The sequence below is a fragment of the Alteriqipengyuania flavescens genome (assembly GCF_030406725.1).
Classification (GTDB): Bacteria; Pseudomonadota; Alphaproteobacteria; order Sphingomonadales; family Sphingomonadaceae; genus Alteriqipengyuania_B; species Alteriqipengyuania_B flavescens.
This window is the reverse complement of record NZ_CP129107.1, coordinates 1,106,241-1,163,204: the sequence shown is the minus strand read 5'-3', so window position 1 is coordinate 1,163,204 and position 56,964 is coordinate 1,106,241. Positions and strand designations below refer to the sequence as shown.

Annotated in this window: 52 protein-coding genes (2 of these 52 running past the window's edge); 25 read left to right on the top strand and 27 right to left on the bottom strand. The window is 66.8% G+C overall.

From position 1 onward, the window contains the following. Both polA and QQW98_RS06050 read left to right on the top strand, forming a co-directional pair. On the top strand, positions 1-2,704 hold the 3' portion of the coding sequence (gene polA, locus QQW98_RS06055; protein ID WP_290136631.1) for a DNA polymerase I. The gene continues 152 nt to the left of window position 1, outside the view; the window shows 2,704 of its 2,856 coding nt (coding positions 153-2,856); the start codon falls outside the window, past its left edge; it ends in the stop codon at positions 2,702-2,704. A 32-nt stretch (positions 2,705-2,736) separates the two neighbouring features. Continuing rightward, a complete protein-coding gene (locus QQW98_RS06050; protein WP_290136630.1) occupies positions 2,737-3,816 on the top strand; it encodes a mechanosensitive ion channel family protein in 1,080 nt (359 codons plus the stop codon). A 40-nt stretch (positions 3,817-3,856) separates the two neighbouring features. Here QQW98_RS06050 and QQW98_RS06045 read toward each other — a convergent pair whose 3' ends face one another. Then, positions 3,857-6,205 carry a CDC48 family AAA ATPase gene (locus QQW98_RS06045; RefSeq protein WP_290136629.1) on the bottom strand — a complete coding sequence of 783 codons (2,349 nt, stop codon included), beginning with the start codon at positions 6,203-6,205 and terminating at the stop codon, positions 3,857-3,859. Positions 6,206-6,625: 420 nt separating this feature from the next. Here QQW98_RS06045 and QQW98_RS06040 point away from each other — a divergent pair, with 420 nt between their 5' ends. The 6 genes from QQW98_RS06040 (at position 6,626) to QQW98_RS06015 (ending at position 10,576) form a co-directional block, all read left to right on the top strand. Continuing rightward, entirely contained in the window at positions 6,626-7,348 is a 723-nt protein-coding gene (locus QQW98_RS06040; protein ID WP_290136628.1) for a CoA transferase subunit A, read from the top strand. After that, positions 7,345-7,899 carry a nuclear transport factor 2 family protein gene (locus QQW98_RS06035; protein ID WP_290136627.1) on the top strand — a complete coding sequence of 185 codons (555 nt, stop codon included), beginning with the start codon at positions 7,345-7,347 and terminating at the stop codon, positions 7,897-7,899. The genes QQW98_RS06040 and QQW98_RS06035 overlap by 4 nt, the downstream gene beginning before the upstream one ends. Positions 7,900-7,905: 6 nt before the next feature. Continuing rightward, positions 7,906-8,748, top strand: a complete 843-nt coding sequence (locus QQW98_RS06030) for an HAD family hydrolase (protein WP_290136626.1) — start codon at positions 7,906-7,908, stop codon at positions 8,746-8,748. Beyond that, positions 8,748-9,398, top strand: a complete 651-nt coding sequence (locus QQW98_RS06025) for a CoA transferase subunit B (protein ID WP_290136625.1) — start codon at positions 8,748-8,750, stop codon at positions 9,396-9,398. Before QQW98_RS06030 ends, QQW98_RS06025 begins: the two co-directional genes overlap by 1 nt. Before the next feature lie 25 nt (positions 9,399-9,423). Next, positions 9,424-10,110 (top strand): phytanoyl-CoA dioxygenase family protein, encoded by a 687-nt coding sequence (locus QQW98_RS06020; RefSeq protein ID WP_319023304.1) that lies wholly within the window; start codon positions 9,424-9,426, stop codon positions 10,108-10,110. Positions 10,111-10,441: 331 nt separating this feature from the next. After that, positions 10,442-10,576, top strand: a complete 135-nt coding sequence (locus QQW98_RS06015; RefSeq protein ID WP_290136624.1) for a hypothetical protein — start codon at positions 10,442-10,444, stop codon at positions 10,574-10,576. A gap of 116 nt (positions 10,577-10,692) precedes the next feature. Here the strand turns inward: QQW98_RS06015 and metK are convergent, their stop codons facing one another. The 6 genes from metK to hisS all read right to left on the bottom strand — a co-directional run bounded on the left by metK (position 10,693) and on the right by hisS (position 18,034). Then, positions 10,693-11,901 carry a methionine adenosyltransferase gene (metK, locus tag QQW98_RS06010; RefSeq protein ID WP_290136623.1) on the bottom strand — a complete coding sequence of 403 codons (1,209 nt, stop codon included), beginning with the start codon at positions 11,899-11,901 and terminating at the stop codon, positions 10,693-10,695. Positions 11,902-11,977: 76 nt separating this feature from the next. Continuing rightward, positions 11,978-13,555 (bottom strand): apolipoprotein N-acyltransferase, encoded by a 1,578-nt coding sequence (gene lnt / locus QQW98_RS06005; RefSeq protein WP_290136622.1) that lies wholly within the window; start codon positions 13,553-13,555, stop codon positions 11,978-11,980. Between the two features lie 54 nt (positions 13,556-13,609). Further along, complete coding sequence (locus tag QQW98_RS06000) at positions 13,610-14,326, bottom strand: DUF4167 domain-containing protein (protein WP_290136621.1); 717 nt, start codon at positions 14,324-14,326, stop codon at positions 13,610-13,612. Between the two features lie 247 nt (positions 14,327-14,573). Then, positions 14,574-15,428: a peptide chain release factor N(5)-glutamine methyltransferase gene (gene prmC / locus QQW98_RS05995; RefSeq protein ID WP_290136620.1), complete on the bottom strand. Its 855-nt coding sequence runs from the start codon at positions 15,426-15,428 to the stop codon at positions 14,574-14,576. A gap of 148 nt (positions 15,429-15,576) precedes the next feature. After that, positions 15,577-16,668 carry a peptide chain release factor 1 gene (gene prfA, locus QQW98_RS05990; protein WP_290136619.1) on the bottom strand — a complete coding sequence of 364 codons (1,092 nt, stop codon included), beginning with the start codon at positions 16,666-16,668 and terminating at the stop codon, positions 15,577-15,579. Positions 16,669-16,747: 79 nt separating this feature from the next. Then, positions 16,748-18,034, bottom strand: a complete 1,287-nt coding sequence (gene hisS / locus QQW98_RS05985) for a histidine--tRNA ligase (protein WP_290136618.1) — start codon at positions 18,032-18,034, stop codon at positions 16,748-16,750. Positions 18,035-18,128: 94 nt separating this feature from the next. On the opposite strand from hisS, the gene ppa reads away from it, so the two are divergent. Next, on the top strand, positions 18,129-18,659 hold the full coding sequence (gene ppa, locus QQW98_RS05980; protein WP_290136617.1) for an inorganic diphosphatase: 531 nt from the start codon (positions 18,129-18,131) through the stop codon (positions 18,657-18,659). Between the two features lie 90 nt (positions 18,660-18,749). Here ppa and QQW98_RS05975 read toward each other — a convergent pair whose 3' ends face one another. Continuing rightward, positions 18,750-20,117, bottom strand: a complete 1,368-nt coding sequence (locus QQW98_RS05975; protein WP_319023341.1) for a mechanosensitive ion channel family protein — start codon at positions 20,115-20,117, stop codon at positions 18,750-18,752. Between the two features lie 119 nt (positions 20,118-20,236). Next, positions 20,237-20,626, bottom strand: a complete 390-nt coding sequence (locus QQW98_RS05970) for a hypothetical protein (RefSeq protein ID WP_290136615.1) — start codon at positions 20,624-20,626, stop codon at positions 20,237-20,239. Positions 20,627-20,904: 278 nt separating this feature from the next. Here QQW98_RS05970 and gltB point away from each other — a divergent pair, with 278 nt between their 5' ends. The 3 genes from gltB (at position 20,905) to QQW98_RS05955 (ending at position 27,966) form a co-directional block, all read left to right on the top strand. After that, positions 20,905-25,563: a glutamate synthase large subunit gene (gltB, locus tag QQW98_RS05965; protein WP_290136614.1), complete on the top strand. Its 4,659-nt coding sequence runs from the start codon at positions 20,905-20,907 to the stop codon at positions 25,561-25,563. A gap of 5 nt (positions 25,564-25,568) precedes the next feature. Beyond that, positions 25,569-27,005, top strand: a complete 1,437-nt coding sequence (locus tag QQW98_RS05960) for a glutamate synthase subunit beta (RefSeq protein WP_290136613.1) — start codon at positions 25,569-25,571, stop codon at positions 27,003-27,005. A gap of 154 nt (positions 27,006-27,159) precedes the next feature. Further along, positions 27,160-27,966 (top strand): hypothetical protein, encoded by an 807-nt coding sequence (locus QQW98_RS05955; protein ID WP_290136612.1) that lies wholly within the window; start codon positions 27,160-27,162, stop codon positions 27,964-27,966. A 24-nt stretch (positions 27,967-27,990) separates the two neighbouring features. On the opposite strand, the gene QQW98_RS05950 is transcribed toward QQW98_RS05955, so the two are convergent. Together QQW98_RS05950 and QQW98_RS05945 are read right to left on the bottom strand one after the other, a co-directional pair. Continuing rightward, complete coding sequence (locus tag QQW98_RS05950; RefSeq protein WP_290136611.1) at positions 27,991-28,353, bottom strand: HD-GYP domain-containing protein; 363 nt, start codon at positions 28,351-28,353, stop codon at positions 27,991-27,993. 92 nt (positions 28,354-28,445) lie between these two features. Further along, a complete protein-coding gene (locus QQW98_RS05945) occupies positions 28,446-29,129 on the bottom strand; it encodes a uracil-DNA glycosylase (RefSeq protein ID WP_290136610.1) in 684 nt (227 codons plus the stop codon). Positions 29,130-29,213: 84 nt separating this feature from the next. Here QQW98_RS05945 and QQW98_RS05940 point away from each other — a divergent pair, with 84 nt between their 5' ends. Genes QQW98_RS05940 through QQW98_RS05925 form a run of 4 tightly spaced genes read left to right on the top strand, consistent with a single transcriptional unit; the run spans position 29,214 to position 32,129 of the window. After that, entirely contained in the window at positions 29,214-29,831 is a 618-nt protein-coding gene (locus QQW98_RS05940; RefSeq protein ID WP_290136609.1) for a ribonuclease D, read from the top strand. Positions 29,832-29,855: 24 nt separating this feature from the next. Next, positions 29,856-30,500, top strand: a complete 645-nt coding sequence (locus QQW98_RS05935) for an LPS export ABC transporter periplasmic protein LptC (RefSeq protein WP_290136608.1) — start codon at positions 29,856-29,858, stop codon at positions 30,498-30,500. Next, the gene (locus QQW98_RS05930) at positions 30,500-31,024 is read left to right on the top strand and encodes an LptA/OstA family protein (RefSeq protein ID WP_290136607.1); all 525 of its coding nucleotides are present in this window, start codon (positions 30,500-30,502) and stop codon (positions 31,022-31,024) included. Before QQW98_RS05935 ends, QQW98_RS05930 begins: the two co-directional genes overlap by 1 nt. Before the next feature lie 4 nt (positions 31,025-31,028). Then, entirely contained in the window at positions 31,029-32,129 is a 1,101-nt protein-coding gene (locus tag QQW98_RS05925) for a nucleotidyltransferase family protein (protein ID WP_290136606.1), read from the top strand. A 21-nt stretch (positions 32,130-32,150) separates the two neighbouring features. Here QQW98_RS05925 and holA read toward each other — a convergent pair whose 3' ends face one another. The 4 genes from holA to QQW98_RS05905 are packed head-to-tail and all read right to left on the bottom strand — an operon-like array spanning position 32,151 to position 36,729. Then, the gene (gene holA, locus QQW98_RS05920) at positions 32,151-33,194 is read right to left on the bottom strand and encodes a DNA polymerase III subunit delta (RefSeq protein ID WP_290136605.1); all 1,044 of its coding nucleotides are present in this window, start codon (positions 33,192-33,194) and stop codon (positions 32,151-32,153) included. Beyond that, positions 33,191-33,652, bottom strand: coding sequence for an LPS assembly lipoprotein LptE (lptE, locus tag QQW98_RS05915; protein WP_290136604.1), 462 nt, complete (start codon positions 33,650-33,652; stop codon positions 33,191-33,193). The genes holA and lptE overlap by 4 nt, the downstream gene beginning before the upstream one ends. A 35-nt stretch (positions 33,653-33,687) precedes the next feature. Next, entirely contained in the window at positions 33,688-36,222 is a 2,535-nt protein-coding gene (leuS, locus tag QQW98_RS05910) for a leucine--tRNA ligase (protein ID WP_290136603.1), read from the bottom strand. A 51-nt stretch (positions 36,223-36,273) separates the two neighbouring features. After that, a complete protein-coding gene (locus QQW98_RS05905; RefSeq protein WP_290136602.1) occupies positions 36,274-36,729 on the bottom strand; it encodes a DUF3576 domain-containing protein in 456 nt (151 codons plus the stop codon). Positions 36,730-37,164: 435 nt separating this feature from the next. Between QQW98_RS05905 and QQW98_RS05900 the strand changes: the two genes are divergently transcribed. Then, on the top strand, positions 37,165-37,923 hold the full coding sequence (locus QQW98_RS05900; RefSeq protein ID WP_290136601.1) for a hypothetical protein: 759 nt from the start codon (positions 37,165-37,167) through the stop codon (positions 37,921-37,923). A gap of 137 nt (positions 37,924-38,060) precedes the next feature. Beyond that, positions 38,061-38,783: an acetoacetyl-CoA reductase gene (phbB, locus tag QQW98_RS05895; protein ID WP_290136600.1), complete on the top strand. Its 723-nt coding sequence runs from the start codon at positions 38,061-38,063 to the stop codon at positions 38,781-38,783. Positions 38,784-38,804: 21 nt separating this feature from the next. Here phbB and QQW98_RS05890 read toward each other — a convergent pair whose 3' ends face one another. Continuing rightward, a complete protein-coding gene (locus QQW98_RS05890; protein ID WP_290136599.1) occupies positions 38,805-39,212 on the bottom strand; it encodes a DUF4019 domain-containing protein in 408 nt (135 codons plus the stop codon). A gap of 294 nt (positions 39,213-39,506) precedes the next feature. Between QQW98_RS05890 and QQW98_RS05885 the strand changes: the two genes are divergently transcribed. From QQW98_RS05885 to QQW98_RS05875, 3 genes are all read left to right on the top strand, one after another. Continuing rightward, positions 39,507-39,746, top strand: a complete 240-nt coding sequence (locus QQW98_RS05885) for a ribbon-helix-helix domain-containing protein (protein ID WP_290136598.1) — start codon at positions 39,507-39,509, stop codon at positions 39,744-39,746. An 80-nt stretch (positions 39,747-39,826) separates the two neighbouring features. After that, complete coding sequence (locus QQW98_RS05880; RefSeq protein ID WP_290136597.1) at positions 39,827-39,985, top strand: hypothetical protein; 159 nt, start codon at positions 39,827-39,829, stop codon at positions 39,983-39,985. Between the two features lie 24 nt (positions 39,986-40,009). Then, a complete protein-coding gene (locus QQW98_RS05875) occupies positions 40,010-40,570 on the top strand; it encodes an alpha/beta hydrolase (protein WP_290136879.1) in 561 nt (186 codons plus the stop codon). A gap of 51 nt (positions 40,571-40,621) precedes the next feature. Here QQW98_RS05875 and QQW98_RS05870 read toward each other — a convergent pair whose 3' ends face one another. From QQW98_RS05870 to murA, 3 genes are all read right to left on the bottom strand, one after another. Next, entirely contained in the window at positions 40,622-40,849 is a 228-nt protein-coding gene (locus tag QQW98_RS05870) for a hypothetical protein (protein ID WP_290136596.1), read from the bottom strand. 52 nt (positions 40,850-40,901) lie between these two features. Continuing rightward, positions 40,902-41,999, bottom strand: a complete 1,098-nt coding sequence (locus QQW98_RS05865) for a hypothetical protein (RefSeq protein WP_290136595.1) — start codon at positions 41,997-41,999, stop codon at positions 40,902-40,904. A gap of 73 nt (positions 42,000-42,072) precedes the next feature. Beyond that, a complete protein-coding gene (gene murA, locus QQW98_RS05860) occupies positions 42,073-43,356 on the bottom strand; it encodes a UDP-N-acetylglucosamine 1-carboxyvinyltransferase (RefSeq protein ID WP_290136594.1) in 1,284 nt (427 codons plus the stop codon). Between the two features lie 81 nt (positions 43,357-43,437). Here murA and galU point away from each other — a divergent pair, with 81 nt between their 5' ends. Continuing rightward, entirely contained in the window at positions 43,438-44,313 is an 876-nt protein-coding gene (gene galU, locus QQW98_RS05855; protein ID WP_290136593.1) for a UTP--glucose-1-phosphate uridylyltransferase GalU, read from the top strand. A 6-nt stretch (positions 44,314-44,319) separates the two neighbouring features. On the opposite strand, the gene QQW98_RS05850 is transcribed toward galU, so the two are convergent. The 6 genes from QQW98_RS05850 to glnE all read right to left on the bottom strand — a co-directional run bounded on the left by QQW98_RS05850 (position 44,320) and on the right by glnE (position 52,107). Continuing rightward, positions 44,320-45,612, bottom strand: coding sequence for a cytochrome P450 (locus QQW98_RS05850; RefSeq protein ID WP_290136592.1), 1,293 nt, complete (start codon positions 45,610-45,612; stop codon positions 44,320-44,322). Next, positions 45,609-47,141, bottom strand: a complete 1,533-nt coding sequence (locus QQW98_RS05845; protein ID WP_290136591.1) for an acyl-CoA synthetase — start codon at positions 47,139-47,141, stop codon at positions 45,609-45,611. The genes QQW98_RS05850 and QQW98_RS05845 overlap by 4 nt, the downstream gene beginning before the upstream one ends. Positions 47,142-47,354: 213 nt before the next feature. After that, positions 47,355-48,086 carry a M23 family metallopeptidase gene (locus tag QQW98_RS05840; protein ID WP_404800875.1) on the bottom strand — a complete coding sequence of 244 codons (732 nt, stop codon included), beginning with the start codon at positions 48,084-48,086 and terminating at the stop codon, positions 47,355-47,357. Between the two features lie 81 nt (positions 48,087-48,167). Then, positions 48,168-48,968, bottom strand: coding sequence for a ferritin-like domain-containing protein (locus QQW98_RS05835; protein ID WP_290136590.1), 801 nt, complete (start codon positions 48,966-48,968; stop codon positions 48,168-48,170). Further along, the gene (locus tag QQW98_RS05830) at positions 48,965-49,432 is read right to left on the bottom strand and encodes a peroxiredoxin (protein ID WP_290136589.1); all 468 of its coding nucleotides are present in this window, start codon (positions 49,430-49,432) and stop codon (positions 48,965-48,967) included. Before QQW98_RS05830 ends, QQW98_RS05835 begins: the two co-directional genes overlap by 4 nt. Beyond that, positions 49,429-52,107, bottom strand: coding sequence for a bifunctional [glutamate--ammonia ligase]-adenylyl-L-tyrosine phosphorylase/[glutamate--ammonia-ligase] adenylyltransferase (glnE, locus tag QQW98_RS05825; protein WP_290136588.1), 2,679 nt, complete (start codon positions 52,105-52,107; stop codon positions 49,429-49,431). Before glnE ends, QQW98_RS05830 begins: the two co-directional genes overlap by 4 nt. Positions 52,108-52,232: 125 nt before the next feature. Here glnE and QQW98_RS05820 point away from each other — a divergent pair, with 125 nt between their 5' ends. Genes QQW98_RS05820 through QQW98_RS05810 form a run of 3 tightly spaced genes read left to right on the top strand, consistent with a single transcriptional unit; the run spans position 52,233 to position 55,092 of the window. After that, positions 52,233-53,927 (top strand): M28 family metallopeptidase, encoded by a 1,695-nt coding sequence (locus QQW98_RS05820; protein WP_290136587.1) that lies wholly within the window; start codon positions 52,233-52,235, stop codon positions 53,925-53,927. Positions 53,928-53,937: 10 nt separating this feature from the next. Beyond that, positions 53,938-54,915, top strand: coding sequence for an agmatine deiminase family protein (locus QQW98_RS05815; protein ID WP_290136586.1), 978 nt, complete (start codon positions 53,938-53,940; stop codon positions 54,913-54,915). A 42-nt stretch (positions 54,916-54,957) separates the two neighbouring features. Beyond that, positions 54,958-55,092: a hypothetical protein gene (locus QQW98_RS05810; RefSeq protein WP_290136585.1), complete on the top strand. Its 135-nt coding sequence runs from the start codon at positions 54,958-54,960 to the stop codon at positions 55,090-55,092. On the opposite strand, the gene QQW98_RS05805 is transcribed toward QQW98_RS05810, so the two are convergent. After that, the gene (locus QQW98_RS05805) at positions 55,089-55,835 is read right to left on the bottom strand and encodes a sulfite exporter TauE/SafE family protein (RefSeq protein WP_290136584.1); all 747 of its coding nucleotides are present in this window, start codon (positions 55,833-55,835) and stop codon (positions 55,089-55,091) included. The genes QQW98_RS05810 and QQW98_RS05805 overlap by 4 nt on opposite strands. 13 nt (positions 55,836-55,848) lie before the next feature. After that, a protein-coding gene (thrS, locus tag QQW98_RS05800) for a threonine--tRNA ligase (protein ID WP_290136583.1) crosses the window boundary here: on the bottom strand, positions 55,849-56,964 show its 3' portion. The gene runs 897 nt beyond the window's last position; 1,116 of the gene's 2,013 nt are visible here — the last part of the coding sequence; its start codon lies off the right edge, out of view — the gene reads right to left on this strand; it ends in the stop codon at positions 55,849-55,851.

Sequence of the window (56,964 nt, the reverse complement as noted above, 5' to 3'; positions counted from 1 at the left end):
CGACCTCGACAAGGCGGACGGCCCGACGCATCTCGCCGTGGTGCTGGACAAGTCGAGCAAGTCGTTCCGCAACGACATCTACCCCGAATACAAGGTGCACCGGCCCGACCCGCCCGAAGACCTGGTGCCGCAGTTCCCCCTCATCCGCGATGCCACCCGCGCATTCAGCCTGCCGATGGTCGAGGAACCCGACGTGGAAGCGGACGACATGATCGCGAGCTATGCCCGCGCGGCGCAGGATGCCGGCTTCGACGTCACCATCGTCTCGTCCGACAAGGACCTGATGCAGCTGGTCGGCGAGAAGGACGGCGCCAAGATCGACATGCTCGACACCATGAAGGATGCGCGCATCTACATCCCCGAAGTCGAGGAAAAGTTCGGCGTGAAGCCGGAGCAGCTGGGCGATGTCCTGGCGCTGATGGGCGACAGCGTGGACAACATCCCCGGCATCTTCGGCGTCGGCCCGAAGACGGCGAGCAAGCTGATTTCCGAAAACGGCACGCTGGAGGCCGCGCTCGATTCGGCGGGGGACATGAAGAAGTCCAAGCTGAAGGAGCGCCTGCTGGAAGGGCGCGACATGGCGATGCTGAGCCGCGAGCTGGTGGAACTGCGCTCCGACTGCCCGCTGCCGATCCCGCTCGAAGACATGAGGCTGGACGGCATTCCCGACGCGCCGTTGGCCGAATTCCTCACCCTGCACGGCTTCACCTCGCTGCTGAAGCGGCTCGACGCCGGCTCCGGCAGCCCGGCGCGCACGACCAATCTCGACCCGGCAAAGGCGGATACGAAAGCCGCCGAGGCGCAAGCAGACGGCGCGCGCCAGCCGTTGCCGGATTTCCCCGCCGTCGACCGCTCCGCCTATGAATGCGTGCAGGACGAGGTTGCGCTGGATGCATGGATCGCCCACGCATTTGCCGCCCATGCGGTGGCGGTGGATACCGAAACCAGCGCGCTCGATGCCATTTCCGCCGACCTCGTCGGCATCAGCCTCGCCGTCGGCGCGAACGAGGCCTGCTACATCCCGCTCGCCCATTTCAACGAAGGTGGCGGCGGTGAAGACATGTTCGCCGAAAAGCCCAGGCAGGTGGACCGCGACGTCGCGCTCGCAAAGCTGAAGCCGCTGCTGGAAAGCGATGCGGTGCTGAAGATCGGGCAGAACATCAAATACGATCTCAACGTGCTCGCCCGCCACGGGATCGCGGTGGCACCCATCGACGACACGATGATCGAAAGCTTCGTACTGGATGCCGGGCGCTCGCTCGACGGGATCGGCGGCGGGCACGGGATGGACGAGCTGGCCGAACGCCACCTCGGCCACACCTGCCTGAAATTCAAGGACATCTGCGGCACCGGCAAGAAGGCGATCCCATTCGGCGAGGTGCCGCTGGACAAGGCGACCGAATACGCGGCCGAGGATGCCGACGTGACCTGGCGTCTCCACCAGCACCTTTCCTACCGCATGGCCCCCGAAGGCGCGGTGACGATTTACGAACGCGTCGACCGCCCGCTGATCCCGGTCGTCGCGCAAATGGAGCGCGAAGGCATCAAGGTGGACCGCGACCGGCTGGCGAAGCTGTCGGGTGAATTCGCGAAGGAAACCGACCGGCTCGAAGGCGAAATCCACGACCTGGCGGGCGAGGAGTTCACCATCGGCAGTCCCAAGCAGCTGGGCGACATCCTGTTCGACAAGATGGGCCACAAGGGCGGGCGCAAGGGCAAGAGCGGCCAGTATTCGACCGACCAGGCCACGCTGGAGAAGCTGGAAGCGCAAGGCGTGCCGATCGCGCGCAAAGTGCTGGAATGGCGCCAGCTGACCAAGCTGCGCAGCACCTATACCGACGCACTGCAGGCCGCGATCAATCCCGATACGGGCCGCGTCCACACCAGCTACAGCCTGGTCGGCGCGCAGACCGGGCGCCTGTCCTCGACAGATCCGAACCTGCAGAACATCCCGATCCGCACCGCCATCGGCCGCCAGATCCGCGAGGCGTTCGTGCCGGAAAAGGGCAACGTTCTGCTCGCCGCCGATTACAGCCAGATCGAATTGCGGCTGGCGGCGCATATGGCCGATGTCGACGCGCTGAAGGACGCTTTCGCGAAGGGCGAGGACATCCATAACCGCACCGCGCAGGAAATGTACGGCGAGGTCACGCGCGATACCCGCGCGCAGGCGAAGACGATCAATTTCGCCATCCTCTACGGTATCTCGCGCTGGGGCCTGGCGGGGCGGCTGGGCGTGGAGGCGGACGAGGCGCAGGCGATGATCGATCGCTATTTCGAGCGTTTCCCCGGCATCCAGCGCTACATCGCCGAAACGATGGAGACCGTGCGGGCGCGCGGCTATTCCCAAACGCTGTTCGGGCGCAAGACGTGGTTCCCGCGCATCAATTCGAAGAACCAGGCCGAACGGCAGGGCAGCGAGCGCGCCGCAATCAACGCGCCGATCCAGGGCACCAGCGCCGACATCATCAAGCGCGCCATGGTGCGCATGCTCCCCGCCCTCGCCGACGCCGGCCTGCCCAATGTACGCATGCTGTTGCAGGTGCACGACGAGCTGGTGTTCGAGTTGCCGGAAGGCGACGTGGCCGCAGCGGGCCCGGTGATCGAGCGGGTCATGGCCGAAGCCGCCCTGCCCGCAGTAGAGCTTAGCGTACCGCTCGGCATAGAGATCGGCACGGGGCCGAGCTGGGACGCCGCGCATTGATGTGAGCGCGGCCATTCTTTAAGGGCGCCGCCATGTTCGAACGCTACAATCCCGCCAACTGGACCATCGCGTGGGACGAGGTGGCCATGGCCGCGCTCGCCCTGCTAGTCGCGGTGACGATCGCCTATGTCTTCTACCGCGTCGTCTTCGCGGTAATCTTGAAGCTGACCTCCATGTCGGAAACGACGGTGGACGAGATGGTGGTCAAACAGATCCGCCGCCCGATAAAGTGGGCGCTGATCGCGATTGCCGTCACGCTGGTGGCCCAGACAAACCCCGCGCTGTCCGCCGTGTGGGAGCCGCTCGGCCAGTTCCTGCGCCCGGCGCTGCTCGGCTGGATCGCCTACACGCTGGTCAAGGCCTTCACCGCCGCGCTCGAATTCCGGCTGGAGACGAGCCACGATCCCGTCGCGGTGCGCAGCCGCCGGACGCGCCTCGCCATCTTCAGCCGCACGGCGACCTTTGCCATCGTGTTCATCACCGTAGGCCTGATGCTGCTGACGATCCCCGGCGTCCGCTCCATCGGCACGACGCTGCTCGCGTCCGCCGGCCTCGCCGCGCTGGCCATCGGCGCAGCTGCGCAGCCGGCACTGAAGTCGCTCATCGCGGGCCTGCAGATGGCGATCACCGAACCGCTGCGCATCGGCGACCTCGTGGTGATCGACGGCCACACAGGCCGGGTCGAGGAAATCCGCATGAGCTTCGTCATCGTGCGCACGTGGGACGAGCGCGCCGTGGTGGTGCCGACCAACCAGTTCCTCGACCAGAGCTTCGAGAACTGGTCGCGCAAGTCGGAAAAGCTGACCGGACCCGTCATGCTGCACCTCGACCCCATCGCCGAGATCGCGCCGATCCGCGAGGAGTTCCAGCGCTACGTCCAGGCGCATCCGCTGTGGGACCAGCGCACGGTGCAAATGGTGATGACCGAGGCGCATCCCGAAAGTATCGAGCTGCGGCTGGGCCTCAGTTCCAACACCATCGGCGACCTGTTCCAGCTTCGCTGCGACGTGCGCGAACACATGATCGGCTGGCTGAAGGCGAACCAGCCGGAGGCGCTGATCCGCCACCGGCTGGAAGTGGAATCGGCCAACCAGCGCGCGGCCGGCGCCTGATCGCCCGGCCCCTACGCCAGCCCCTGCGCCAACCCTTGCCCTAGCCCTCTTCGGGCGCAGCCTCCTCGTCCGCCGCATCGCCGCCGTGCTTGCGGTCGCGCGTGGGGGTGAGCATTCCGTCGGACAGGAAGCCGATCGGCATGATTTCCGCCGCGCGCTTCTTCAGCTCGCCGCGCATCTTGCGATATTCTTCCTCCATCTTCGACGTCACGGTGGCGCGGCTGTCCTCCAGCGCCCCGTCAAAGTCCGCCATGGTGACCGTGTCCGCCGCCTCGCCGCTGCGGCCGATGGCGTTGAGGCCGGCGCGGCGCACCACGTCTTCCAGGTCCGCCCCGGTGAAGCGCGCCGTTTCCTTCGCCACCTTGTCCAGATCGACATCGTCCGCCAGCGGCATGTTGCGCGTGTGGATCTTGAGGATGTGGACGCGGCCCTTCCGGTCCGGCGTGCCGACATAGACCAGCTCGTCGAAGCGGCCCGGGCGCAGCAGCGCGGGATCGACCAGCGTCGGCCGGTTGGTCGCGCCGATCACGACGATGGACTGCATCTCTTCCATCCCGTCCATTTCGGCGAGGATGGTGTTGACCACGCGGGCGGTGACCTGCGGCTCGTTGCCGCTGGTCCCGCGCGCGGGCACCAGGCTGTCGATCTCGTCGATGAAGAGAACACAGGGCGCAACTTGCCGTGCGCGGGCGAACAGGCGGCTGATCTGCTGCTCGCTCTCGCCGTACCACTTGGAGAGGAGGTCGCTCGATTTCACCGAGATGAAATTGGCCTCCGCTTCCTTGGCAACCGCCTTGGCGAGCAGGGTCTTGCCGGTGCCCGGGGGGCCGTAGAGCAGGAAGCCGGTGGCCGGGCGGATGCCCAGCCGGCGGAAGGCATCGGGGTTGCGCAGCGGCAGCTCCACGCCTTCGCGCAGCTTCTCCTGCGCATCGTCGAGCCCGCCGATGTCGGCCCAGCCGATGTCGGGCACCTGCACCATCACCTCGCGCATGGCGGAGGGTTGCACCCGCTTGAGCGCGCTCATGAAATCCTCGCGCGTGACGCTGAGTTCTTCCAGCACTTCGGGCGGGATAGTCCGCTCGTCGAGGTCGAGCTTCGGCATGATCCGCCGCACCGCATCGATCGCCGCCTCGCGGCCCAGCGCGGCGATGTCCGCGCCGACGAAACCGTAGGTCGCCTTGGCCAGTTCCTTCAGGTTCACCTTGTCGCCCAGCGGCATGCCGCGGGTATGGATTTGCAGGATTTCGAGCCGCGCGCCTTCGTCCGGGACGCCGATGATGATTTCGCGGTCGAAGCGGCCGGGGCGGCGCAGCGCCTCGTCGATGGCATCGGGCCGGTTAGTGGCGGCGATGACGACCACGTTGGCGCGCGCTTCCAGCCCGTCCATCAGCGTCAGCAGCTGGGCGACGAGGCGTTTCTCCGCCTCGCCCGGCACACGGTCGCGCTTGGGGGCGATGGAATCGATTTCGTCGATGAAGATGATCGCGGGCGCTGAACGGGTCGCTTCCTCGAACACCTCCCGCAGCCGCTTCTCGCTTTCGCCATAGCCGGAGCCCATGATTTCCGGGCCGTTGATGACGAAGAATTCGGCATCGCTTTCGTTGGCGACCGCCTGGGCGAGCCGGGTCTTGCCGGTTCCGGGCGGGCCATGCAGCAGCACCCCGCGCGGCGGATCAACGCCGAGGCGGGTGAATAGCTCCGGATAGCGCAGCGGCAATTCGACCATCTCGCGCAGCTGCTGGATCGTGCCTTCCATGCCGCCGACATCGTCGTAGTTGATGATCGCGCGGGCATCGCGGGGTTCCTCGAACTCGGCGCGCATCTCAACCTCGGTGTCCTCGTCGATATGGACGATACCCTTGGGGCTGGTGGAGACGACCTGCAGGCGGATCTGCGTCAGCGCAAAGGCGGGCGCGTTGAACATGCGGCGGATTTCCGGCGGCATGTCGGCGACCGGCTGCTGGCCCTGCGTCGCGACGAGGTCGCCGGTAACGATCGGCTTCTTGAAGAAATTGCGCTTGAGCGCCTGCGGCGGGCCCTGGATGCGCATTTCGCGGCGCGCAGGGGCGAAGACGACGCGTGTGGCCGGGCGCGATTCGGCGCGGGAAATCTCCACGTGCTCACCGCTACCGGTTTCCGCATTGCCGCGCTGCAACCCGTCGAGGCGGACCACGGCAAGGGCCTCGTCCTCCGGATGGGCGGCGACGGCGATGGCCGCCGTCGTGCGCTTGCCTTCAATCTGGACCACGTCGCCTTCGGTGATGCCCAGCTCCTGGAAGGCGGAGCGCGGCATACGGGCAATGCCCTGCCCGCTTTCGGCCTGCCGCGCGGCGGCAACCTGCAGGCGTACGGTGTTGGTTCGTGTTGCGGTATCGGCGTCGTCGGCCATGAATGCCCGTCCCTCGTGATCGTTTTCGTTTTCGCTGCAGGCGAGATGGGATCGCCCTTCAGGATTGCAAACGGGCACGGCGCGCGGGGTTTCCGACGGGAGCCAAGAAAAAGGCCCGGTCGGACAAGCCAACCGGGCCGGAAAGTTTTGGGAGAGGATGCCTAAAAGGCACGAGGAGATATGCGCGCGGCGGCTCCATCTCGCAAGTGCGAAAGAAAGAAGCATGGTTGCATCCTTTGCAACTGAGAAGCAGATAGTTGAATTTGCACGGGTTTCGGGAGAAGTCTGCGAACTTCGCATTCGAATGCATTGCATTGCAGCACAAAATCACTCTCGCCCGGTGCACCGGGGTTGGGGGGGTGACACACGGCGGGCACGCTCCTAACAGTCGGGCTTAGCGCCAAACGCTCCGGAGGCCCGATGCAGAAGCTTTACCCCGATGCCGCCGCCGCCCTCGAAGGGCTGCTGACCGACGACATGCTGATCGCCAGCGGCGGCTTTGGCCTGTGCGGAATCCCCGAGCGGCTGCTGGTCGCGATCCGGGAAAGCGGGGTCAAGAACCTTACCTTCGCCAGCAACAACGCGGGGATCGACAACGAAGGCATCGGCATGCTGCTGCGCACGCAGCAGGTGAAGAAGATGATCTCCTCCTACGTTGGCGAGAACAAGGAATTCGAGCGGCAATTCCTTTCCGGCGAGCTGGAAGTGGAATTCTGTCCCCAGGGCACGCTGGCCGAACGCATGCGCGCGGGCGGTGCGGGCATCCCGGCCTTCTACACCAAGACCGGCGTCGGCACGCAGGTGGCCGAAGGCAAGGAGGTGGCGCAGTTCCCCAATCGCGAGGGCGTGATGGAGGACTATATCATGGAGCGCGGCATCTTCGCCGACCTCGCCATCGTGAAGGCGTGGAAGGCGGACGAGACCGGCAACCTCGTTTTCCGCAAGACCGCGCGCAATTTCAACCTGCCCGCCGCGACCTGCGGCAAGGTCTGCGTCGTCGAGGTGGAGAAAGTGGTCAAGGCGGGCGAGCTCGACCCCGACTGCATCCACTTGCCCGGCGTCTACGTCCAGCGGATGATCGTGGGTGCGCCCTACGACAAGAAGATCGAGTTCACGACTACCCGCCAGCGGGAAGCGGCATGAAGTCCGCGCCCGCCTTCGCTCTCGCTCTCGCGGCCCCGATCGCGCTCGCCGGCTGCGCCATCAATTCGGGCGACGTGTACAACGCAGGCCCGGTTGCCGCGCCAGCGGCCGACCCTGCCGACGTCGCGGCGATCGATGCCGCGCTGGACGATGTCTACGCGGTCATTTCCGGTCCCGCCGGTCAGGAACGCGATTTCGAGCGGATGCGCACGCTCTTTATGCCGGACGCGCGGTTGAGCGCGATTACCCCGCGCGGGCTCAACGGCATGACCGTGGACGGCTATATCGAGCAATCCGGGCCGTTCCTCGTCTCGAGCGGCTTTACCGAACGCCAGCTTGCCCGCCGGATCGAGATCTACGGCGACCTTGCCCATGCCTGGTCGAGCTACGAAGGGGCCTTTACCCGGCCCGACGGGAGCCCCGGCAGCGTGCGCGGCATCAACAGCTTCCAGCTGATGCGGCAGGATGACGGGCGCTGGCTGGTCCAGTCGATCTTCTGGCAGGCCGAAAGCCCGGACAACCCCTTGCCCGCGGACATGGCGGGCAACTGAAGCAGCGTGACGACGAGGCGTTTCCTGGCTGTGCGGATGGCGGCGCTGCTGCTGGTTCCGGCGCTGGGCGGCTGCGTGGCGCTGGCCGGGCCGCTGGTCGGCGGCGCGATCGCGGCCACCGCCGCTCCCTCGAACGGTCGGGTGACGGTGGAGGAGCCCGCGCCGGTGCCCACGGAGGCGGTGCAAGCAGAAGCGCCTTATGAAGTCGTGGCCGGTGCCACCGCCCTGCCCGCACCCCTCGCTGCGCCCCCTGCACCCGCGCCGGCGGCCGGGGCACTGGCGGACCTTACCGCGTTCGCTGGCGAGCAACTGGACCGCGACCCGGTACTGCTGCCGCGCCTTTCGGCGATCCTGCGCGAACCGTCCGAACTCGACGGCTTCCGCACCTTCTGCGGCGTGATGCCGCCGGCGATGATCGTCGATATCGACAGTGCAACCGGGAAAGCCGTCGCGCCCTCGACCCTCTACGGCGCGGAATTCTCGGCGGCGCTGGCCAAGCTGCGCGAAGGCGGCATGGCCATCGCCTGGCTGTCCGACGCGCCGCAAGCCGAAGCGCAGGATGTGCGCGCGAGGTTGCTGGCGGACGGACTGGCAGAGGCTGCGGAGGACCGGTTGCTGCTCGACGGCGGACAGCGCAAGCAGCTGCGCCGCCTCGCGCTGTCGGAAACGCATTGCGTCGTTGCGATCCTCGGCACGGAGCTGGGCGATTTCGACGAGTTGTTCGATTATCTCAAGGATCCGGCCGCCGCGTGGCAGCTGGAAGAAATGATGGGCGAAGGCTGGTTCCTGCTCGGCGACAGGCCGACCGGACGAGCCGCGCTTGCAACCAGGGAAATGGAGACCGATTGATGTCAGGCGAAACCAGGGGCTGGACCCGCGACGACATGGCCGCCCGCGCCGCGCAGGAGCTGGAAGACGGGTACTACGTCAACCTCGGCATCGGCATCCCGACGCTGGTCGCGAACCATATTCCAGAAGGCATGCAGGTCACCCTGCAGAGCGAGAACGGCATGCTCGGCATCGGACCCTTCCCCTATGAGGGCGAGGAAGATGCCGACCTCATCAACGCCGGCAAGCAGACCATCAGCGAGCTTGCCCACAGCGCCTATTTCGACAGCGCGGCAAGCTTCGCGATGATCCGCGGCGGGCATATCGACCTCACCGTGCTGGGCGCGATGGAAGTGGCCGAGAACGGCGACATCGCCAACTGGATGATCCCGGGCAAGATGATCAAGGGCATGGGCGGCGCGATGGACCTTGTCGCCGGGGTGAAGAAGATCATCGTGGTGATGGACCACACCGCGAAAGACGGCAGCGCAAAGTTCATTCCCGAATGCACCCTGCCGCTGACCGGCAAGGGCGTGGTCGACATGATCATCACCAACCTCGCCGTGTTCCAGCGGCCCGATCACGACAGCCCGTTCAGGCTCGTGGAACTCGCCCCCGGCGTGACCGCCGACGAAGTCGCCGCCAGCACAACCGCCCATTACGTCAGCTGAGGACGGGCAAGCCTGCCCCTTCGGGATGACCGCCAGTCTCGATTTTGAGCGTCACGGCGCGATGCTTTGTCGCGGCTTGGCACTCCCGATCCTACCTGATTGTGATGTAGCGTTTCGATCGATAGAGCCGCCGCGAGCGGGGACCCGGTTGTACGATCGGATACTGCCGATATCCGTGATTGGCGCCGCATCGCCGATCACCCAGGTCGTTCGTCAGAGACTTGGCCCGAAGGCTCGCCCGGTGCGGGCTGTATTCTTCGACAAGCGGGCGACTTCCAATTGGGCGCTTGGTTGGCATCAGGATCGGACAATTTGCGTCGCGGACCGTCACGAAGTGCCGGGGTATGGCCCCTGGTCTAGGAAGCTCGGCCAATGGCATGTGGAACCCCCGTTCGCCATTCTTGAAAGGATGGTCACGGTCCGGATTCACCTGGACTGCGTCGACAGAGAGAATGCGCCGCTGAAGATTGCCCTCGCCTCGCACCTCAGGGGAAAAGTCGCAGCCGTGAACGCGGCGGATGTGGCAGCCGACTGCGCGGTGATGGAATGCCTCGCGGATAGGGGGGATATGTGGGTCTACGCGACACCCATCCTTCATGCATCGGATGCAAGCCGAAGCGACGCCGGCCGAAGGGTTTTGCAGATCGATTGGTCTGCCGACGATCTCGCGGAAGGGCTTCAATGGAGGGGGCTGGGACCGGGAGCACCCTGACCGTATCCGCAATTTCTGTAATTACAGAAACACAGGAAGCAAACCGAGCCGCCATGAACCCGATGGGCATCCCCGAAGCCCGCGCCTTCATCCTCAACTGGGGGGAGATGGGCACAGAATGAGGCGTCAACCGCTCGGTCGCGCAGATCCATGCGCTGCTCTACCTGTCCGACCTGCCGCTCCACGCCGAAGAAATCTGCGAGCGGCTGGAGCGTTTTCGGCGCATCTCTGGCGCTCTGCCTGACTGGCAGGGCCCGCAAGCCTTCGTCGCACCCGTCGCACAAGCGCGAGAATCCCGTCCACGACCTCACTCACTGAAGGAGACGGAGAAATGGTCGAAATCAGCCTGGTACTTTACCTCGTCATCAGCATCGCGCTGACGGTCTGGGTCGCGCGGACGCTGTCGAAGAACGGCATCGTCTTTCTGATCGAATGCTTCGGGCACTACGAGGTGCTCGCCCGCTAGACCAACCACTTGCTGGTCGTCGGCTTCTACCTCGTCAATCTCGGCTGGATCCCAGGCGGGCTGTGCCCTGCCACGCAAATGAAAAGGGCGGCTCGCCGGCCGCCCTTTTTCGTGTTTCAGCCCAGTGCAGCCTTGAGATCGTCCACCAGGTCGGTGCGTTCCCAGGGGAAATGGTCGCCATCCGCATCGCGGCCGAAGTGGCCGTAGGCGGCGCTCTTGCGGTAGATCGGCTTGTTGAGGCCCAGGTGGGTGCGGATCCCGCGTGGGGTCAGGCCGCCCAGCTTCTCGATGCCTTTCAGCGCCTGCTCGATTGCCGCGTCGTCCACTGTGCCGGTGCCGTGCGTATCGACATAGAGCGACAGCGGCTTCGAGACGCCGATCGCATAGGCGAGCTGGATCGTGCAGCGCGTGGCATAGCCTGCCGCGACGATGTTCTTGGCGAGGTAGCGCGTGATGTAGGCGGCGCTGCGGTCGACCTTGGTCGGGTCCTTGCCGCTGAACGCGCCGCCGCCATGCGGGGCCGCGCCGCCATAGGTGTCGACGATGATCTTGCGGCCCGTCAGGCCGGCATCACCGTCCGGCCCGCCGATCTCGAAGGCGCCGGTCGGGTTGATGTGCCACTCGGTCTCGTCCGAGAGCCAGCCTTCGGGCAGGATCTCTCCGACCACGCGCTTAACGTAGGACTTGAGCTCGGCTTCCTTGTCGCCCTCGTGATAGCCTTTTGCGTGCTGGCTGGAAACGACGACGGCGGTGCAGGCGACCGGCTTGCCGCCTTCGTAGCGCAGCGTGACCTGGCTCTTGCTGTCGGGCTCAAGGAAGGGCGCGGTGCCGTTCTTGCGGTCCTCTGCCAGGCGGTGCAGGATCTTGTGGCTGTAATCGAGCGGGGCCGGCATCAGGTCGGGCGTCTCGTCGCAAGCAAAGCCGAACATTATGCCCTGGTCGCCGGCGCCTTCGTCCTTGTTGCCGCTGGCATCCACGCCCTGCGCGATTTCCGCCGACTGGCCGTGGAGGTGGTTTTCGAAGGTCAGCGTTTCCCAGTGGAAGCCATCCTGTTCGTAACCGATTTCGCGCACCGTGTTGCGCACGACCTGCTCGATTTCCTCGAGCGCGCCATCGGCCCATTCGCCGTTCTCGAACACGCCCTTGCACCGGATTTCGCCGGCCAGGACCACACGCTGGGTGGTGGTCAGCGTTTCGCACGCCACGCGCGCTTCGGGGTCCTTGGCGAGGAACAGGTCGACGATGGCATCGGAAATCTGATCCGATACCTTGTCGGGGTGGCCTTCGGACACGCTTTCGGACGTGAACAGGTAATTGTCGCGCATCAATGCAAACCCTTTGGGGAGCGGCGCCCCGCGCTGCACCGCGGGGGCGCACCGGAACGATAGGTAGATGCGCGGCTTAACCGCCCGTCCGCCGCCTGACAACCGCTGCAAGGAGCATAAGCAACAGCGACCAGCCCACTGCCAGCCAGTTGCCTGCCTGCGCGAACGGCGTGGCCGCGTGTGCCGGCGGCAGCAATGCGTCGATCCGGCCGCGCTCCTGCCACGGCAGGTGCTCGCGCAACACCCCGCGCGCGTCGATGATCCCGCTGATCCCGGTGGTGGTGGCGCGCAGGACCGGCAGGCCTTCCTCCATCGCCCGCAGCCGCGCCTGGGCAAGATGCTGCGGCGGGCCCCAGCGGCCGAACCAGCCATCGTTGGAATCGTTGAAGATGAAATCTGGCCGGTTACCGTCCTCGACCGTCTCTCCGCTGAAGACGATTTCGTAGCAGACTTGAACCCCGACCTTGCCGAATTCGCCGAGGTCGAGCGTGCGCGCGCCGGGGCCGGGGAAGAAGTCCAGTGTGCCCGGGACCAGCCGGGTGGCGCCGAGCGGCTCCAGCAGCCAGCGCAGTGCGAGATATTCGCCGTAAGGGACGAGGTGCGCCTTCTGGTAGGTGCCGCGGATCGTGCCTGCGTCGTCGATTGCGTGGACGACATTGTAGGCGCCAACCGCCTCCCTGTCCTCCAGCGCAAGGTCGATCGATCCGGTGAGCAGCAGGCTGCCCGGCCCGATCAGTTCCGCCACCCGCGCTCGGGCAAGCTGGGCGCTGCCGCCCCAGTTCTTGCGCAGGTAATAACGCTCCGGATAGCCGTCCTGCAGGTAGTCGACCATGCCGGATTCCGGCCACAGGACGAGGCGCAATCCGTCCGTGCCTTCGCGGCGCCGGCTCAGCGTCGCGAGCTTCTGGTAATTCGTTTCGTAGAAGCGCGGATCGGCCAGCGTCGGCTGGCGGATGTCGGGCTGGGCGATCGTGACGCGCGTGGTCCCTTGCGCGCCCTCGCCGGCCGGTACCAGCATGCCGATCGTCACCAGTCCCGCGATCAGGCCGGCCGGAATCCAGCGGCCCTTCGCGGCCAGCAGCCAGAACAATGCGCCGAGCAGCATGGCGAGGGCCGACAGCGCATAAGTTCCGGTAAAAGGCAGCACGGCGGCAAGCCCCGGCGTATCGTATCCGCCCAGCAGGATCGAGCCGAGCGGGTTCCATGCGAAGCCCGTGAACACCCAGCCGCGCAGCCATTCGGTGACGCCCCATGCCCCGGCCATGGCGAGGGCAAAGGCCCAGCCGCCGCGCGGCCCGGCCAGCCAGCGGGCCGCAAACGCGCCGATGGCAGGATAGGCCGCGAGATAGACGGACAGGATCGGCACCGCCGCCCAGCCGAGCGCGGCGGGCATGTTCGACTGGTAGGTAAAGGCGGTCGCGATCCAGTTCAGCCCGACGGTGAAATGGGCGAAACCGAACCACCAACCGAGCCAGGCCGCAGCCCCTGGACGCTCCGTTCGGGCGACCAGCGCGCAGAAGATCGCCAGGCAAAGCAGCGCGAGCGGCCAGAGCGACAGCGGCGCAAAGCCGGTCGCCGACACAGCGCCGAGCAAGGCGGATGCGATGCGCGGGTGGCGCGCGATGCGGGTTGCGACGGGATCGAAGCGGCTCATCACGGCCCGCAATGGCGGCGCACTGTTACCGTTTCAAGCCGCTATGCGCCCTGCTCAGCCCAGCGCCTCTCGCGGGCCGTCGTCGTCGGCCGCCTTCTTGCGGACCGCGCGGCGACGGGGGGCTGGCTTTTCGACCGCATCATCGCCAGATTCGTCGCCTTTGTCATCTCCGGCAATGGCCGGCGGCAGCACGGCGAGGTCGAGCGAGGCTTCGTCGCTGCCCTTCCCGTTCGCATTGCCGTTTGCATCGGCCTTGCGACGCGGGGTGCGGGCCTTGCGCGGCTTGTCGTCGCGCGGTTCAGGGCGCGCGCTGCGCTCTTCGCCTTCGTCGGCGTCATCGCCATCGTCGTCGTTGTCGCGCGAGCGGCGGCGGGGCTTGCGATTGTCGTCCTCGTCGTTCCGGCTGCGGCGCGGGCGGCGGTCCTGCCGATCATCCTGCCGTTCAACCTGTTCACCGTCGTCATCGTCGTCCGACTGGTTGCGCCCGCGCTCTTCGTCGCGCTTGGCCCGGGCCTCGTCCTGCCGCGCCTTCGTGTCGGCGACGACGCGGAAGTAATGGTCGGCGAATTGCAGGTAATATTCGGACTGCACCCGGTCGCCGTTCATCGAGGCGTCGTGGGCCAGCTTCTTGTACTTGTCGAGCAGCTGCGGAGCGTTGCCCCGCGCGCGACTGTCGATCCGGTTGGCCTGGTTGGGATTGCCGCCCCCGCCGCGGTTGTTGTTGCCGCGGCCCCGACGCCGGTTGTTGTTGTTATTACGGTTGTTGTTCAAGGGAAAACCCGATCCTTAAGCAATGTCGCGCGGGCAACTCTCCATTTGCACCCGCGCCCATGACGCTTGCAGTCCGGCGCGCGCCGCATGCGCGCAGCCGGTTTCTCCTCGCTTGCGATGTGCACAGGCACCCGGCCCGCGCGTTACCGCAAATTTTGGAGTACAGCCGCGCCGGAGGGGAATGTTCGTCCCTCGGGAGGCCGTGAAACAGGAGTTAGCTACCGATTCAACCCTTGCCAAGCCCTAATTACCGGCTTTCCCCACGGTCAAGCGAGAGAATCAGCGCCCGCGGACGCCCGCCGAGGTCTTGCCGCAGCGTCGTGGAAAAGCCCGCTGCCGCCGCGATGGCGCCCACGGCCTCTGCCTGTGTGTGCCCGATTTCCAGCACGGCGACTCCGTTCCCGGTCAGCAGGGCGGGCAGCTGCGGTATCAGGACGCGGTAGTCGTCCAGCCCGTCCGGTCCGGCAAACAGGGCGCTGGCCGGCTCGTACTCGCGTACGTCGCGCTGCAATTCGGCGTCGTTCTCGACGTAGGGGGGATTGCAGATGACGAGGTCGAACCGGCCAAGATCGTCCGCCCAGCCGGCTTGCGTCCAGTCGCGCGCGCGAAACTCCGCGCGTTCGGCGACATGGCGGTTCACCAGCGCGTTCTCGGCCGCAATCTCCAGCGCCGCCGCAGAGGCATCGATTCCCACTCCCGTAGCTTCCGGCAGCTTCCTGAGCAGGATGAGGAGGAGCGCGCCCGACCCGGTGCCGAGATCGAGCACCCGCGTTGCACCGGGCGCCGCCTCCAAAGCTGCATCGACCACGCTTTCGCTGTCCGGGCGGGGGATGAGAACATCGGGCGTCACCCGGAATGGCCGGCCATAGAATTCGGCGGATCCGACGATGTAGGCCAGCGGCTCGCACGCCGCCCGCCTGTCCACCAATGCCTTGAAACTGTCCGGCGCGTCCCAGTTCTCCACCGCCAGACCGCGAAGGAGGAGGTCCGAGCGCGAGACCCTGAGCGCGTGCGCCATCAGCAACTCGGCATCGAGCCGTGCGGTGTCGCTGGTCCCGGAAAGCCGAGCGGTGGCGGCGCGGATGGCTTCGGCGGCGGTCATGCTCGCGAGCCTCGTGACTGTCCTTCGGAAGCGAAGCTGTCGTACTGCGACACCGGCTCAGGACGAGCGGGGCTTTTCCCGCACGTTAGAATCCATGCCCGCGCAGCCTGAGCCTGTCGAAGGCCACATTCAATTGCTTGTAAGCCCGTCACCCGTCCATCGCCGCCAGCCGCTTGGCCTCGTCCTCGGCGATCAGCGCGTCGACGAGTTCGCCGAGGCCTGGGCCGGCGATGATCTGCGGCAGTTTCTGCAAGGTCAGGCCGATGCGGTGGTCGGTCACCCGGCCTTGCGGATAGTTGTACGTGCGGATGCGTTCCGACCGGTCGCCGCTGCCAACCATCGCCTTGCGCGCCTCGGCCTCCGCGCCCTGCGCCTCTTCGCGCTGCTGTTCGTAGAGCCGCGCGCGCAGGACCTGCATTGCCTTTTCGCGGTTCTTGTGCTGGCTACGCCCGTCCTGGCAGGTGACGACCGTGTTCGTCGGCAAGTGGGTGATGCGGATCGCGCTGTCGGTGGTGTTGACGTGCTGGCCGCCCGCGCCGCTGGCGCGATAGGTGTCGATCTTGAGCTCGGTCGGATCGATCTGGACATCGACCTCGTCCGGTTCGGGCAGGACGGCCACGGTGGCAGCGGAGGTATGGATGCGGCCGCCGCTTTCCGTTTCCGGCACGCGCTGCACGCGGTGGACGCCGCTTTCGAACTTGAGCTTGGCGAACACGCCGGTGCCGGTGACGTTGGCGACGATTTCCTTGAAACCGCCGACTTCGCTGGCGCTCATGCTGACCGGTTCGACTTTCCAGCCCTGTTCGGCGGCGAAGCGTTCGTACATGCGGAACAGGTCGCCGGCGAACAGCGCCGCCTCGTCACCGCCGGTGCCGGCGCGGATTTCGAGCATGGCGGGCTTCGCGTCGGCGGAATCGCGTGGGAGCATTGCGATGGCGAGCTGCCGTTCGGCTTCGGGCAGGCGCGCGCGAATATCCGCCAGCTCCTCCGCGGCCATGTCCTTCATTTCGGGGTCGGCGAGCATCTCTTCCAGCCCGGCGATTTCACCGCGCATGTCGCGCACGCCCAGCGCCAGCTTCGCGACCGGCTCCAGCTCCGCATAGTCGCGGCTCGCCTGCACGAACTCGTCGCCTTCCAGCTGGCCCGACGCCATCCGCGCCTCGAGCTCGGCGAAGCGATGGGCGATCTGGTCGAGGCGTTCGGCGGGGATGGTAGTCACTGCACTCTTTTCATTCGTCATCCCGGACTTGTTCCGGGATAGTGCTTACTTTTGGAGCGGTACTTGAAAGAAGCACCACCCCGGAACAAGTCCGGGGTGACTAATAGGGGGTCGTCAGCTTTGTGGTTTGGGTCTCGAGCGGACCCTCTAAGTCTGCAAGTAGGGCTTCTACCCTTGGGCGAACCATGTGATCTCCCACAATTCGCATTCTCGCGACACCCTGTCTAGCATCAAAAACCAACAGCACCGGAGGCGCCTGTTTAGCGGCTTTGTCGAATCGCTTTCTAGGTGAGCCAGTAGCAAACAATTCAGCTTCAATAAGGTTTGCTCGAAGAATTTTCGTCGCAATAATCCCGGTTGCCAAACAAGCATCGTTCTCAACAACCACGTTGACAGTTGCCGGTGGATTCTCCCGTTCCCCCACCAGCATCGCCAGTCGCTCGATGCCCGCAGCCCAGCCCACAGCCGGCGTCGGTGCGCCGCCGAGGCTTTCCATCAGCCCGTCGTAGCGCCCGCCGCCGAGGATGGTGCTCTGGCTGCCGAGCTTGCCGGCGGCCTCGCTGCCCTCGTCGGGAATGAACTCGAAGGCGGTGTGGCGATAGTAGTCGAGGCCGCGCACGAGGCTTTCCGCGCGAGCCCATTTCACGCCAGCTGCATCCAGCCCGCTGGTGACCGCGTCGAAGAAAGCGCGCGCCTCGTCCGACAGGAACTGGTCGATCTTTGGCGCATCGGCCACGAAGCGTTGGTCGCGGCGGTCCTTGGAATCGAGGATGCGCAGCGGATTCTTCTCCAGCCGCTCCTGCGAATCTTCCGAAAGCTCGTCTTTCACGGCGCGGAAATGCTCGACCAGCGCAGCGCGCCATGCCTCGCGGCTGTCGCCGTCACCCAGCGTGTTGAGGTGCAGCGTCACGCCCTCGATGCCGAGCTCCTTCAGCAGCTGGTCGGCCATCGCGAGCAGCTCGACATCCGCCTGCGGCTCTGCCGCGCCGATGATCTCCGCATCGATCTGGTGGAACTGGCGATAGCGCCCCTTCTGCGGCCGCTCGTAGCGGAACAGCGGGCCGTGGGTCGCAACCTTCAGCGGCGCGTGCTGCTGCCAGCCGTTGGAGAGCCACGCGCGCGCAATCCCCGCGGTGAATTCGGGCCGCAGGGTCAGCGAATCCCCGCCGCGATCCTCGAACGAATACATTTCCTTCGACACGACATCGGTCGTCTCGCCGATCGCGCGGCTGAAGACCTCGGTCTTTTCGAACACCGGCATTTCCACGCGGCGGAAGCGGTAGAGCTTGCGGACGCGTTCGAACGTATCGACGACGAAGGCGAACGCCTCCGCTTCGGCGCCGAAAATGTCCTGCGTCCCGCGAATTGCGTGAGGTGTCTTTGCCATGGCCGCGCAATTAGGCGAGGCGCGGGCATTCTGCAATCGCGCTGCCGAAACACCCTTTCGCAAGTGCAGCATCGCGGCTAGAGCGCGCCCCACTATGGACATCAGCAAGATCCCCACGGGCGACAACCCGCCCGAGAGCCTCAACGTCATCATCGAAGTGCCGACCGGCGGCGAACCCGTTAAATACGAGTTCGACAAGGCATCCGGCGCGCTGTTCGTGGACCGCATCCTGCACACGCCGATGCGTTATCCGGCGAACTACGGCTTCGTGCCCCACACGCTCAGCCCCGACGGCGACCCGCTCGACGCGCTGGTCATCGCGCGCAGCCCGTTCATCGCCGGCAGCATCGTGCGCGCCCGGCCCATCGGCGTGCTCAACCTGGAAGACGAGCATGGCGGTGACGAGAAGCTGATCTGCGTGCCGGTGGACACCACCTTCCCCTATTACTCCGACGTCGGGGAAACGAAGGACCTGCCGAGCATCATCTTCAGCCAGATCGAGCACTTCTTCACCCACTACAAGGACCTGGAAGCCGAAAAGTGGGTACGCGTCGGCAACTGGGGCGACGCAGCCGAAGCGCGGCAGATAGTGCTGGAAAGCATCGAGCGGGCCAAGGGTTCGTAATCCTCCCTGCCATAAGCCGCCAGGATTGCGTCCCGGCGGCGGGGCAGGTCCGGGCGGTCGCCCTTTGGTAGCTTCGCTACATTCGCAGACCTATTCCACCGGCCTGCCGCTATCGAGCAGGTCGGTCTCGCCCCCTGCGGCGCGTTCGCTGTCGACCATGCGGGCGACTTCGTTGTCCGGCGCGACATCGTGGTCAGCGGCGTCGGGCGAAGGCTCGGGCGCGGGCTTCCTGGGCTGCGGCGCCGGTTCCTTCGGTTTGGCTTGCGACGCCTCGATATTCTCGAACGGCAGGGTGGCGCTGCGCGGGTCGAAGCGCAGGCGATAGATCGGCTCGGGCAGGCCGAACCCGGCCTCCTCCAGCGCGTCCTTCACCGCGGGGATCGTGCGGCTGCGCGCCTTGTGCCAGTCGGTCTGCGACTGGTCGATCCACGCCAGCACCTGGATGACGACATTCGAATCGCCCACCGCGGTAATGCGCGCCTCGGGCGGCGGATCGCCGAGCACGTAGGGCAGGCCTTTCAGCGTCTCGATCGCCAGTTCGCGCGCGGCCATGGCATCGTCATCCGCATCCACGCCCAGCTCGAACTCGAAGCGGCGTTGCGGATTGCGGGTGTAGTTGAGGATGATCTCCTTGAAGACCTGTCCGTTGGGGATGCGCAGGTGGTTGCCGTCCAGCGTCATCAGGATGGTGGCGCGGCTGGTCAGGCGGATGACGCGGCCTTCCTTGTCGCCGATGATGACGTGGTCGTTGGCACGGAACGGCTGGCGCAGGCTCAGCATCAGCGAGGCGACGTAATTCTCGACCGTGTCGCGCATCGCGAAACCGAGCGCGAGGCCGATGACGCCCGCCCCGCCGAGCACCGCGCCGAGCAGGGCGGAAGCGCCCAGCATGTCGAGCGCGATGACGAGGCCGCCGACGATGAAGACGAAGCGGATCGCCGTCTGGATAACGCCGACCATGAAGCTGTTCGGGGCAACCCGGGACCACAGCGGCTTGAACCCGGCAATCAGGTAACCGAGCATCGCGATCAGGAAAGCCACCGCCAGCGCCGCGGCGATGAGCGGCAGCATGGCGACGAAATCGCGGAACTTCTCCGCCACGCCGCCGAGCCCGAAATCCTGGCCGAGCGAGGTATCGCGCGCGATATCGTTCTGCACCGTCACGACGTCCTCGCCGCGGGCGGCAATTTCCTCCGCCCGGGTGATCGATTCGGCATCGGGAGCCAGCCCGCCGAGTGTCACGACGCCTTCGTTGACGCTGACCTCGACCTGCTCCAGCGCCGGGATCGCGGTGTAGATCGCACGTAGGCGGGCGGCGGTCGCCTCGTCGGCGCTGGCGTCGCGGGTGCTCGAAATGGCGCCTTCGGGTTCTGCCGTCGCTTCGGCCGGCGCCGGGTCGCCCAGCGGAATGGCTGCCTGGGCGGATGCGACAGGGATGATGGCCAGCGCGATTAGCACGAGCACGGCGAAAAGCGCGGCTCTGGCTCGTTGATATGGGGCGCGCTGGTACAGGATGGTGAGCCAAAGCATGGCCGGCGAACGGGCGGCCGCTGACATAGGTTCCGCGTCGTGTCGTCTCAGGCGAGAAGGACCTTTGCGAGCGCCGTGAGGGCGAAGGGCAGGCCGATGGCCACGCCCCACAGGATCAGGACATCGCGCGTGAAACGCGATTTCACGTTGGATGCAGCCTCTCCCTGTTTGTCGAACGCCAGCCAGCGCGCTTCGAACTTGCGGCAGGCCGGGATGATCAGCGCGACGAGGATGACGAGCGAGAAATAGGGGAGGAGCGACGTGGAGCTGCCGCTCTTGTCGAGCGCGCCCATGGTGACGAAGATCAGGAGGCCGGTATAGACCAGCAAGGCGTAGGCGACATGGTCGCTCATCCGCTGGCCCAAGGTCTTGTGGTGGCGCTTGCCGGTCGTTGCCAGTGCGTCGCGATGGACCGTACGACGAATTGCCTCGCCCATGGCTCTCTCCTCTCTCTGTCCCACCGGGCATCCTGCGCCCGCCAGGGGCACCTCGTCAAGGGCAGTAACCCTATGGGCGTGCATACGTGTTCGCAGTTGCAAAAATACGGATGTTTCGCCATGAGGGGATTTCACGACATTTTCTGGGCGTAGCGGTCGGGAAATCGTGCCATAGTTGCAATTGTAACTATCGGCCCGCTTCCCGCTCAGGCCGCCGCTTCGCCGATAAAAACCGCCGGAAGGCCCCGTATTCACGCCTCGCCAGGGCAGGAGAACAAATGGACCGCACGCTGCGCCTCGATCACACGACCCGGGACGGCCTGTACGATTCCCGGAACGAACACGACGCGTGCGGGGTCGGCTTTATCGCCCATATCAAGGGCGAGAAAACGCACGACATCGTAACGCAGGCGCTGCAAATCCTTGCCAATCTCGACCATCGCGGCGCGGTCGGCGCGGACCCGCTGCTGGGTGACGGTGCGGGCCTGCTGATGCAGGTGCCCGATCCGCTGCTGCGCAAATGGGCCGATGGCGAAGGCGTCACCCTGCCGCAGCCGGGCGACTATGCCGTGGCCATGTGCTTCCTGCCGCAGGACGAGGCCGCGCGCGATTTCGCCGTGGCGCAGCTTGAGAAGTTCGTCGCCAAGGAAGGCCAGCAGGTCCTCGGCTGGCGCGACGTGCCGACCACGCTCGACGGGATCGGCAAGGCGGTGCTCGAATCGATGCCGGTGATTCGCCAGTGCATCGTCGCCCGCGGAGACAATTGCGCCGATCAGGACGCGTTCGAGCGCAAGCTGGTGGTGATCCGCAAGCAGACGCTGAACCCGCTCGCAGCGCTGGCGGAAAAGCACGACCTGCCCGGCCTGAAGCAGACCTACATGCCGAGCTTTTCCAGCCGCACGCTCGTCTACAAGGGGCTGCTGCTGGCGACTCAGGTAGGCGCGTTCTACGACGACCTGCGCGATCCCGACTGCGTGTCGGCGCTCGGCCTCGTCCACCAGCGTTTCAGCACCAATACCTTCCCCAGCTGGCGGCTCGCCCATCCTTATCGCTTCATGGCGCACAACGGCGAGATCAACACCGTGCGCGGCAACGTGAACTGGATGAACGCGCGCCGGCGGACGATGGAATCCGAACTGCTCGGCCCCGATCTCGACAAGATGTGGCCGCTGATCCCGCACGGCCAGAGCGACACGGCCTGCCTCGACAATGCGCTCGAGCTGCTGGTCGCGGGCGGGTACAGCCTCGCCCACGCGATGATGATGCTGATCCCGGAGGCATGGGCGCGCAACCCGCTGATGGATGCCGATCGCCACGCGTTCTACGAATACCATGCCGCGCTGATGGAGCCGTGGGACGGGCCGGCGGCAGTCGCCTTTACCGACGGGCGCCAGATCGGCGCGACACTGGACCGCAACGGCCTGCGGCCGGCGCGCTACCTGGTGACGAAGGACGACCACGTCATCCTCGCCAGCGAAAGCGGCGTGCTGCCGGTCGCAGAAGAAGACATCGTGCGCAAGTGGCGCCTGCAGCCCGGCAAGATGTTCGTGATCGACCTGGAGCAAGGCCGCATCATCGAGGATGCCGAGCTGAAGGCCGAGCTGAGCAGCGCGCACCCCTATGCCGAATGGCTGGAAAAGGCGCAGTACAAGCTGGCCGATCTCGACACGATCGATCCCGAGCTGGCGGAAACGCCCGAACATTCGACCACGCTGCTGCAGCGCCAGCAGGCGTTCGGCTACACGCAGGAGGACCTGACCAAGTTCCTCGAGCCGATGGCGATCCACGGCGAGGACCCGATCGGGTCGATGGGCACCGACACGCCGATCGCCGTGCTGAGCGAGAAGAGCCGCCTGCTCTACGATTATTTCAAGCAGAACTTCGCGCAGGTCACCAACCCGCCGATCGACCCGATCCGCGAAGAGCTGGTGATGAGCCTGCTGTCGATGATCGGCCCGCGCCCGAACCTGCTCGGCCGGGATGCCGGCACGCATAAGCGGCTGGAAGTCAGCCAGCCGATCCTGACCAACGAGGACCTCGCCAAGATCCGCAGCGTGGAAAGCGCCCTCGACGGCGCGTTCCGCACGGCCACGGTCGACATCACCTGGGATGCCGCGTCCGGCGTCGAGGGCATCGGGCTCGCGATCAAGGAAATGTGCTGGGCGGCGACCGAAGCGGTGCTGCAGGACCACAACATCCTGATCCTGTCCGACCGCGCGCAGAGCCGCGACCGGGTGCCGATGCCCGCGCTGCTCGCGACTGCGGCGGTCCACCACCACCTCGTGCGGCAGGGCCTGCGCATGCAGACCGGCCTCGTCATCGAAACCGGCGAGGCGCGCGAAGTGCACCATTTCTGCGTTCTTGCCGGTTACGGCGCGGAAGCGATCAACCCCTATGTCGCGCTGGAAACGCTGGAAGACCTGCGCGCCCGCAAGTTCCCGACTGTCGATGCTGACGAGGTGCGCAAGAACTACATCAAGGGCGTGGGCAAGGGCATCCAGAAGGTCATGTCCAAGATGGGCATCTCGACCTACCAGTCCTATTGCGGGGCGCAGATCTTCGACGCCGTGGGGCTCAACCACGATTTGATCGACCGCTATTTCACCGGCACCGCCACCACGATCGAAGGCATCGGGCTGACCGAAGTCGCGGAAGAGGCGGTCCGCCGCCACGCCATCGCGCATGGCGACAACCCGATCTACAAGTCGATGCTGGATGTGGGCGGCATCTACCAGTACCGCCTGCGGGGCGAGGATCACGCCTGGACCCCGGCCAACATCGCCAACTTGCAGCACGCGGTGCGCGGCAACCTGCCGGAGAATTACAAGGCCTTCGCCCAGTCGCTGAACGACCAGGCGGAACGTTTGCTGACCATCCGCGGGCTGATGGAATTCCGGCGCGCCGACAAGCCGGTGCCGCTGGAGGAAGTCGAGTCGGCCAGCGAAATCGTCAAGCGCTTCAGCACCGGGGCGATGAGCTTCGGGTCGATCAGCCACGAGGCGCACTCCACGCTCGCCGTGGCGATGAACCGCATCGGCGGGCGCAGCAACACCGGCGAAGGCGGGGAGGAGCCGGAGCGCTTCCAGCCGCTGCCGGGCGGCGATTCGATGCGCAGCCGCATCAAGCAGGTCGCCAGCGGCCGCTTCGGCGTGACGACCGAATATCTCGTCAATTCGGACGATATCCAGATCAAGATGGCGCAGGGCGCGAAGCCCGGCGAAGGCGGCCAGCTGCCCGGCCACAAGGTGGACAAGCGCATCGGCAAGGTCCGCCATTCGACGCCGGGCGTGGGCCTCATCTCGCCCCCGCCGCACCACGACATCTATTCGATCGAGGATCTGGCCCAGCTGATCCACGACCTGAAGAACGTGCAGCCGAGCGCGCGCATTTCGGTAAAGCTGGTGTCCGAAGTGGGCGTCGGCACGGTCGCCGCGGGCGTTTCCAAGGCGCGCGCCGACCATGTCACCATTTCCGGTTACGAAGGCGGCACCGGCGCATCGCCGCTGACCAGCCTGACGCACGCGGGCAGCCCGTGGGAAATCGGCCTTGCGGAAACGCAGCAGACGCTGCTGCTGAACGACCTGCGCAGCCGCATCGCGGTGCAGGTCGACGGCGGCCTGCGCACCGGGCGCGATGTCGCCATCGGCGCGCTGCTTGGCGCGGACGAGTTCGGTTTCGCCACCGCCCCGCTGATCGCGGCAGGCTGCATCATGATGCGCAAATGCCACCTCAACACTTGCCCCGTGGGCGTGGCGACGCAGGACCCGGAATTGCGCAAGCGTTTCACCGGGCAGCCCGAACACGTGATCAACTACTTCTTCTTCGTCGCCGAGGAACTGCGCGCGATCATGGCGGAGATGGGCTTCCGCACGCTGCAGGACATGATCGGCCGGGTCGACCGGCTCGACATGCGCCGCGCCCTGTCGCACTGGAAGGCGAAGGGCGTGGACCTCGGCCGCATCCTCCACCAGGTCCCGCTCGAAACGGGCGAGCATTATTACCAGACCGGAACGCAGGACCACGGCCTTGCCGCCGCCATGGATGTCGAGCTGATCGAGGCGGCGAGGGGCGCCATCGACGGCGGCGACCCAGTCGTGCTCCAGCGCACAATCGGCAACACCAACCGCACGGTGGGCACCATGCTGTCGGGCGAGATTGCGCGGGCGCATGGCCATCGCGGGTTGCCGCAGGACGCCATCCGGATCGAGCTTACGGGCGTCGCCGGGCAGAGCTTCGGCGCATGGCTCGCCCACGGGGTGACGCTCAGCCTGACCGGCGATGCGAACGACTATGTGGGCAAGGGCCTGTCGGGCGGCCGAATCGTGGTCCGCCAGCCCGACAGCGTCGGGCGTGAGCCGACCGAGAACATCATCGTCGGCAACACGGTGCTTTACGGCGCGATCGCGGGCGAAGCCTATTTCGCCGGCGTCGCGGGCGAAAGGTTCGCGGTGCGCAATTCGGGCGCCGTCGCGGTGGTCGAGGGCGCAGGCGACCATGCCTGCGAATACATGACCGGCGGCGTTGTCGCCGTGCTGGGCGGGACGGGCCGCAACTTTGCCGCGGGGATGAGCGGCGGGGTCGCCTATGTCTACGATCCGGACGGCGATTTCGCGAAGCGTTGCAACACCGCGATGGTCGATATCGAGGCGATTTCGCCCGCGCGCGACGAGGAGGACGGCACCGGCCGGCCCAGGCAGCGCGCCGCCAGCGTGGACGATACCGGCATGGGCGACATGCTGCGCCACGATGCCGAGCGGCTGCGCATCCTGGTGGAGCGGCACCAGCTCCACACGGGGTCGGCCCGTGCCGCCGCGTTGCTGGAGGATTGGGACGCCGCGCTCGGCAAGTTCGTCAAGGTCATGCCCCGCGATTTCCGCGCCGCGCTGCAGGCGCTGGAAGCGGAGCGGGAAGAAGCTGCCAGCGTGGCGGCGGAGTAGGTAATATGGGCAAGGAAACCGGATTTCTCGAAATCGAGCGGCGCGAGCGGGACTATCTCGCGCCCGAAGAACGGCTGAAGAACTATGACGAATTCGTCGTCTCCCCGCCGGAGGACATGCTGCAGGGGCAGGCCGCGCGCTGCATGAACTGCGGCATCCCCTATTGTCACAACGGCTGCCCGGTGAACAACCTGATCCCGGACTGGAACCACCTCGTCTACGAAGCGGACTGGAAGAACGCGCTCGACCTGCTGCATTCGACCAACAATTTCCCGGAATTCACCGGTCGCATCTGCCCCGCCCCGTGCGAGGCGAGCTGCACGCTCAACATCACCGACCAGCCGGTGACCATCAAGAGCATCGAATGCGCGATCATCGACCGCGGGTGGGACGAAGGCTGGGTCAAGCCGCAGCTGCCGCAACGCAAGACCGGCAAGTCGGTCGCCGTCGTCGGCTCCGGTCCCGCCGGCCTCGCTTGCGCACAGCAGCTGGCGCGCGCCGGCCACGCGGTCACCGTGTTCGAGAAGAACGACCGGATCGGTGGGCTGCTGCGCTACGGCATCCCCGACTTCAAGATGGAAAAGCACCACATCAACCGCCGTGCAGTGCAGATGGAAGCCGAAGGCGTCGAGTTCCGCACCAGCACGGAAGTGGGTGTGACCGTCAGCCTCGCCTCGCTGCGGGAGAATTTCAATGCGGTGGTGCTGGCAGGCGGGGCGGAAGAACCGCGCCAGCTCGATATCCCGGGCGCGGAGCTACCCGGTGTGCGGCTGGCGATGGAATTCCTGACCCAGCAGAACAAGCGCAATGCGGGCGACGACGAAGTGCGCGCCGCGCCGCGCGGCAGCCTGACCGCGACCGGCAAGCACGTGGTCGTGATCGGCGGCGGCGACACCGGCAGCGACTGCGTGGGCACATCCAACCGGCAGGGCGCCAAAAGCGTCACCCAGCTGGAAATCATGCCCAAGCCGCCGGAAAAGGAAGACAAGGCGCTGACCTGGCCCGACTGGCCGCTGAAGCTGCGCACATCGTCCAGCCACGAGGAAGGGGCGCAGCGCGACTGGGCCGTGCTGACCAAGCGCGTGGTCGGCAAGAAGGGCGAAGTCGCCGGGCTGGAATGCGTGCGCGTCGAATGGAAAGACGGCCGCATGCAGGAAGTCGAGGGCAGCGAATTCACGCTGGAAGCCGATCTCATCCTGCTCGCCATGGGCTTCACCGGCCCCAAGCGCCGCGGCCTGCTCGACCAGTCGGGCGTGGCGCTGACGGAGCGCGGCGCGGTTTCGGCGGACGAGATGGCCTATGCCACCAGCGAGGCGGGAATCTGGGCCTGCGGCGACATGCGCCGCGGCCAGAGCCTGGTCGTCTGGGCGATCCGCGAAGGCCGCCAGGCCGCCCGCGCGGTTGACGAGGCGCTGATGGGCAAGAGCGAACTGCCGCGCTAGAATGCAGCCGGCGTTTCGGGCGCGCTCAGTCTTGCACCAAGGCGGCACACAAACGGCGTGGCATCCCGCCAGCGTCACAATGCGTGGCCGATTTGTGGAGGATTCGTGACGCCTGTCCTTCACGCGGCCTATATCAAATGATAGTCAAGCCGCGATGGAGGCCGACCACGCCTCCGACACTGCATTCGTGATCAAGGCCGTCGACCTGGCGGCGCTCAACTTTCTCCCCGACAGTCATCCGCGCCCGGTCGAGTCCGAATGGATCAATCGCGCAACCGACCAGGTGCTGCGGCCTATGTCGGTCGAGCAGATGCTGCGCACGCTGCACCGGCCCCGCCTGTCGGAAAGCGCTGCCCGGCTGCGGGAGAATGCGGGCCTGCGCCTGTGGTTCGCCCACGCAGCCGCGCGACACTCGTTTGCCCGCGATTTCGCCGCCGCGCACGAGGCCTTGTCCACGCTCGACGAATATACCGTGCTCGCCGTATTCGAGCGGCGGCAGCAGGCCGACTACGCCATTGCCGAACTGCTGCATGCCGGGGTCCCCAACGATCGGATCAGCAAGTTCTGGCGCGTCAGCCGCTTCATGGATACCCAGATCGGCTGGCAGCAGGGACACAGCCCGATGCAGGTCGCGGGCACGGTTGCGGGCACCGGCCTTGCGGGCGCGTTGTTCGGCCTCGCGGTGTTCTCCATCCCCGGGGTGGGGCCGGTTGCGGCTTCCGGCGCCATTCTCGCCTCGACCTATGGCTCGATGGCGACGGTCAGCGGCATGCTCGGCGCAACCGGCGGGGCGATCGCGCGCATGCTCGACGATGTCGACGTGGACGAGGTCGCGGCGAACCACCTCGAAAGCCAGATTCGCACCGGCAAGACCTTCCTCACCGTCGATACGCGCAGCCTGCATGCCGAGCCGGCAGACGTCGCAGCATTGCTGCGCGCGGAAGGTGGCGAAGTTATCTGAGGCCGGGGCGAAGGCGGCGCGCGGTCAGGCAGCCAGCTTTTCGTCGCTCGCCACCAGTTCGCGCAGCGCGGCAAAACATTCGGGATCGACCGCCTTGCCGACCTCGCCCGCCATGATGCCGAGCGCCTTTTCCACCGGCATGGCCCCGCGATAGGGGCGGTTGCCCGGCTTTTCCAGCACCGCGCTGGAGACGCCGAGCTTGCCGATATCGTGCAACGCCGCCGCCCGGCGCAGCTGGCGCACGCGGCCTTCGGGAACATGGAGCTTGCGCGCCAGCCCTTGGGCAAAGTCGGCGACCCGCGTCGAATGACCCGCCGTGTAGGGGCTCTTCGCATCGACCACGCGCCCGAACGCGGCGGTGACCGCGTCGAGGTACTCCTCGTCCACCGCGACGAGATCGCGCGGGGCGCATTAGGCCCAAGCGGCTTGGCAAACCCTCCCGCAGCATGGTTAACGCGGGGTATGCAGGAGCGCGTTTTTCAGGGACGCCAGTCGATCCCGCCGCGCCCCTTCGCGTCGAGGAAGGCGTTGGCGCGGCTGAACGGGCGGCTGCCGAAAAACCCGCGCCGGGCGGAAAGCGGGCTGGGATGCGGGTTCTCTATCACCAGATGCCTCCCGTCCGAGAGGCCGGGAATGCGGGCGGCTTTCTTCTGCGCGTGGCTGCCCCACAGGATGAACACCGACGGCGTGTCCTGCGCCGCGACGGCGGCGACGCAGGCGTCGGTGATCGCGTCCCACCCCCGGCCCGCGTGGCTGCCTGCCTTGCCGTCCTCCACCGTCAGCGTGTTGTTGAGCAGCAGCACGCCGCGCTGGGCCCAGCGCGTCAGGTCGCCGCGGTCGGGCCGGTCGATGCCGAGATCGCTTTCCAGCTCGGTATAGATATTGCGCAGCGACGGCGGGATGCGGACGCCTTCGGGCACGGAGAAGCTGAGCCCCATCGCCTGCCCCGGCCCGTGATACGGGTCCTGCCCGAGGATGACGACCTTGGCATCCTCCGGCGCGGTCAGCTCCAGCGCGCGCAGCCGCTGCCCGCGCGGCGGGTAGATCGCCTTGCCCGCCGCCTCCTCGGCCTGCAGCCAGCCGCCCAGCGCCCGCGCTTGCGGAGACGCGAGCACCGGCTCCAGGATTGCGCGCCAGGCGGGGGGGACGGGATCGTCGGTCATCGGCCCGCCCTGCCTAGGCCCGCCGCAGCGCCCCCGCCAGCGCCTCTTCCCCTCAATCCCCATGTCGCCTAAGGCGCTCAGCCTATGGCTGTATATTTCCACGAAGAAGACCTGCCCGAAGGCGTGCTCGCGCCGGGCCCGATTGCCGTCGATACGGAGACGATGGGCCTCGTCACGCCGCGCGACCGGCTCTGCGTCGTCCAGATCAGCGACGGGCAGGGGGACGAGCATCTCGTCCGCTTCAACCCCGGCAGCGATTACGACGCGCCGAACCTCACCGCCGTGCTCGCCGATCCGGAGCGGCTGAAGCTGTACCACTTCGCCCGCTTCGACCTTGCCGCCATCGAATATTATCTCGGCGTGATGGCCGCGCCGGTGTTCTGCACCAAGATCGCCAGCAAGCTGGTGCGCACCTACACCGATCGCCACGGGCTGAAAGTGCTGGTGGAAGAGCTGGTGGGCGAGAATATCTCCAAGCAGCAGCAGTCGAGCGACTGGGGCGGCAAGGAGCTGTCCGAAGCCCAGCGCGACTATGCGGCGTCGGACGTACGCTATCTCCACCGCATGCGCGAAAAGCTGGTCGAGCGGTTGGAACGCGAAGGGCGGACGGAACTCGCGCAGGCCTGTTTCGATTTCCTTCCCACGCGGGCGCGGCTGGATATCGCCGGCTGGGCCGACCACGACATCTTCAGCCACATGTAAGGCGACAGGGACCACACACAGCAGATGACCGCAGCCGCCGACCAGATGCGCAACCGCCGCCAGCGCCTCGCCGCGCCGGGCGGCGCGCACGACCGGCTGGTGCGCATCCTCGCCGTGGCATTGCCCGCGGCTGTCGGGGTGGTCGCCGCGCTGATGGTGGTCACCCCGCTGGCGCCGCGCGGGGAAATCAGCTTCCTGCTCGATCGCAACAAGGTCGCCATCGCGCCCGACCGGCTGGCGGTGCGCCAGGCAATGTACCGCGGGCAGGACGACAACGGCCGGCCGTTCTCGGTGATGGCGGCCAGCGCGGTACAGGAAACCAGCACGGACACCACGGTCGAGATGGGCCGGCTGGAAGCGCGCATCCTGCTCGATGCGGGGCCCGCCATCCTGCAGGCGACCGGCGCGGTCTACGACTTCGCCAAGGAACTGATTTCGGTGGGCGACACGGTCGAATTCGAAGCGGCCGACGGTTACCGGATGACGGCGCGCAACGTGACCGTCGACATTGCCGAACATACCGTCATCGGGTCTGGCGGTATCGAAGGCGCCATTCCCGCCGGCAGTTTCAGCGCCAACGCCATTCGCGCCGACCTGGATGCGCGCGAGATCACCCTGTCAGGCAATGCGCGGCTGCGCATGGTGCCGGGCAAACTGAGGATGCCGTGATGACCGCCTACCTCCGCCGCTTCGCTTTCGGTTTCCTTGCCGCCACCGCAGCGCTGCTGGGTTTGCAGCAGGTCGCGGCGCAGGCGATCGCCGACCATAACTCCAACGCGCCGGTGGATTTCGCCGCCGACCGGATCGAGCTGCAGGACCGGCAGAACCGCGTGGTGCTGTCGGGCGATGTCGTCATCAGGCAGGCGGGCCTGACGCTCACCGCAGCGAACACGATCATCAATTACACCGACGCCGGCACGTTGCAGATCCAGCGCATCACCGCGACCGGCGGCGTGAACGTCACCCGCGGGAACGAGGCGGTGCGGGGCAATGTCGCGGTCTACGATTTCAACCGCCGCATCATAACCGTGTCGGGTGCGGTCGGGATCGATCGCGGGTCCGACCGGCTTCGCGGCGGCAACCTCGTCATCGACCTGCGCAGCGGCCGTTCCGCTATCGAAGGCAGCGGGGCCCCGGCTGCCAATGGCGAGCCGTCGGGCCGCGTGACCGGGCGCTTCTCCGTCCCCGACTGATGCAATGAGCGAGGCCGCGCGGACCGCCCTGCTCGCCCTTATCGGCGGCGATGCGGGACCGGCGGGCGCGCTGGACGAGCGCGAATGGAGAGTGCTCGCGGCGATGGCTGCGGACCACCGGCTCGGCCCCCTGCTCCACCACCTCCACTCCGGCAACTTGCCTGCACCCTTCGCGGCGGAATGCGCCGCCGCCCATCGCCGCTCCGCTCTGTCGGCCATGGCGCTCCAGCGCGCGCGGCTGGCTCTGCGCGACGTGCTGGGCGAGCGGGGCATCGAGCCGTTATTCCTGAAAGGGAGCGCGCTGGCGCTTCATGCCTATGCGGAGCCTGCGCTTAGGCCGATGCGCGATCTCGACGTGCTCTTCCCGGCAGACATGGCGCAAGCCGCGTGGGATGCGCTGCTCGCTGGCGGGTACGAAGCTGCCGAGCCGGTCCGGCACGATTTCGCAACGCTCGCCGCGGCGCATCACCACCTCCCGCTGCTTGTCGGGCCGGACGGCGTGGAGGTCGAGCTGCACATGCGGCTGTGGAGCCGGGCGGACGACCCGCTGATGCCGCAGGAACCAGAGGATGTCTCCGACAAGGCGGTGAGGGTCGATGGCTTGGCCTTCCCGTCACCCGAACACCAGTTCGCGCATCTCGTGGTCCATGCGGTCCATGTTCATTCGCTCGACGTCGGGCCGCTGGTGCTGGTCGATATCGTGCGGCTGGCGGAGGCGCATCCGCTCGACTGGGACGCGATCTGGTTCGAGGCCAAAAGGGCAGGCTGGGCCCGCGCGGCTGCCCTGATCGTGACGCTCGCCGAAAGATGGGTGGCGCCGGGACTGCTCGCCCGGAGTCGATGCCCGCAGCTTGTACCCGACAACGTGGTCGCGGCGGTGCCGGACCTGCTTCTCCAGCCTCTTGCGGAGCGGCATCGGTCCATCATGCTGGCCGGGCTTGGCAAAAGCGAGCTGCCGCAGACCCGTGCCCCTGCCCCGCGGCCCTGGGGCGATCCGCGATGGCTGGCGAACCGGGCGGTGCGGCTGGCCGGTGCAGTCACGGATGCCGGCGCACGGCGCAGGGCGGCGCAGATGACCGCGCTGCACGCCTGGCTGGGCGACTAATTCGGGATCAGTCGCGCGCGATTATCGGCGGGGTGCCGCCTGCCGGGCGATCGCGGTCAGTTCCTGCACCAGCAGCACGTCGGCGCTGCGGCTGTCGCCCAGCATCCGGCGATGGAGGTCCACCAGCCGCTGCGTCAGCCGCGCCAGTTTCGGCCCGCGCCATGCCCTCAACTGGACGGCGAGATCCCGTTCGTCCTTGAAGAAGATGCGCCGGGCGCGCTTTTCGCCTTCTATGAAGGACTGGATATCGCCGCGCGGCCCCATCCGGGCGGCAAGGCCCGCCAGCTGCGCCGCGCGCCGTTCCATCGCCAGCACCAGCCCGACGGAATTCAGCCCGATTTCGCGCATCCGCCGCACTTCCGCCGGCAGCTTGTGCGCCTCGCCCGACAGGACCGCGTTGACCAGGGGCATGAAGCCATCCTCCTCGGTCGTCGCGCCGATGGCACCGAGGACTTCCGCATCGACTACCTTGGGTGACTGGATCGAAGCGTCGAGATATAGCGCCAGCTTGTCGATCTCGCTTTGCGCCAGCCGCGAATCGAGGCCCGTGCCGCGCGCGATCCGCTCCGCCATGTCGCCGTCGAGCCTCAGGCCCGCCTTGTCCGCCATCTGCCGCACAACGGGCGTGAAATCGTGCAGCGTCGGCTGGTAGAACATCGCCACCAGCGCATCCTTGCGCTTTTCCAGCAGCTTGGCCGTGCGCGACTTGTCGGTGGCGGAGGTCGCCACGACCAGCACCGGGCACGGCTCCACCCCGTCGGCCTCGACCTGCTCGATCAGCGTGCGCAGCGGCTCCGCCATTTCATCGCCGCTGGCGCGCACGCGGATGTGGCGGGTCTCGCCGAACAGGGAGGAAGACCGCGCCTCGTCGCCCAGCAGGGCGGGGTCGCGCTTGAGGTCGCCGCCGGACAATTCGACCTTCTCGCCCGGATCGTCGAGCATTCCGGCGAGCGTGTCTGCAGCCGCCGCGGCTCCCGCTTCGTCGGGCCCGCAGAAAAAGAAATAGCGGCATTGCGCCGCAGCCCCCTTCGCGGTGCGGGCGAAATCGCGCTGGGTCGCCTTCACGGCTCGCGGAGTTCGAGGCTGAGGCGGGTGACGATCCGGTCGGCCACTTCGAGCGCGAGGTTCTCGAGCGCCCGCTCCTCCGCCGCGACCGTCGCATATTCGGACGAGACGACGTCGATCCCCGCATCGGACCCGGCAGTCGCGTCGAGCAGCACGGTGTCGCTGGCGACGTCGACCAACTGGTACCGCGCGCGCAAGGTGCGCCGTTCGCGGCCGATGGTCTCGTCGGTCAGCAGGCCGAGCCCTTCGAGCTGGTCGTCCAGCACGATGTCGAGCCGGTAGCGGGCCGAACCCTGGCCGGATGTGCCCAGCCGGTCGATCAGGGCATTGCGGACCAGCCAGCCCGCCCGCCCTTCGATCGCCGGGACCTCGATATCCGCCAGCCCGCGCACCACCGCCCCGTCCCCGCCGCCGGCATAGAGCGGCTGCAATCCGCACGCGGGCAGCGCAAAAGCCATAGCGAGGGCAGCGAAGGGGGCGGCAGCAATTCGCATCAGGTGACGATATTCACCAATCTGTCGGGCACGACAATGACCTTGCGCACCTCGGCCCCGTCGATCGAGCGCTGGACCTTGTCGCTATTCAGCGCGCGCGCTTCCAGTTCCTCTTTCGCGAGACCCTTGGGCACGGTGAGGGTGTCGCGCAGCTTGCCCTTGTGTTGGACGGCGATGGTCACTTCGTCCTCGACCAGCAGCGCCTCGTCCACCTGAGGCCACGGGGCATCTGCGACGAGACCGGTCTGGCCCATCGCAGCCCAGCCTTCCTCGGCGAGATGCGGCATCATCGGCGCAACCATCTTGAGCAGCGCCAGGATCGCCTCGCTGCGCGACGCGGACGGCGCGGCTTTCTCCACCGCACCGGCCAGCTCGTAAATTCGCGCCACCGCCTTGTTGAAGCCCAGCGCCTCGATATCCGAGGCAACCGCGGCGATCGCCTGGTGGGTCTTGCGGACCAGCGACTTGTCCTCGCCCGCGGCAGCCGCATCGTACTGCCCGAAGATACGCCACAACCGCTGGACGAAGCGCCAGCAGCCTTCGATCCCGCTGTCGGACCACGGCAGGTCGCGTTCCGGCGGGCTGTCGGACAGCATGAACCAGCGCACCGCGTCCGCACCATAGCGGGCGATGATCGTGTCGGGATCGACGACATTCTTCTTCGACTTCGACATTTTGACGACGCGCCCGGTGGTGACCGGATACCCGTCTGCCTTCAGCACGACGGCATCGCCCTTCCGCTCAACTTCCTCGGGCAGGAAGAAGGTCTGCTGGCCGCCGTCGGGATCGCGCCGGTAATAGGTCTCGTGCGTCACCATTCCCTGCGTGAACAGGCTGGCGAAAGGCTCGGCGAAATCGAGCTTGCCGATGTGGGCGAGCGCACGGGTCCAGAAGCGAGCGTAGAGCAGGTGCAGGATCGCATGTTCGATCCCGCCGATATACTGCTCCACCGGCAACCACTGAGCCACCTCGTCCCGGTCGAAAGGCCTGTCCGCCGGCTGGCTGGCGAAGCGCAGGAAATACCACGAGCTGTCGACGAACGTGTCGAGCGTATCGGTTTCGCGTAACCCGTCGCCGCCGCAGCCGGGGCAGGTAACGCTCTTCCAGCTGTCGTGGCGCGCCAGCGGGTTACCGGGCTCCTTGAAATCGACGTCTTCGGGCAGGGTGACGGGCAACTGGTCCTTGGGCACCGGAACGATCCCGCAGGCATCGCAATGGATGAAGGGGATCGGCGTGCCCCAGTACCGCTGGCGCGACACGCCCCAGTCGCGCAGGCGCCACACTGTCTTGCCTTCGCCCCAGCCTTCGGCCTCCGCTTTGGCAATCACCGCGGCCTTGGCCTCGTCCACGCTCATGCCGTCGAGCGCGCCGGAATTGACCAGCACGCCGTCGCCAGGCTCCGCCTCCGTGCCGAACTTCTCGTCCGCCTTCGACGGGTCGCTGGCAATCACGCGCAGGATCGGCAGGTTGTATTTCATCGCGAATTCGAAATCGCGCTGGTCGTGGCCGGGCACGCCCATCACCGCGCCAGTGCCGTAGTCCATCAGCACGAAATTGGCGATGTAGACGGGCAGCGTGCGCCAGCTTTCATAGGGATGGCGCGCGGTGATCGTGGTCCGGAACCCCTTCTTCTCGGCCGATTCGACTTCCGCCGCGGTCGTGCCGCCGCGCTTGCATTCGGCGATGAAGTCGGCCGCCGTGGCATCCTTTTCCGCCGCTGCCTGCGCCAGCGGGTGGTCGGGCGCGACGGCGATGAAGCTGGCGCCGAAAATCGTGTCGGGCCGCGTCGAATAGACCGCCACCGTCCCGCCGTTCGACAGGTCGAAGGACAGCTCCAGGCCGCGCGACTTGCCGATCCAGTTTTCCTGCATCAGCCGCACCTTGTCGGGCCAGCCGTCGAGTTCGCCCAGCCCCTCCAGCAGACCCGGTGCGAACTGGGTGATCTTCAGGAACCACTGCGACAGCTTGCGCTTCTCGACCTCGGCACCGCTGCGCCAGCCGCGCCCGTCGATGACCTGCTCGTTGGCGAGTACGGTCTGGTCGACGGGGTCCCAGTTGACCTCGCTTTCCTTGCGATAGACGAGGCCCGCTTCGTACAGGTCGAGGAACAGCGCCTGCTCGTGGCCGTAATATTCCGGATCGCAAGTGGCGAATTCGCGCGTCCAGTCGAGCGCGAAGCCGAGGCGCTTCAGCTGCGCCTTCATGTTGGCGATATTGTCGCGCGTCCAGCCGCCCGGATGCACCCCCTTTTCCATCGCCGCGTTTTCCGCCGGCATGCCGAAAGCGTCCCAGCCCATCGGGTGGAGCACTGCGTGCCCGGTCGCCTTCTTATACCGCGCCAGCACGTCGCCCATCGTGTAATTGCGCACGTGGCCGATGTGGATGCGCCCGCTGGGATAGGGGAACATCTCGAGGATATAGCTCTTGGGCCGCGGATCGGCGGCGGGGTCTTCGGGCGCGACGAAACACGCACCTTCTTCCCAGGCACGCTGCCACTTGCCGTCGGCCTGCGACGGATCGAATTGCTCAGTCATTCGGTTTGCCCCCGTCCGGTCCGGATCGCGCGCGGAAATGTGCGGCGGCGATCAGCCGACCGCGTTGCGGCGCAATTCGCGGGCGCGGGTCAGGATGATGTCTTCCAGCTTCTGCACGGTGGCGGCCTGGACCGGTGCGGCGACCCATGTGCCGCCCTGGTTCACCTGCCGCGTGGCGCCGACCCGCAGCGCATCGGCGCGCAGGTCCGTGTCGAGGATTGCGACGGACAGCTTGACCCGTTCGTTCGGGTTGCTCGGCGGCGAATACCAGTCGGTGATCACGATGCCGCCGGCCGCATCGGCCTGCAGCAGCGGGGCGAAGGACAGCGTGTCGAGGCTGGCGCGCCAGAGGTACGAATTGACCCCGATCGTGTTCACTTGCGCTGCCGCCATGGTGGCAGCCGGACGGTCGCCGCCGCCGCAAGCAGCAAGTCCGGCAAGCGCCGCAGCACCGATCGCGCCGCGCAGCAGGGTCCGGGTGAACGAAGGGGTGGTGATGGCGGTCATCGCAGGCAAACTCTCTTTATACGCGGGGGCCGCCGGGCAGCCCGTCCGATTGCATGTCGCCAGCGTCTCTACCCACCCCGCGCCCGCGCCACAAGCCCGGTGGGGCGCATGCGGGAACGGCCGGCGGACCGGCGCGGGTCGCGGCAAAGCCGCCAGGGCGTGAACGCTCGCTGAAGCGACGCCCCGGGCCGGGCGCCGATGTTGACAAAGGGCAACACTCCGGGCCGCGATTGCCGCAATTTTTCGTTAAGGACTCGCCAGTTGCCCGGCACGGGCGTAACGCTATCGACTCGAAGGGGCGCTTGCCGATAGCGGCAAGCCGAAATCAGGAACCGTTCATCGCCTTCGGGTATTGAATGGTTGCTCGATATTTGGCGGGCAACGGCCCTGAACAATTGGCGGGCAATAGCCCGGACAGGGGACGAGAGAGCAACGATGGCACGGCTTGGAACATCGGCAAGGGCAGGCGGTTTCGCCGCAGGCTTGCTGTGCGCCGTCACCGCGTTTGGCCTCGTCCTGCCCGCCTCCGCCCAGGTCCGCAGCGTGGCGAGCGATGTGGTCGACCTGGCGGCACGCGGCAGTTTCGCCTCTTTCACACCCGCATCGGTTGACGATCGCCTCGCCGCCTATCTGGCCGAGCGCAGCACCGGCAAGGGCCGGATGATGCGCTTCACGCCCGCAGGCTCCGCCAGCCGTCCCGACCGGTCCGTCACCGTGGCCGTCCGCGTGGACGAGGAAACGGCCCGCGCCATCTCGGTCCGTAGCGCGATCCGCCAGGTTGCCGAACGGCCCCCGACCGCCGCGACGCTTGCCGTTGCGCCGACCAGCTACAGCCTCGGCATTGCGAAAGATTACCAAAGCTTCGCGCCGACGCAGGTCACCCTGCCCGAGAGCGTGGCCAAGGTGCAGATGCCCGACCTGTCCAAGTTCCGCCCGGCTCGCGGCGAACAGGGCAAGCCGAGCCGCTTCGGCGCGGATATCTCGCTCGCCAGCGAAACGCCGGCCGGCCGCGCGCCGCGCTCCATGTCCGGCCTCGGCGACCAGAGCGTCGATATCGAAGGCCGCTATAGCGTGACCCGCAATCTCGACGTGACCGCCGGGGTCCGCGTGTCGCAGGATCGCGAACGGCTGGCCCCGCTGGAAGACAGCAAGGATGCCGGCGCCGTCTATGTCGGCACCAAGCTGCGCTTCTAAACCGCTTCCGCCATATCGCTGAATTCGTATGAGCGCGCCTGCGCTTGCATCCCCGCGCTTGCCGCGAATCCTCCCCATGCCGTAACGTCACCTGACCCAAGCGACCGCAAAGCGGCGCGGCATCTGAGAGGACACCCATGGCACGTATCGCAATCGTCACCGGCGGCACCCGAGGCATCGGTAAGGCCATCTGCCTTGCGCTGAAAGAGGATGGCCACACGGTCGTCGCCAACTACGGAGGCAACGACGATGCGGCGAAGCGCTTTTCCGACGAGACCGGCATCCCGGCGGTAAAATTCGATGTCGGCGACCACCAGTCGGTGCTGGCTGGATGCGAGCAGGTCGCGAGCGAGCACGGCGATGTCGACATTGTCGTCAACAACGCCGGCATCACGCGCGACGGCACGCTCCACAAGATGAGCTGGGAAGACTGGAACGAGGTGATGCGCATCAACCTCGGCGGGTGCTTCAACATGGTCAAGGCGTGCTTCCCCGGCATGCGGGAGCGCGGCTGGGGCCGGATCGTCAACATCGGCAGCATCAATGGCCAGGCCGGCCAATACGGCCAGGTCAATTACGCCGCCGCCAAGTCCGGCATCCACGGCTTCACCAAGGCGCTGGCGCAGGAAGGCGCGCGGTCCGGCGTGACGGTCAACGCCATCGCCCCGGGCTATATCGACACCGACATGGTCGCCGCCGTCCCGCCGCAGGTGCTGGAAAAGATCGTCGCCAAGATCCCCGTCGGCCGGCTCGGCCAGGCGGAGGAAATCGCCCGCGGCGTGCGCTTCCTGGTGAGCGACGAGGCCGGCTTCGTCACGGGCTCCACCATGAGCATCAACGGCGGCCAGCACATGTATTGAACTGGCGCTGCCGGCGCGGCGTCACTCGACGAAGACGCCGGCAACCCGCCATGTGCCGCCTTCGCCGACGAGCGATACGGTCTCGGTCATTGCCGCCTCGCGGTTTTCGAACCGGGTGGCGAATTTCACGATCGTGTAGCCCTGCGGCGTGGGCGGCGTCTCGACCGAAACGAGCTGGCGCGAAACGGTCGCACCGAGCAGCATGCGGACGGACGCGGACACACGGGTCCGCGTTTCCAGCGTGTTGAGTTCGCGGAACGCCTCGCTCGTCAGGGCATAGCTTGCCTCCGCATTGGCGGCATCGACCAGTTCCAGCCAGCTGCGCGCAGCCGCCTGCGTCTCTTCCTGCCGCACTTCTTCGGGCGCCGGTGCGTGGCCCAGAGGGGAAGGGACGACGCCCATGGCGAGTGCTGCGAGTAAAAGGGTCATGAGCGTTACTCCTGCGAGAATGAAAAGCCGGCGCCGGCCGTGTGCCGGGCCTTGCTTGGCCTGAGCCCGGTCTGCCGCAGCCGATCGCCCGACCGCATCCCCCAATTCTTTGGGTACGAGCGAATCGGGGTGCGCTCCCTCCTCTTCCAGCAGCAGGCGCAGCGGCTCCTTTTCCTTCACGGTCAGCTGCGGCGTGTCGCTTGCCATGGCACCGGACTATGGCCGCAGCGGTTTTCCGGCCACAACAAAAAAATCGTAGGTCCGGCGGGCAGCCAGCGGCTAGGCTGAAGACCGATGGCCACAGACTACCACCCGCCGGTCAAGCGCTCGGTCGAAATCGCCGGGCACAAGACCTCGATCAGCCTGGAACCCGTGTTCTGGGACCTGCTGCGCGAGGCGGCGGAGACCGAGGGCGTTCCAGTCAACGCGCTGGTCGCTCGGATCGATGCGGAACGGATCGCCGCAGACCTACCGCCCGGACTTGCAGGGGCGGTGCGGCTGTGGCTCGTCGCGCGCCTGACGCGGGGCGATTAAGCCACGATTCACGGGTGCGGTCGCAATTCTCCGCCAGAAACGGAGGGGAGCCTTTCATGCGAGCAATTTAGGTGCTGCTGGTGGCGGCAATGGCCCTTGGCGGCTGCGCGGGCGCAATTCGCGACCGGATCTACCAGCCGATCCCGCTTGCCGACACGCCGGTCGAATTCGCCGGCGAAGCGCCGCGGTCGGTCAGTACGACCACTGCCGACGGCTTGGTCCTGCAAGGATATTACTAGCCGACCGAAGAGGGCGACGACACGCTGGTTGTCTATTTCCACGGCAACAGTTTCAACCAGCTGGTGAGTGCGCGGCGGGCCGAGCCGCTGCGCGCGGGCGGTCACGGCGTGCTGGTAGCGTCCTATCGCGGTTATGGCGGCAACCCCGGTCCGCCGAGCGAGGCCGGCCTTTTCACCGACGGCGAGGCGTGGCTGGCAGAGGCGCGCAGGCTGGCGCCCGATGCGCGCATATTCCTGTTCGGCCATTCGCTGGGCGGTGCGGTGGCGCTGGAAATGGCCGCACGGCAGGATGTCGAGGCTGTCGCCACGCTGCGCACCTTCGCCCGCATGGCCGACCAGGCCCCTGCGCTCGCGCGCGGGCTCGGGCCCGACCGGTTCGACAATGTCGCCGCGATCGCCCGCGTCAGCGAACCGGTGCTGCTGCTTCACGGCACGGAAGACGAGGTGGTGGATCCCGCAGCCGCTACGCAGCTGGAGGCCGCCGCGACCGGTCCCGCCACTTTGGTCCGCCTGACCGGCGCCGGACACCAGGTCGACCTCGCCAAGATCGCCGGGAGGCTGTGGGAAGCCTGGCTCGGCGACTGACACGAAAAGGGCGGCACGATGGCCGCCCTTTTCACGTGCTTCGTCGAAGCGTCAGTATTTCGCCGTCGCGTCGCTGGCCGGATAGGTTTCATCCAGCGCCTCGTCGGTGGCGCTCATCGGCTCGTGGCTTGCGGTCGACTCGGCGCCGGCGTTGCGGAAGGGGCCTTCCGGCTCGCCATCGGCGAATGCTGCGGAGTTCTGGTCCGTCTTGTGCTGCTCGTAAGCCTTGTACCCGAGGTAACCGAGGGCGCCGAGCGTTGCGAGTTTCAGAATTGCCATGTGTAGTCTCCTTTCCCCACCAACGCGCGAAAGGAAATTCGGGTCCGGAAAGTCACTCCGATAGTCGCACAGCCCGCACGACATAGCGCCCGCGCGGCAGCGCCAGTCGCACGTCTTCCCCGGGTTCGAAATAGACGCGGTCTTCGGGCACTGCGTCGAAAGGCTCCCCTTCGCGAAAGGCTTCGACGACAAGCGGTGCGGCCGAGCCGGCAAACTTCTGCGGAATGGCGACGACCTGCTTCCCGTCGAAACGCCATTCAGCGCGGCCGTGGACGAAAGCGGTAACAGGATGATCTACAATGAGGTCGGAAAAGCCCGCATAGTATCCCTCCGCCGTCGATAGGCGCGTCGTCGCCCCGCTGCCACGACATACAGTTTGCGCGATCGTCAGCGGGTCGATGCCGGTCAGCCGTGCAAGGCGGGCTGCCATCCATGCGGTTTCGAAGCCGTCCTCCTCGATCTCCACCGACTCGCGCGCGTGCGAGTAACCGACATGGACGACGAGTTTTTCCTCGTCACCCATCTCGGCGAGAATGGCCGCGAGATTGGCGGCTTGCGCGCTTTCTCTCAGCGCTATGCTGCGGTTGCGGTCCATGCCCCTGATTTCGGTCGGAATATGGACCTGTTCGTACGCAGCCAAGCGGAAACCGAGCGCCCGTGCACGCATGACCAATGCGCCATACGAGGGATCGGCAATGTAGTAACCGATACCCGTCGGAATCCATGAATTGCCGTCGAGGAGGTCGACTGAATCGGGCCCTTCGTCGACATTGACGAAATCCTCGGCTGCGAAAACGGTGTAGCCGAGCGGGCGGAGGCGCTCGATCAGGCGGCGCGTAAAATCGCGGTGCCGGGTGACGTAGTGGCTCTCGTTGACGATGACGATACGGGTGTCTCGCGCGCGCGCGGTGATTTCATCCAAAACCGCCTCAAGGCCTTCGACGGCTGGCTTTGCCGGAGGGCAAGTATGTGGACGATACTCGTCAGCACCGCGATAGGCCGCGCCGATATCTTCACGCCCCAGCATGCTCCATGCTTGCGCATAGCGACCGCCATCGTGCGCAACTTCGGGCAATGCCGGTTTCTCGTAAATCCACGCCGCTCCAGTCTCGCTAGCCGCGATGGGCGGCCCCGCAACCTGCAGGGACACTCCGTTTCCGGCGGGCACCGACGCACATGCACCCAGCAATAATCCGAGGAGAGGTAGTCCCCGGCGCACCCTATTATTCCGCGCCGACGCGCTCGATATCGGCGCCCACCAGCTGCAGTTTCTCTTCCAGCCGCTCGTAGCCGCGGTCGAGGTGGTAGAGGCGGTTGACGTTGGTCGTGCCATCCGCCGCGAGACCGGCGATCACCAGGCTCATCGAGGCGCGCAGGTCCGTCGCCATCACCTCCGCACCGGTCATGCTGCCCACCCCGTGGACGATCGCCGTGCGGCCCGACGTCTCTATCCGCGCGCCCATGCGGGTGAGTTCCGGCACGTGCATGTAGCGGTTCTCGAAAATGGTTTCGGTCAGCACGCTGGTGCCTTCCGCGCGGCACAGCAGCGCCATCAGCTGCGCCTGCATGTCGGTCGCAAGTCCGGGATAGGGCGCGGTGGAAAGGTTGGTAGCCAGCAGCTTGCCGTTTGCGGCGATGTGGACGCCGTTCTTCACCTCTTCGCACTCCACGCCGATATTGCGCAGGGCATGGAGCGTAGCGGCCATGTCGCCCGCCTTGGCCCCGTCCAGCGTCACCTCGCCGCCGGTGATGGCGGCGGCGCAGGCGTAGGAGCCTGCCTCGATCCGGTCGGGCATGACGCGGTAGGTGGCGCCGTGCAGTCGCTTCACCCCGTGAATCGTGAGGTCGGAGGACCCGATGCCCTCGATCTCCGCGCCCATCGCGACGAGGAGGTTGCACAGGTCGACGATCTCCGGCTCGCGCGCGGCGTTGCCCAGCCGGCTGGTGCCGTTCGCCAGCGCCGCTGCCATCAGCGCGTTCTCGGTCGCGCCGACGGAGACCACCGGAAAATCGAAATTGCCACCGGGCAGGCCGCCATCGGGCGCATGAGCGCGGACGTAGCCTTCGGCGAGCTCGATCTCCGCCCCGAACGCTTTCAGCGCTTCCAGGTGCAGGTCGATGGGCCGGTTGCCGATCGCGCAGCCGCCGGGAAGCGAGACGGTCGCCTCGCCCATGCGCGCCAGCATCGGGCCGAGCACGAGGATGGAGGCGCGCATCTTGCGCACGAGATCGTAAGGCGCGACCGTGTTGGTGACGCGCGTCGCCTCGTAGGTGACCACTCGGCCGAAATCCTCCGGCCGGTTGCCCTGGATGCTCACGGTAACGCCGAACTGCCCCATCAGGTGTTGGAAGCCGTCGATATCCGCGAGCCGCGGCAGGTTGCGCAGCGTCAGCGGCTCTTCGGTGAGCAGCGCGCAGGGGATGAGGGTGAGAGCAGCGTTCTTCGCGCCCGAAATCGGCAGCGCGCCCGACAGGCGGTTGCCGCCCTTGATGACCAGTTTGTCCATGGCGAAGCGTTTAGCGCGAATCGCGCACCTCGCAAGGTCGGCGGTTGCGGCAGGCGCCATGCCGACCTATCGCGAGACCCCATGACCAATCCTAAACCTATCCGCAAAGCCGTGTTCCCCGTTGCCGGGCTCGGCACCCGCTTCCTTCCCGCCACCAAGGCCATCCCGAAGGAATTGCTTCCCATCGTCGACAAGCCGCTGATCCAGTACGCGGTGGACGAGGCGCGCGAAGCGGGGATCGAGCAGATGATCTTCGTCACCGGGCGCGGCAAGACCGCCATCGTCGAACATTTCGACATCGCCTACGAACTCGAAACCACCATGGGAGAGCGCGGCAAGGACATGTCGGTGCTCGATTCCAGCCGCTTCACGCCGGGCGACATCATCACCGTGCGCCAGCAGGTGCCCATGGGCCTGGGCCATGCGATCTGGTGTGCGCGGGCGATCGTGGGCGACGAGCCGTTCGCCATCCTCCTGCCGGACGAGATGATGTGGGGCGAGCCGGGTTGCATGAAGCAGATGGTGGATGCCTACGCGGAAACCGGCGGCAATCTCGTCAGCGTGCTGGAAGTGCCGCGCGAAGACGTGTCGAGCTACGGCGTGATCGACCCGGGCGCGGAAAACGGCGCGCTGACCGAGGTGAAGGGGCTGGTCGAGAAGCCGCCGGTGGACGAGGCGCCGTCGAACAAGATCGTCTCCGGCCGCTACATCCTGCAGCCCGAAGTCATGCGCATCCTCGAAGACCAGGAAAAGGGCGCGGGCGGCGAAATCCAGCTGACCGACGCGATGGCCAAGATGATCGGGCAGCAGCCCTTCCACGCCGTCACCTTCGAAGGTCGCCGGTTCGACTGCGGCAGCAAGCTCGGCTTCGTGGAAGCGACGCTCGCCATCGCGCTGGAGCGCGAGGACATGGGCGGCGACGTGCGCGAAATGGCGCACCGCATCCTGGGCGATTAGGGCGGCCTAGCTGGCGGTAAAGCGGATCGGCAGGGTTTTCAGCCCGCCGACGAAGCTCGATTTCGCCCGTGCCGGTCCACCGGCGAGTTCCACCCGGTCGATCCGGTCGAGCAACGTCTCGAACAGGATGCGCATTTCAAGCCGCGCAAGGTGCAAGCCAAGGCATTGGTGCGCCCCCGCCCCGAAGGCGAGGTGCCGATTGGGCTTGCGCGATGCATCGAAGCGGCGCGGATCGTCGAATTGCGCCGGATCGTGGTTCGCGGCGACGTAGTTGAGCATCAGCCAGTCACCGGCGGCGATCTTCTGCCCGCCGAGCTCGGTGTCATGCGCCGCCGTACGCATGAAATGCTGCACCGGGCTGGTCCAGCGGATCGCTTCCTCGACAATGCCGGGCAGAAGCGAGCGGTCCGCCTTCACTTGTGCGAACTGCACCGGATCGCGGGCCAGAGCGAGCATCGCGCCCGCCGTGCTCGCGCTCGTGGTATCGTGCCCGGCTGCCGCAACGATGATGTAATAGCCCATCATGTCGCGATCGTTCAGCGGCTCCCCATCGACCATCGCATTGGCGATGGTGCTGGCGACATCGTCGGTGGGGTTGGCCCGCTTCTCGGCGGTCAGTCGCGCAAAATAGGCTTCGAAATCCTGCACCGCGCCGGCGACCAGCTGCGTGATCTGCTCGGTCGTCAAGTTCGTCATGCTCGACTGGTTCAGATCCTCGTCCTGCCCGCCGAACATCTGCTGGGTTAGCATCAGCATCCGGGCCTCGTCTTCCTCCGGCACGCCGAGTATCTGCATCACCACATGGAGCGGGTAGGGAGCAGAAACCAGCTTCACGAAGTCCGCTTCCGGTCCCGCGTCGACCAGGCGCTGCACCGTCTCGCGGGCAAGGCTTCGCACCTCGTTTTCGATCGTGCGCAGGTTCTTCGGCATGAACCAGTCCTGCGTCAGCTTGCGGTATTTCATGTGGATCGGCGCGTCGAAAGTGACGAGGCTGGCGACCATGTGCGGGCTGCCGCCGGTGAGGTTGCGTGCGAATTCGATCCCCTCGGTTAGCGAGAAAACAACCGTCTGCGGGTTGTTGAGAAAGGTCGCGTTGTCCTTCGACACGGCCATCACGTCGTCATAGCGCGTCACCAGCCAGAACGGAGGATGCATGCCTTCCGGCCCCTCGATCCACGCAACGGGCGTGTCTTCGCGCAATCGGTCGAACGTGTCGAGCAATGGGTCCCATGCAGCGTAGGCGGCAGGATCGACGACCTGTCGGGCCACGTCGGGCGACACGCTCGGCCGGGGGGTCACGAGGCCGCCTCCGCCGCGAATTCCTCTCGCAGTTTGCGCTTGTAGAGCTTGCCGTTCGCCTCGCGCGGCAGTTCCGGGCGGAAGTGGAACTGCTTGGGCATCTTGATGCGGCTGAGCTCGCGGCCGAGGAAGTCGCGCAGTTCCCCCTCCAGCGCATCGCCCGCATCGCCCATATCGACCGGCTGTACCACCGCGACCACGCGTTCGCCGAGGTCGGCATCGGGCGCGCCGATGACGGCGGCGTCCATCACCTTGTCGTGGGTGACGAGCAGGTTCTCGATCTCCTGCGGGTAGATGTTGACCCCGCCGGAAATGATCATGTGGCTGGCCCGGTCGGTGAGGTAGAGGTAGCCGTCTGCATCGACATGGCCGATGTCGCCGATGGTCATCCAGCCATGGCGGTGCATGGCCTCTGCCGTCTTGCCCGGATCCTTGTGGTATTGCGGCAGGATCTCGTTCTCGAAATAGACGAGGCCGTCGGCTCCGGCAGGCACCTCTTCCCCGTCAGCGCCGCAAATATGCAGCTTGCCGTAGATCGCCTTGCCGACAGAGCCGGGATGGGCGAGCCAGTCTTCCGCCTTGATCAGCGTCATGCCGATCCCTTCGGACCCGGCGTAGTATTCATTGATGATCGGGCCCCACCATTCGATCATCTCGCGCTTTACCGGCACCGGGCACGGCGCGGCAGCGTGGAGTGCGCGTCGGTGGCTGGAGAGATCGTACTTGGTGCGCACCGCCTGGTCCAGCTTCAGCATCCGGACGAAATGCGTCGGCACCCATTGGCTGTCGGTGACCTTGAATTGCTCAATCGCCGCCAGCGCGGCTTCGGGATCGAACTTCTCCATCACGACGACCGTACCGCCGAGGCGGTGCACCGTGCTGCACCAGCCGAGCGGCGCGGCGTGATAGAGCGGCGCGGGCGAGAGATAGACCATGCTGCCGTCGGCGGGCATGCCCGCACCCATCGTGGCGAGGCCCATCAGCGCGACCGGCGCCGTGACGTCGTCGGTCGGGGGCGGGGCCGGGCGGATGCCCTTGGGCCGGCCGGTCGTCCCGGAGGAATAGAGCATGGTGAGGCCGGGCGCCTGGTCTTCGATCGGCGCATCCGGCTGAGCAGCGATGGCGGCATCGAGATCCTCGCCATCAGCCCCGCCCATGACCAGCACCGGCAAATCGGGCAGCAGCTTGCGCACTTCCGCCACGACGCCGGCATAGGCGGCCGATGTCACAAGCAGGCGGCTATCGCTGTCTTCGAGGATATAGGCGATTTCTGGCGCGGTCAGGCGGGTGGCGACCGGCACCATCATCGTGCCCGCGCGCTGCGATCCCCAGACGAGCTCCAGGCTGCGCGGATGGTTTTCCATCAGCACCGCAAAACCATCGTCGCGCTTCAGGCCGCGGGCGCGGAGCAGCTGCGCGATACGGTTGGCCTGGCGATCGAGCTCGCCATAGGTGACCGTCTCGCCGCTGCCCGCCATGACGATGGCAGGATGGTCGGGGCGCGCCTGCGCGTGAAGGATGGGGTGCATGGTATCAGCCTCTCGTGCGCGCTCTTCATGGCGCGTCATGGGGCGAGTTTAAGCGATCGATTAAGACGCGCAAGGGGCGAAGACTCCCCCCGGTGCCCGCGCAAAGAAAAAGGCGACGGCTCGTGAGCCGTCGCCTTGCAAGGTAAGCACCCTCTCCAAAGTGCTTGCGAGGCTGGTTAGCAGCCCCGCCCTGTCGGTGCAAATGCGGTCAGCTTATTCCGCGCCGCGGATGGTGCCAGCGCCGTTCGAAGCGACGCGGATCGTCGCCGGAGCGTCTTCGATCATGTAGGGGCGCGGATCGACGGCAACGCCGGCGATGCGGATCTCATAGTGCAGGTGCGGGCCGGTCGAGCGGCCGGTCGAGCCGACGTAGCCGATAATGTCGCCCTTGCGCACGCGCTCACCTTCGCTGACGGCGAGTCGCGACATGTGCGCGAAACGGGTCTGGATGTCGTCGCCATGCTCGATCGATACATAAAGACCGTAGCTGCTGAAGCGGTTGGCGCGCGATACGATGCCGTCGGCGGTCGCGTAGATCGGCGTGCCGGTGGGCGAGGCAAGGTCCACGCCCTTGTGCGCGGCGCGGCGACGCAGGACCGGATGGTCGCGCATGCCATAATCGCTCGACAGGCGGGTATCGACCACCGGCATGCCCGACGGCACCATGGCCGAGGGACCGGCCGAATAGCTTGCCGCCATTTCCGGCTCGTCTTCGCTCTGCCAGTCGGCGAACAGTTCACGGAATTCACCGTCCGATTCGCCCAGCGCCGACTGGGTATTGTCGACAATCAGCATGTCGTTGCCCTGCGCTGCGGCCGGTGCAGCGAATGCGCACGTGACGGCTGTGGCGGCGAGGGTTGCGGCGGTGCGTAGCGACTTGAGCATCCGGGCGAGTGTCCTTCCCGACGTGCGATCCAGCACGTCTGTTGCGTCCCTGCGCAGCATGTTGCCTGCTGCGCTTCACAAATTTTCCCAAGGAAGGAACAAATCCCCTCCCGTCCTGTTGTGATGGGTAACCGGAAGTTCTTACCGTGCAACCGCCGCGTAGAATTCCCGCGACAAACCGGCTGCCTGACGCGCTGAGTCGTTGAACGGTGGTTTCAGCGCGCCGCGAAAATGCCGGTTTACTAACAAATTCCAAAGATTCGGGGGGTTCTGCCCGCGTCGTGACGCCACCCGCAGAAAGTGCTTCGTGCCGTAGGCGACATGGCGAATCTCGTCGTCAAGGATTCGCTGGAGGATGCGTGCACCGGCCGAATCGCCCTGTGCCGCCACGCGGTCGCGCGTTGCCGGCGTGATGTCGAGGCCGCGTGCCTCCAGCACCATCGGCACGATGGCGAGCCGCGCCCCGACGTCATGACGCGTCTCTTCTGCCGCCTGCCACAGCCCCGCATGGGCCGGCAGCGCGCCGTAATGGCTGCCGTGATTGCGCAGCTTGCGCGCCAGCAGGCCGAAATGCATCGCCTCGTCCGCCGCGACATCGAGGAAATCGTCCACGAACTCCCGATCCATGTCCGCCCCGAATCGCCCGGCCATGTCGAGCGCGAGGTCGATGGCGACGAATTCGATATGGGCGAGGCTGTGCCACAGCGCGATCCGTCCCCGCTCCGATCCGCCCTTGCCCCGCCGCGGCATGTCGCGGGGGGCGAGCAGCTCGGGCCGGTCCGGCCAGGCGGGCCTGTCCGGCATCGCGGTTTCGAAAGCGAAGGCCAGCGCGCCGCGGCGCCAGTCCCGCACCAGCGCGCGCGTCGCCATCGCCTTGGCGTGGGGATCGGGCGTCAGCAGCACCGCGCGGATCGCGGCAGAGACGGTTGCGTGTGACGTCAAAGCGCCTTCGCGGCGGCGAGCACCTCGTCCGCGTGGCCCTTCACCTTTACCTTGCGCCAGACGCGCGCGATCGTGCCGTCCGCAGCTAGGAGGTACGTCGTGCGCTCCATGCCCATGTAGGTGCGGCCGTACATCTGCTTTTCCACCCAGATGCCGAGCGCGTCCGCCAGACCATTGGTCTCCGGATCGCTGGCCAGAGGGGCAACGAGATCGTGCTTGGCGATGAACTTGCCGTGCTTCTTCGGCGGGTCCTTGCTGATGCCGAGCAAGGTCACGCCGGCGGCATCGAATTCGTCCTTGAGCCCGGAGAAATCCTTATTTTCGGTCGTGCAGCCGGGCGTGTCGTCCTTCGGGTAGAAAAAGACGACGGCCTTGCCAAGGCTCCCGGTGTCGATGCTGCCGCCATCGGGCGTTTCAAGGGTGAAAGCGGGAAAGGCATCGCCTTCGCCGGGTTTGTCGGTCATGGTCTCAGCTCCAGTGTTTGCCCGAAAATGTCATGCCATTCGCGCGCGATGTCGCGGCGCGCCCCCGCTATCCGATCGTGCAGTGCATCGCCATCCCCTACCCCGCATGCGCGCGCGAGGGCGAGCATGGCGGCGGGGTGCGCAGCGACGCCATCGGGCGCGAGCAGCCGCCCGCAGACGAGAACGCGGGTGAGGAAATCGTGCGCGCGGGAAAGCGACGGCGTCACTGTGCCGGCCGCCTCCAGTTCCGCAATGGCGTCATGCAGCGCGGGTTTGAATGCCGCGGCGTCGCGCAACTGCAGGAAGTGGACGAGGAATTCGCAATCGACCAGCCCGCCGCGCAGCAATTTGACGTCGAGCGGGCCGCGCGGCGGCTTGTGCTCCGCCATCTCGGCCCGCATCGCCAGCACGTCCTTGCGCAAGCCGTCCACATCGCGCGGTCGGCACAGGACTTCCCGGACAAGGCCGGCCAGTTCGGCCCGCCGCGGGTCGGAGCCGTAGACCGGCCGCGCACGGCACAGGGCCATATGCTCCCACGTCCACGCGTCATCTCGCTGATAGCGGGCGAAGCTTTCGAGGCTGGCGGCGAGCGGTCCCTGCTTGCCCTGCGGCCGCAGCCGCGTGTCGACCTCGTACAAGGCGCCCTGCGCGGTCGGCACGCTCAGCGCTGCACCGGCACGCTGGGCGAGGCGATTGAAATAAAGCGTCGGGCCGAGCGGCTTCGCCCCGTCCGATTCCCCGTCGAGCGATCCGGTGAAGAGATACACGATGTCGAGGTCGCTGGCGTAGGTGAGCGACCCGCCGCCCAGCCGCCCCAGGCCCAGCACCAGCAGCTCACGTCCGGCGAAGCGGCCGTGCCGCGTGGCATATTCCGTCTCCGCCGCCTCGGTCGCCACGATCAGCGCAGCCTCCGCCACCCGGCCCAGCCCGGCAGCGACATCGAGCGGGTCCTGCGCCGCTTCGATCAGCTGTACGCCCAGCATGAAGCGCTGCTCGCCCACCGTGCGGCGCAGGCGCTCCAGTTGCGCCTCGTAAGCGGCATCGGGCGGGCTGCGCATCCGCTGCGCCAGTTGCCCGACCGAACCCGGCAGGGCGAAAGCGCCCTTGTCGATCAGCGCGTCGAGCAGTTCGGGCCGGCGCGACAGCTCGTCGGCGAGGGGCGGGGCGAGAGTGAGGATGCGCATCAGCTGGTCGGCCAGCGCCGGGCGCGCCTCCAGCAGGCGGAACAGGTTGATTGCGCTGGGCAGGCGCTGGAGCAGGGTCTCGAACCGGGCAAGCGCGGTTTGCGGATCTCGTGCTTGCCCCAAAGCTTCCAGCAAGCCCGGCAATACCGCGCGAAAGGCGGTCTGCGCCGCGGTGGAGCGTAGAGCCTGGTAACGCCCGTCCTGCCATTTCTCGATGCGCGCGCTCAGCGCTCCGGTGTCCGCCAGCCCTGATGCCGCCAACGCCTCGCCCAGCGAGGGCGCGGCATCGTCCTCGCCATCGATCAGCTCGCCGTAGATGCGCGCCACCCGCTCGGTGTGTTCGTGGAGGTGCGCGCACCATTCCTGCGCGCCTGTGAACCCTGCCAGCCGCGCGACATTGGCAAGCTCTTCCTCCCCGCTCGGGAGCGTGTGCGTCTGGCGGTCCTGCACCATCTGAAGCCGATGCTCCGCCGTGCGCAGCGCAACATAGGCTTCGCCCATAATCCGCGCGCTGTGCCCGTCGATATGACCCGCCACCGCGAGCGCCTCCAGCGCCGGGAGGATGCGCGGATCGCGCAGCGAAGGATCGCGCCCGGCGTGGATCAGCTGGTGCGTCTGGACGAAGAACTCGATTTCGCGGATGCCGCCCAGCCCGCGCTTCACGTTGTAACCGGGTCCGGGCTGCGCCGGACCGCCCTGGTCGGCGCGGATGCGGGCCGTCAGGCGGCGGATTTCGTCGATCGCCCCGAAATCAAGGCTGCTGCGCCAGATGAACGGCCGGATCGCTTCGAGGAAGCGCGCGCCGAGCGCGGTGTCGCCAGCCGCCGCGCGCGCCCGCATGAAGGCCGCGCGCTCCCACGTGAGGGCGGAGCTTTCGTAATGCGAGGTCGCCCCGTCGATTGGCAGCGCCGGCGGCGTGACCTCTGCAGCGGGCCGCAGCCGCAGGTCGACCCGGAAGACGTAGCCGTCCGCCGTCACGCGGCCGAGCGTCTCGACCACGCGGCGGGCGATGCGCTGCGCTGCCTCGGCAGGCTCGTCCCGCTCGCGCCGCGGCAGGGTATGAGGATCGTAGATCAGGATCGGGTCGATGTCGGAACTGTAGTTGAGCTCGCGAGAGCCATGCTTGCCCAGCGCGATGGCGGCAAAGCCCTGCGGCCGGGCATCGGGCGTGCGGTGGCGGATCGCTTCCGCAATCGCGGCATCCAGAGCGCGGTCGGCGAATTCGGACAGGGTCGCGGTCACGCGCTCGAGTGTGAAGGCCCCGGCCAGGTCGCCGATGGCCAGCGCCAGCGCCAGCGCGCGTTTTTCCCGCCGCAGCGCCACGCCGATGTCCTCGATGCCTTCGCCCGCGTTCTTGGCCGCTGCCAGCGCCGCGTCCCCCTCGCCCGCAAGCAGCAGGTCCCGCAAGGCCGGCATGTCGTCCAGCGCGCGCGCGAGGAAGGGCGAATGCGCCTGCGCCCGCGTGATCGCTTCCTGCCAATCGCCTGCCATAGGCCACGCCTGCCTGCGCCCGGCCCCGCACGCAAGCCCCACACGCAAGCCCGCTTGCCGCCCGCCGCGCCCTCTGCCAGACAGGCGCGCAGCAATACGACCGACCGGACGGGGACCAGACCGACATGAAACGCACATTCCTTGCCATCACCGCCGCGCTCGCGCTGGGGGGCTGCGACATGGCCGCGATCGATGAAAGCGGCAGCGAAATCCCCTCGGTCGAGCCGGGCGACATCTCGCAAGAAACCATGGTCGAGGTCACCCGCACGCTCAGCGGCGACGATTTCGAAGGCCGCGCCCCGGGCACCGAGGGCGGTCGCAAGACCATCGCCTACCTCATCGAACAATTCGAGGCCGCCGGCCTCCAGCCGGGCAACAACGGTTCCTGGACGCAAGACGTGCCGCTGGTGGAAATTACCGGCAAGAATTTCACGCCGCTGACCGTTGCAGGCGAAAACGGCGAGCCGATGGAATTCCAGTACGGCAGCGACTGGGTCGGCGTGACCTACAAAGAAGAGGTCGACACCAAGCTGGAAGACAGCGAGCTGGTCTTCGTCGGCTACGGCATCAACGCGCCGGAGAAGGGCTGGAACGACTACGAAGGCATCGACATGGCGGGCAAGACCGCCGTGATCCTGGTGAACGATCCCGACTTCGGCACCGAGGAACTGGATGGCCCCTTCGGCGGGCGGGCCATGACCTATTACGGGCGCTGGACCTATAAGTACGAAGAAGCCGCGCGGCAGGGCGCGGCCGGCGCGATCATCGTGCACGACGAAGCGCCCGCAGCCTATGGCTGGGGCGTGGTCGAATCGAGCTGGTCCGGCCCGCAGGCCTATGCCCAGCGCGGCGAGGATGCGCCTGCGACCACGATCATGAACGGCTGGGTGCAGAAAAGCGTGGCCGAACGGATCATGACGGCGGCGGGGCAGGACCTCGGCAAGCTCAGCATGGCCGCGAAGAAGGACGGTTTCACCGCCGTGCCGCTGGGCCTCACCGCATCGACCAGCTTCCGCAACGACATCCGCAGCTTCTCCTCGCAGAACGTGATCGGGATGCTGCCGGGCAAGACGCGGCCGGAGGAATATGTGCTCCACACGGCGCACTGGGACCACCTCGGCCGCTGCAAGGCCGACGAGACAGGCGACGACATCTGCAACGGCGCGGTCGACAATGCCACGGGCACCGCCGCGCTGGTCGCGCTGGGCGCCGCCCATGCGAAGGCGGGCGCCGCCGACCGGACGCTGGTGTTCCTGGCCGTGACGGCGGAGGAATCGGGGCTGCTGGGCGCGGATTACTATGCCGCCAACCCCGTCTTCCCGCTGGCGCAGACCGTGGGCGGCATCAACATGGACGCCTTCCTGATGGCAGGCCCGGCTAACGACGTCACCGTGGTCGGTAGCGGGAAAAGCGAGCTCGACCGCTTCCTCGACAAGGCGCTGGGCGACGAGAACCGCGTCGCCACCCCCGAACCGACGCCCGAAAAGGGATACTACTACCGCAGCGACCACTTCGCTTTCGCCAAGCGCGGCGTGCCGATGCTGTATGTCGACGGGGGCGAGGACCTGAAGGACGGCGGCAACGCTGCCGGGGCCAAGGTCGCCAAGGATTACACCGACAACCGCTATCACGGACCGAAGGACGAATTCGACGAGAACTGGGACTGGTCGGGCGTGATGGCCGACCTGCAGCTGTTCTATCGCATCGGCCGGATGCTGGCGATGAGCGAGGACTGGCCGAACTGGGTCGAAGGCGACGAGTTCAAGGGTATCCGCGACGAAAGTTGCGCCGCGGGCCAAGCGAAAAAGTCGACTTGCTGACGCGCAAACCATGAGCGTGACGATGCCGCCCGAATGGGCGCTGCAGGACTGGCTGTGGATCGGCTTCCCCCACGATGCGGAGGAGTGGCCGGACACGCTGCCGCGCGCGCAGGAACAGATCGCCGCTTTTGCCAACGCGGTCGCCGACAGCGGGCAGGAGGTGCGGCTGCTGGTCCGCGACGCGGCGAACGGGGTGCGAGCGCAAGACCTCGTCTCGCCCGCCGTCACGCTGGAGCGACGCGAATATGGCGACATCTGGCTGCGCGATACCGGGCCGCTGGTCGTGCACAGTGACAACGGGCTCGTCGCGCGGCGCTTCGGTTTCAACGGCTGGGGCGGCAAGTTCCTGATGGACGGCGACCAGACCGTAGGGGCCAAGCTTGCCCGCGAGGCCGGCCTGCCACTCGAAACCGCGGAGTGGATCCTGGAAGGCGGCGCGATCGATACCGACGGCACCGGGCTGGTCGTCACGACCGAGCAATGCCTGCTGAACCCGAACCGCAACCCGCAGCTGTCCCGCGAAGATATCGAGATGCGCCTTGCCCGCGACCTCGGCTTTGACCGGGTGTTGTGGCTGGGCGACGGGTTGCTGGGCGACCATACGGACGGCCACGTCGACAACCTCGCCCGCTTCGTCGGCGAAAACACGCTGGCGCTGCCGGTGCCGAGCGGGGCGGACGATCCCAACGCCGGTGTCTATGCCGACGCGCGCGCCCGGGCCGAGGGGTTCGGTGTGAAGGTGGTGGACATCCCATCCCCCGGCCTCGTCAGCATGGGCGAGGACGCTGAGCCTGCCAGCTACATGAACTTCGCGATCACCTCGAACCTCGTCGTGGTGCCGACCTATGGCTCGGTGCATGACGAGGCGGGGGTGGCGGCCATCGCCGCGCTCTTCCCCGACCGCGCAACCATCGGCCTGCCGGCGGACGCGGTGCTGGCGGGCGGCGGCAGCTTCCACTGTGCGAGCCAGCAGATGCCTCGCGCCTGAGGCGTTTACCTTTCGTTAGGCCGCGGCTGGGAAAATGCCCGCATGAGCAAGGCCATCGCACTCGTCCGGCAGACCGCCACGCAGGCATCGCTGGATGCCGCCGACCTGGCGCGCACCGTCATCGTCGGCGCTTGCGCCATCGCGCTGATCGCCGCGGGCCCGTTCCTGCCGCTCTAGTTCAACAGCTTGATCAATGACGCCAGCGCCGTCGCCCCCAGCACGGCGGCGGTGAAGCCGCGCCACGCCTTGTCGCCGACGCGGCCCGATGCCGCCATGCCGATGCGGTTGCCGATCAGGATGAACGGGAACAGCAGCAGCGCGAGGCCGAGGAAGCGCCACTCGAACGCCCCGATGGCGAGCCCCGAACCGAGGCCCGCCAGCGCGGCCACGGTGAAGATCAGCAGCATGGAGGCCTTGGCGATCTTCCGGGCGATGTCGCGCGCGACGTAATAGGGCACGACCGGCAGGCCCGGCATTCCCGCGAAGCCCGTCAGCAGCCCACTCAGCACGCCGGTAATGCCCGTGACGACCGGACCGGGCGGCGTTGCCGGGCGCACCGGAAACAGGACCGCCCCGAACGCCGTCATGGCGGCAATGGCGATCAGCACGCGGGCAATGTCGGGCGGCGTGGCGGCAAGCAGGACCAGCCCCGGCGCGGTGGTCAGGATCACCAGGCCGGAAATGACGAGCGCGGATTTTTCCGCATCGCGAACCAGCCGCACGAATTCGGTCGCGCCGATCATCACCGCCAGGCAATTCGTGACCAGCACCGCTTCCACCGGCAGCATGGCGAGTGCGAGAACCGGCACCAGCAGGATCGCCATGCCGAAGCCTGCGAGCCCGCGCACGAAGGCCGCCGCCAGCGCGGCGATGACCGCCAGCGCGAGCTGCCCCGCGCCGTATCCTGCAAGGATTTCCACCCGGCCGGTCGAGTCAGGCGAGGTCGGGCGGGGTCGCGGCGGCGGTCAGCATGGCGATCGCTTCGTCCAGCGTCATCACCTTCTGGTGCTGTTCGCCCAGCGTGCGGACGGCGACGGTGCCTTCCTCCGCCTCGCGCTTGCCGACCACCAGCAAATGCGGGACCTTGGCGAGCGAGTGTTCGCGCACTTTGTAGTTGATCTTCTCGTTCCTGAGGTCGCTTTCGACGCGGATTCCTGCTGTGGCCAGCTTGGCGGCGACCTCTCCTGCATAGTCGTCGGCGTCGGACACGATGGTCGCCACCACCGCCTGCACCGGGGCGAGCCACACGGGCAGCTTGCCGGCGAAATGCTCGATCAGGATGCCGATGAAGCGTTCGTAGCTTCCGAAGATCGCGCGGTGGAGCATCACCGGGCGGTGCTTATCGCCATCCTCGCCGATGTAGCTCGCATCGAGGCGTTCGGGCAGGACGCGGTCGCCCTGGATCGTGCCGACCTGCCAGGTGCGACCGATCGCGTCGGTAAGGTGCCATTCCAGCTTTGGCGCGTAGAACGCGCCTTCGCCCGGAAGCTCCTCCCAGCCGAACTCCTCGTTATCCATGCCCGCTTCGGCCACGGCATCGCGCAGTTCCTGTTCCGCCTTGTCCCAGTCCGCCTCGCTGCCGAAGCGCTTTTCCGGCCGCAGGGCCAGCTTGACGTGGTAGCTGAAGCCGAAGTCGCGATAGACCTCGTCCGCCAGCTGGCAGAACTTGCGCACTTCCTCGACCACCTGGTCTTCCGTGCAAAAGATATGCGCGTCGTCCTGCGTGAACTGGCGCACGCGCATCAGCCCGTGAAGCGCGCCGTGCGGTTCGTTGCGGTGGCAGCAGCCCATTTCGCCGAGGCGGATCGGCAAGTCGCGGTAGCTGGTGATGCCTTGCTTGAAGACCAGCACGTGCGCCGGGCAATTCATCGGCTTGATCGCCATCCAGTCGGCGTCCTTGGCCACCGACGGATTCGCCGGACCGTCTCCCAGCTCGTCCACCTCCGGCACCATGTCGGGCACGGCAAACATGTTCTCCGCATATTTGCTCCAGTGGCCGGACTGTTCCCACTGGCGCACGTCCATCAGCTGTGGCGTCTTGATCTCGCG

Coding starts and splice junctions, on each gene's coding strand:
- QQW98_RS05930 (WP_290136607.1), top strand. CDS start 30,500: ATGACCGCCTACCTCCGCCGCTTCGCTTTCGGTTTCCTTGCCGCCACC.
- QQW98_RS06045 (WP_290136629.1), bottom strand. CDS start 6,205: ATGGCCGACGACGCCGATACCGCAACACGAACCAACACCGTACGCCTG.
- QQW98_RS06050 (WP_290136630.1), top strand. CDS start 2,737: ATGTTCGAACGCTACAATCCCGCCAACTGGACCATCGCGTGGGACGAG.
- prfA (WP_290136619.1), bottom strand. CDS start 16,668: ATGACGAATGAAAAGAGTGCAGTGACTACCATCCCCGCCGAACGCCTC.
- hisS (WP_290136618.1), bottom strand. CDS start 18,034: ATGGCAAAGACACCTCACGCAATTCGCGGGACGCAGGACATTTTCGGC.
- QQW98_RS06025 (WP_290136625.1), top strand. CDS start 8,748: ATGTCAGGCGAAACCAGGGGCTGGACCCGCGACGACATGGCCGCCCGC.
- QQW98_RS06020 (WP_319023304.1), top strand. CDS start 9,424: ATGACCGCCAGTCTCGATTTTGAGCGTCACGGCGCGATGCTTTGTCGC.
- ppa (WP_290136617.1), top strand. CDS start 18,129: ATGGACATCAGCAAGATCCCCACGGGCGACAACCCGCCCGAGAGCCTC.
- QQW98_RS05830 (WP_290136589.1), bottom strand. CDS start 49,432: ATGACCGACAAACCCGGCGAAGGCGATGCCTTTCCCGCTTTCACCCTT.
- QQW98_RS06040 (WP_290136628.1), top strand. CDS start 6,626: ATGCAGAAGCTTTACCCCGATGCCGCCGCCGCCCTCGAAGGGCTGCTG.
- leuS (WP_290136603.1), bottom strand. CDS start 36,222: ATGACTGAGCAATTCGATCCGTCGCAGGCCGACGGCAAGTGGCAGCGT.
- QQW98_RS05840 (WP_404800875.1), bottom strand. CDS start 48,086: ATGCTGCGCAGGGACGCAACAGACGTGCTGGATCGCACGTCGGGAAGG.
- QQW98_RS05955 (WP_290136612.1), top strand. CDS start 27,160: ATGGAGGCCGACCACGCCTCCGACACTGCATTCGTGATCAAGGCCGTC.
- lptE (WP_290136604.1), bottom strand. CDS start 33,652: ATGGCTTTTGCGCTGCCCGCGTGCGGATTGCAGCCGCTCTATGCCGGC.
- prmC (WP_290136620.1), bottom strand. CDS start 15,428: ATGACCGCCGCCGAAGCCATCCGCGCCGCCACCGCTCGGCTTTCCGGG.
- QQW98_RS05905 (WP_290136602.1), bottom strand. CDS start 36,729: ATGACCGCCATCACCACCCCTTCGTTCACCCGGACCCTGCTGCGCGGC.
- QQW98_RS05890 (WP_290136599.1), bottom strand. CDS start 39,212: ATGACCCTTTTACTCGCAGCACTCGCCATGGGCGTCGTCCCTTCCCCT.
- murA (WP_290136594.1), bottom strand. CDS start 43,356: ATGGACAAACTGGTCATCAAGGGCGGCAACCGCCTGTCGGGCGCGCTG.
- gltB (WP_290136614.1), top strand. CDS start 20,905: ATGGACCGCACGCTGCGCCTCGATCACACGACCCGGGACGGCCTGTAC.
- QQW98_RS06035 (WP_290136627.1), top strand. CDS start 7,345: ATGAAGTCCGCGCCCGCCTTCGCTCTCGCTCTCGCGGCCCCGATCGCG.
- QQW98_RS05820 (WP_290136587.1), top strand. CDS start 52,233: ATGAAACGCACATTCCTTGCCATCACCGCCGCGCTCGCGCTGGGGGGC.
- lnt (WP_290136622.1), bottom strand. CDS start 13,555: ATGAGCCGCTTCGATCCCGTCGCAACCCGCATCGCGCGCCACCCGCGC.
- glnE (WP_290136588.1), bottom strand. CDS start 52,107: ATGGCAGGCGATTGGCAGGAAGCGATCACGCGGGCGCAGGCGCATTCG.
- QQW98_RS05870 (WP_290136596.1), bottom strand. CDS start 40,849: ATGGCAATTCTGAAACTCGCAACGCTCGGCGCCCTCGGTTACCTCGGG.
- QQW98_RS05815 (WP_290136586.1), top strand. CDS start 53,938: ATGAGCGTGACGATGCCGCCCGAATGGGCGCTGCAGGACTGGCTGTGG.
- QQW98_RS05960 (WP_290136613.1), top strand. CDS start 25,569: ATGGGCAAGGAAACCGGATTTCTCGAAATCGAGCGGCGCGAGCGGGAC.
- QQW98_RS05925 (WP_290136606.1), top strand. CDS start 31,029: ATGAGCGAGGCCGCGCGGACCGCCCTGCTCGCCCTTATCGGCGGCGAT.
- QQW98_RS05845 (WP_290136591.1), bottom strand. CDS start 47,141: ATGCACCCCATCCTTCACGCGCAGGCGCGCCCCGACCATCCTGCCATC.
- QQW98_RS05885 (WP_290136598.1), top strand. CDS start 39,507: ATGGCCACAGACTACCACCCGCCGGTCAAGCGCTCGGTCGAAATCGCC.
- QQW98_RS05900 (WP_290136601.1), top strand. CDS start 37,165: ATGGCACGGCTTGGAACATCGGCAAGGGCAGGCGGTTTCGCCGCAGGC.
- QQW98_RS05970 (WP_290136615.1), bottom strand. CDS start 20,626: ATGGGCGAGGCAATTCGTCGTACGGTCCATCGCGACGCACTGGCAACG.
- QQW98_RS05810 (WP_290136585.1), top strand. CDS start 54,958: ATGAGCAAGGCCATCGCACTCGTCCGGCAGACCGCCACGCAGGCATCG.
- phbB (WP_290136600.1), top strand. CDS start 38,061: ATGGCACGTATCGCAATCGTCACCGGCGGCACCCGAGGCATCGGTAAG.
- QQW98_RS05940 (WP_290136609.1), top strand. CDS start 29,214: ATGGCTGTATATTTCCACGAAGAAGACCTGCCCGAAGGCGTGCTCGCG.
- galU (WP_290136593.1), top strand. CDS start 43,438: ATGACCAATCCTAAACCTATCCGCAAAGCCGTGTTCCCCGTTGCCGGG.
- QQW98_RS05945 (WP_290136610.1), bottom strand. CDS start 29,129: ATGACCGACGATCCCGTCCCCCCCGCCTGGCGCGCAATCCTGGAGCCG.
- QQW98_RS06015 (WP_290136624.1), top strand. CDS start 10,442: ATGGTCGAAATCAGCCTGGTACTTTACCTCGTCATCAGCATCGCGCTG.
- metK (WP_290136623.1), bottom strand. CDS start 11,901: ATGCGCGACAATTACCTGTTCACGTCCGAAAGCGTGTCCGAAGGCCAC.
- QQW98_RS05935 (WP_290136608.1), top strand. CDS start 29,856: ATGACCGCAGCCGCCGACCAGATGCGCAACCGCCGCCAGCGCCTCGCC.